Genomic DNA, 54,907 nt, shown 5'->3' with positions numbered 1-54,907 from the left:
AGTTCCTTGATGGCTTCATCCGTGACGCGGATGTCCTCCGGGTCCCCGGACAGGGCGACCCAGCGGAACGGGCCCAGGCCCTCGCAGAACAGGGGACGGATGTACGCCGGAACGAACCCGGGGAACTCAAACGCCCGGTCATAACCGCCCTTGCGGGCCTCGTCCCGTATGGAGTTGCCGTAATCGAAGACCTCGGCACCGGCGTCCTGGAACTCCACCATCGCCTGCACATGCCGGGCCATGGAAGTCTGGGCCTTCTTCGTGAACCCTTCCGGGTCAGCCGCGGCCTCGGTGTGCCACTCCTGAACCGTGATGCCCTCGGGCAGGTAGGACAGTGGGTCATGCGCGCTGGTCTGGTCCGTGACGACGTCGATGGTCAGCTCGCCTGCCTTGTGGCGGGCCAGCAGTTCCGGGAAGACCTCCGCGGCGTTACCCACATACCCCACGGACCAGCCACGACGCTCAGCCTTAGCCGCATTCACCTTCGCGATCGCAGTATCCAGGTCCGTTTCGACCTCGTCCAGGTACCGCTTCCCGGCGCGGCGGCGCAGGCGGGTCTCGTCGACATCAACAATCAGGCACGCGCCGTCGTTCAACGTCACCGCCAGCGGCTGGGCCCCGCCCATGCCACCACAGCCACCGGTCAGGGTCAGGGTCCCGGCAAGCGGTCCCTCGGTGGAGCCCTCCGGCGCGGGGGCAGGGTGGCGGCCGTCGGCCTTGAGCTTCTCGCCCACCGCGGCGAACGTTTCGTAGGTGCCCTGCAGGATGCCCTGGGTGCCGATGTAAATCCACGACCCCGCGGTCATCTGCCCGTACATCGTCAGGCCCTCGGCCTCCAGGCGGCGGAACTCCGGCCACGTTGCCCAGTCCCCCACCAGGTTCGAGTTCGCCAACAACACCCGAGGCGCCCACTCATTCGTGCGGAACACGCCCACCGGCTTGCCCGACTGGACCAGCAAGGTCTCGTCCTTCTCCATGGTTTCCAGGGTCCGGGTAATCGCATCAAACGCAGCCCACGAACGGACAGCGCGGCCGGTGCCGCCATAGACCACCAGGTCATCGGGACGCTCAGCAACCTCCGGGTCCAGGTTGTTCATCAACATGCGCAGCGGCGCCTCGGTCTGCCACGACTTGGCAGAAAGCTCAGTACCCCGGGCAGCCTTGACCGGACGGGCCCCTGTAGTGAAATCGGCAGTCATCTTGTTACTCCTAATAAATCCGGCAGAACTGCGGGGATCAGCCCAAGTTCTTGTTCTTGAGCCATTCCTTGGCGATTTCGCCGATGTCCTCGAACTTGGCTACGCGGCCGTTCATCTTGATCAGGTCCTCAGTGGTGAGCGCAGCAGAAACCTTGTCCAGTGTTTCCTTGACCGTGGCCGTGGACTTCTTCTGGTTGATGACCGGAACGATGTTCTCCGAAAGGAACAGGTTCTTGTTGTCCTCGAGTGCCACCAGGTTGTTCTCAGCCAGTGCGGGGTCCGTGCTGAAGAGGTCCGCTACCTGGATCTGGCCGGAAAGGAGGGCGTTCAGCGTGAGCGGCCCACCGGCGTCGAGCGCTGAAAATTCCTTGAACTCAAGGTTGTAGACCGACTTCAGGCCGGCAACGCCGTTGACGCGGGTCTTCCACTCCGGCGGACCACCCAGTACCAGGTCCTTGGCAACGGGCTGGAGGTCCTCGATGGTCTTCAGCTTGTACTGGTCAGCGATTTCCTTCTTGACGGTGAGGACGTCCTTGTCCTGCGCGTCGGAGGCTTCCAGGACGGTGAGACCTGAGGGGATCTTGGTGGCAAGTTTCTTCTCCACCTCTTCAGAGGAGACTGCTTTCGTGGAGGAATCGAGGTACTGCAGCAGGGCTCCGCCGTACTCGGGCATGAGGTCGATGGAACCGTCCTTGAGGGCGGGGATGGTGACTTCGCGACTGCCAATGCTGGGCTTCTCCGTCACAGCAACGCCCTTGGCCTTGAGCGCCTCGGCGTAGATCTTCGCGATCAGTTGGCTCTCGGGGAAGTCGGCCGAACCGACGATGATGCTATCGCCTGAACCGCCGGCGGCTGCAGTGTTGGATGTGCTCATGGGGTCCCCGCCGCCGCAGGCGCTCAGGGTAATGGCGGCAACGGCCGCGAGGGTGAAACCGGTCAGGTACTTCTTCATGTCAACTCTCCTGGAAGGGGGTGCCGCAGGGCATGCTGTGGCCAGGTGGGGGTGGTGGAAGGTGCAAACAGGTACTGGCTAGACCGTGACGGGGGTTTTCACGGGTTCGGCTGCAGGAGCCGACTTGATGGTGCGCCGGGTCAGTCCGGGTGAGACGATGCGGCGCGTGATGAAGGCGAGGAGCTGGTCGAAGAACAGTGCCAGCAAAGCCACCAGGACTGCGCCTGCAACCATCTGGCTGTAGTCGTTCTGGGCCTTGCCATCGATCAGCAGGCGGCCAAGGCCACCGAGCGAAATGTAGGCGGCGATGGTCGCCGTCGAGATGATCTGCAGCAGGGCGCTGCGGACGCCGGACAAAACCAACGGAAGCGAGCAAGGAAGCTGGACATCCGTCAGGATCTTCATGGTGCGGAAGCCCATGCCCTTGGCGGCGTCGACGGCGGCAGCGTCCACTGCGCGAACGCCGGCATAGGTGTTGGTCAGGATGGGCGGAACTGCCAGCAACACCAGGACGATGAGGCTGGGGAGGACGTAGCCCATGCGGGACGGAAACGCCGGCGAGATGAGCAGGACCAAGAGGATCAGCAGACCGACGCTCGGAAGTGCACGGAGCGCGTTGGCCAGGCCGGCGATCATGAAGACGCCCTTGCCGGTCACGCCGATATAGATGCCAAGCGGCACGGCGATGATGGCAGCGATGGCCAGTGCGATGAGCGAGTAGAGGAGATGCTCGCCGATCAGGGTCGGGATGCCGTCCGCACCACTCCAGTGCTTTGGATCGAACAAGTAGTTCACGATGCCACCACCTTGGGGGTCCACGGTGTCAGCCACCGGTTGAGAAGGATGATCAGCCCGTCCAGGATCATCGCCAGGACCACACAGAGCACGATTCCCGCGATGATCGGCGTGTAGAACCGGAGCTGGAAGCCTTGGGTGAAGAGCGAACCGAGCTGCGGAATGCCCAGCAGTGCAGCCACTGAAACCAGGCTGACATTGGAGACAGCAGCGACGCGCAAACCGGCGCAAATGACCGGGACGCCCACAGGGAGCTCAACTTTCAGAAGGCTTTGGTAGCCGCGGTAGCCCATGGCCTTTGCGGCCTGCACGGTGTCCTCAGGGACCGAGTCCAGGGCGTCGGCCACCACACGGACCAGCAGGGCCACGGTGTAGATGGTCAGGGCGGCAACGATGTTCAGCGGGTCCAGGATCTTGGTGCCAAGGACCAGCGGCAGCAGGACAAACAGTGCCAGGGACGGAACGGTGTACAGGAGGCCCGCAACACCCACCAGCAGCGGGTAGATGCGGCGGCTCCGGTGGGCCCACCAGCCAAGGGGCAAGGCGATGAGCAGCCCCAGGATCAGCGGGGTGACGGCCAGCAGGACGTGCCAGCCGAGCAGGAAAACAATGTTGTCGGACTGGCGGCCCAACCATTCGAAGTTCATCGCGCCGTCTCCAGGTAGGGTTCGGCCTCGATGGCCTTGACCACGTCGGTGGCAGTGACCGTGCCGATCAGTTCGCCTTGGTCGTTGACCACTACGCCGCGGCGGCTCGGGGACGAGAGTGCGGCGTCGAGCAGTTGGCGCATGGTTCCCGAGGCGGCAGCGGGGATGCCGCTGAGGTTCAGGTGCTCGCGTTTCAACTCCCCGCTGAAGAGCTCCGGCTGCACCCAACCGAGAGGCTTCCTGCCGCCGTCGACCACCAGCACCCAAGCACCCGACGCTTTGGCGCGGGCCTCTTCCGAGGTGGCGCCGAGCTGGACCACAGCTTCGTCGACGACGGTTACGGCGCCTGCGGTCTTGGTGAAACCAAGCGAGCGGTAGCCGCGGTCGCGACCTACGAAGTCGGCCACGAACTCGTCGGCGGGCGAGGTGAGCAACTCGGACGGGGACGCCATCTGGGCGAGCTTGCCGCCCACGCGCATCACGGCTACCTGGTCGCCAAGTTTGAGCGCTTCGTCGATATCGTGGGTGACCATGATGATGGTCTTGCCGATCTCGCGCTGCAGGCGCAGGAACTCTTCCTGCAGCTGACCGCGGACCACGGGGTCAACGGCGCTGAAAGGTTCGTCCATCAGCATGAACGCGGGATCCGAAGCCAGCGCCCGGGCCACACCGACGCGCTGCTGTTGGCCACCGGAGAGCTGCCACGGGTAGCGCTTGGCGAAGCTGGCAGGAAGACCCACCCGTTCCATCAGCTCAAGGGCCTTGGTGCGGGCCTTTTGACGGCTTTCGCCGAGCAGGACCGGCATGGTGGATACGTTGTCGATGATGGTCTTGTGCGGGAAGAGCCCGGCGTGCTGGATGACATATCCAATCCTGCGTCGGAGCAATGCCGCGTCCATCCCGGACGTGGGCTGGTCATCCAGGTAGATGGTGCCGCTGGTGGGTTCGATGAGGCGGTTGATCATCCTCAATGAGGTGGTCTTGCCGCAACCGGACGGACCAACCAGGATAGTCAGCTTGCCGGTGGGCGCCTCCAGATTGAGGCCGTCGACGGCGACGGTGCCGTCGGGGTAGGCCTTGGTGACATTTTCAAACTTGATCATTTTGCTTCCATGCTTTCCTGGGGTAGCTCATGGTTTTCGGTGGTCAGGGTGAGGACGTTGTCAGCTTCCTCCACCAGTTGCTGGCCGATCTTGAGGGCCTTCAGCTCATCCACGCGGTAGCTGGGTGCGACGACGCTGAGCGCTGCCACAGTCCGTCCCCCCATCACCACTGGTGCCGCAATGGCCGTAACGTCGTCCTCCACACCGCTGCGCACCACGGCAAAGCCACGCTCGGGCTGTTCGCCCTTGAGTACTTGGCCGGATGCTGTTCCTTCGAGCGGGATACTCCGCCCGACCCAGCTGGAGTGCCTGATCGAGTGGGTCCCCTCGACGATCGCGATGTAGATTCCCGTGTCCCCAACCCCGGGAATGCTCAGATAGCAGGATTCGCGCGTTGTCGCCACGAGCCGCTTCATGGCCGGCGTGCACAACGAGACGAGTGATTCCTTGCCGAGCGCGAGCGCACCCAGCTGGATGATGCTGGCCCCGGGACGGAAGTTCCCGCCGTCGTCCCTTGAAACAAAACCGCTGCCTTCAAGGGTGCGGAGGAGCCGAAGGGCCGTGCTGGGCGAGAGGTCAACCACCCGGGCTGCGTCGCTCAGCGCAATGGCTCCCTCGGAGCACACAGCTCCCAAGAGGGCGAGCGCTCGCTCTACCGTCCGGGTCGAAGAATCTGCTGCCATTGCGTGGCCTGCTTTCAAGTGGTCTGGATCACCATGTCTTGCCACTAAGTAAAAAGCACTTTTCACACCATGGCAACAGTTTTTCGCAAATTTCCCGGGATTCCGGGAAATATGTCGCCCTGGATCACCACTGCGTGACGCTGGTGTTTCCGTTCCGTTAAATGCCGCCCTCGGAGGCCCAGACTCTTGCCATGTGGTGGCATCTGCTTTTTACTTGGTGGCAGTCATCAATATCGGAGGAACACGTGGAAACCGTCAATCAGCTCCTTGACTCGATCAAGGATGTAGGCCGGGATGATGTGCGCGGAGGCTACTCCAGGGCCGTCTACTCAACCCCGGAACTCGACCTCCGGGAATGGTTCAAGGAACAGGCAGCCCAACGCGGACTGGGCGTGGAGACAGACCGCAACGGCATCATCTGGGCCTGGTGGGGCGAGCCGCAGGACGGAGCCCTGGTCACCGGAAGCCACCTTGACTCGGTCCCCGGCGGAGGCGCCTTTGACGGGCCCCTCGGTGTCGCTTCCGCATTGGCCGCCGTCGACATCCTCAAAAGCCGGGGCCTTCAACCTGGCCGTTCCCTCGCAGTGACCGTGTTTCCCGAGGAAGAGGGGTCCCGTTTCGGCGTCGCTTGCCTGGGGTCCCGGCTCCTGACAGGAGCCATCGATGCCGGCAAGGCACTGAATCTTCGCGACGTCGACGGTGAAACTTTTGCCGATGTCGCACGGTCCAACGGCCTTGATCCCCGGCACGTCGGCGCCGATCCAGAGGCGTTGGCCCGCATCGGCGACTTCGTTGAACTGCACGTCGAGCAAGGCAAGGGCCTGGGGCAGGACGGTCCGGCGATCGCCGTCGGAAGTTCCATCCTGGGCCACGGGCGCTGGAAGATCAGCGTCAGCGGCCAAGGCAACCACGCAGGCACCACACTCATGGAAGACCGCGCCGATTCAATGGTCGCCGCCGCTCAGATCGTCCTGGCGGTGCGGGATACTGCGGCCAAGCAACCCGATGCCCGGGCAACAGTGGGCCGTTTGACTCCTGTTCCCGGCGGGACCAACGTAATCGCCTCCCGGGTGGACCTCTGGCTTGACGCCCGCCACCCGGACGACGCCGTAACCGCCCGCCTCATCGAAGCCATTTACAGTGCCGCGCAGCACGTCGCGGCAGCTGAGAATTGCAGCGTGACGCTTACCGAGGAGTCTTACAGCGGGACAGTCCACTTTGATTCCGCACTGAGCCGCCGCATTGGCGGCCTCCTGCCGGACGCGCCTGTGCTGGCAACAGGGGCCGGACACGACGCCGGAGTGCTGTCCGCCTACGTACCCTCGGCCATGCTCTTTGTCCGCAACCCCAGCGGAATCTCGCATTCGCCCGAAGAATACGTTGGCGACGAAGACGCCTCTGCCGGAGCTGTTGCCCTCGCGGACGTTTTGGAGGGCCTCCTGTGAGCACATTCTGGTGCGAAACCGCGATTGTCGCCTCCAACAGCGGGGTTCCCGAGGCCGCGTCCGGAGTCCGTCTGGAAACGAAGGACGGCCGGATCACCAGCGTCGCTCCCGGCGCCACGCTCCAACCCGGGGACACGAAGCTGGAGGGGATCACCTTTCCCGCCGCGGCCAACGCCCACTCGCACGCTTTCCATAGGGTTCTGCGCGGCCGGACCCATGAGGGACGCGGAGACTTTTGGGTGTGGCGCGAGCAGATGTACACGAGCGCTTCGGAGCTGACCCCGGAAAAGTACGAGAAGCTTGCAACCGCCGTTTTCGCTGAGATGGTTGTCAGCGGGTTCAGCAGCGTCGCGGAGTTCCACTACGTCCACCACCAACCAGGCGGCGCCCCCTATCCGGAAGAGCATGCCATGGAGCTGGCGCTGGCCCGTGCGGCAAGGTCCGCCGGCATCCGGCTCACCCTCTTGGACACCCTGTACCTGGCCGGCGGAATAGGGTCACCCCTCAGCGCCGAGCAAGCACGGTTCGGCGACGCGGACGTGCACGCCTGGCTTCGCCGCCTCGCCTCATTGCGAACCGCCATTGCCGGACGCTTTCCGGCCGACCGTGTGAGTGTCGGAGCTGCCCTCCACTCGGTTCGGGCCGTCCCTGAAGAGGACCTGAAGGTTGTCGCTGCGCAGTTGCCCGCGGACATTCCCCTTCACATCCACCTGAGCGAGCAACCCGCCGAGAACACGGCCTGCCTCGAGGCGTACGGCACCACGCCGACTGGCCTCCTGGCACGCCACGGACTCCTGGGCAGCAGGCTCTCAGCCGTCCACTCCACCCACTTGACCCAGGACGACATCGCTGCGCTCGGACAAGCCGCGACCACGGTTGTGATGTGCCCCAGCACCGAAGCCGACCTCGCGGACGGGATCGGCCCGGCCAGGGAACTTTCGGACGCAGGAGCGACCATCGCCCTCGGTACCGACCAGCACGCCGTGATCGACCCCTGGGTCGAAATGCGCACGCTTGAGCACGGGGAGCGGTTGGGCAGCGGCCAGCGCGGCCGGTTTAGGCCGCAGGAACTGCTGCAGGCAGCGACTGGCGGGGCGTCCCGATCCATGGCCACGCCCGTGGCATCAGCACTTGAAGTGGGCAGCGTCTGTGACCTCATGGTTGTCGACCCCACGTCAACCCGCACCGCCGGGTCCCGTCCCCTGCAGCTGGCGTTCAGCGCAACAGCCAGCGACGTCACCGAGGTCGTCATCGGCGGCGAACTGCTTGCCGAGCGAGGCCTTCACACCCGGCTAGGGGAACCGGGAAAGCTGCTGGCGGAGGCGCTGAAGGAGCTCTCGTAGCTCCGCTTCCGCGGTTGCAAAGCGTCCGACGGCGGCCCTGTCGTTTGGCACCTGACTCAAGGGCCGCCGTCGTGCTTTGCGTTCAATAAGTGGATTCAAGCGGGTCTATTCATGCTTACTGGCGGGCGGAATTGACTCCCAGGGAACGTTCAGGGCACAGCCAGCGCCTTTTGGGTTAAGAAAGTAAATGCATGTCACGTCCATCACTTGACTGGAACTTGGCGGATATGACGTGCCACACTGTGTAGCGCGAGTGCACCGGCGTCCCCGTCGGAACAGCCGACGACGACACGCATCGCAGCCCCAAACACATTTCCCAAGGGAGACCCATGTCCAGTCCCAGCACCGAAGCAGGCGCGCCCCACGTTTCCCGGAAGGTGATCGGCCTCGCTGTGGCCGGCGCAGTGGGTGGTTTCCTGTTCGGCTTTGATTCATCCGTGGTCAACGGTGCCGTGGATGCCATGGCCAGCGAATTCGTCATGAGCGAGGCACTCACCGGATTCGCGGTTGCTGTCGCACTGCTCGGCTGTGCCGTGGGTGCCTACCTGGCCGGCAAAGTTGCCGACCGGTACGGCCGCATCCCCGCGATGAAAATCGGCGCGCTGCTCTTTCTGGTGAGCGCCATCGGAACCGGCCTGGCCTTCAGCGTCTGGGACCTCATCTTCTGGCGCTTGGTGGGCGGCCTCGGCATCGGCCTGGCGTCCGTGATTGCCCCCGCCTACATCTCGGAAATCTCCCCGAGGCACGTCCGCGGCCGCTTGGCGTCGCTCCAGCAGCTGGCCATCACCACGGGTATTTTTGCCGCGTTGCTCTCCGACGCGGTCCTGGCAAACTCGGCCGGCGGTGCCGGTGAAACCCTGTGGCTGGGCATTGAAGCGTGGCGGTGGATGTTCATCGCCTGCGCACTTCCCGCTGCCGTCTATGGTTGGATCGCTTTCCGCCTGCCCGAATCGCCGCACTTCCTGGTGCTCAACGGCAAGGAAGACCAGGCCCGCACCATCTTCACCAGGCTCATCCCGGGCGATGACATCGACCGCCACATCCGCGAAATCCGTGAATCCATCCAGGAGGAAAAGCTCTCCACCAAGAAGGGCTCCCTGCGTGGAAACCGCTTCGGCCTGTTGCCTGTTGTGTGGATCGGCATCATCCTGTCCGTGCTGCAGCAGTTTGTGGGCATCAACGTCATCTTCTATTACTCCACCACGCTGTGGAAGGCTGTCGGCTTCCAGGAAAAGGACTCCCTGACCATCTCAGTTGCCACGTCCGTCACCAACATCCTGGTGACGTTGGTGGCCATCGCACTGGTGGACCGGATTGGACGCCGGCCCATCCTGCTCACCGGCTCCATCGGCATGGCAGTATCGCTTGGCGTGATGGCCCTGGCCTTCTCCTCAGCTCAAGGCTCAGGTCCGGACATCACTCTTCCCGGCGCGTGGGGACCCATCGCCCTGGTTGCGGCCAACGTGTTTGTGATCAGCTTTGGTGCCTCGTGGGGTCCGCTGGTGTGGGTGCTGTTGGGTGAGATCTTCCCGTCGCGCATCCGCGCACGCGCCCTTGGCCTGGCCGCCGCTGCACAGTGGATCGCCAACTTTGCCATCACCTTGAGTTTCCCGATCATGGCGGCTGGTTCGCTGCCCCTGACGTATGCCATGTACGCGGCGTTCGCGGCGGCGTCGTTCTTCTTTGTGATGTTCAAGGTTCCCGAAACGAACGGCATGTCCCTGGAGCAGGCCGAAACCCTGTTCGTTCCCAAGGGCGCACCGGTGGCGCCGTTGCCGGTCACCTCGAACGACGGCAAATAGCGCACAAAGAAGCCCGGCGGATGCGATCCGCCGGGCTTCATTGTTTGTGAGTGCTACACCAGGTGCGGTTCGTGGGACGACAGGAACTTCCGACCCCCGAAGGCGATGAGGATGGCGATCACCATGGCAACGGCGCCTGCAAAGAACGGCACCTGCGGCCCGAAATGCTCGCCGAGCTGCGCGGCGGCGAAGGGAGCAAGCGCGCCGCCCATCCAGCGGACAAAGTTATAACCGGCGGAAGCAACCGGACGCGGCGAGTCGGAAACGCCCATGGCCAGTTCCGTGTACACCGTGTTGTTGATGCCCAGGAGGGCGCCGGCCACGATCACCAGCACGACGACGGCAGGCACCGAGTGCCCCGCGGCCAGTCCCAGCCCAATCAAGTCGAGCATGAGGACGGCCAGAGTGCCGGCCAGGACCTTCACTGCACCAAAGCGCTTCTGCAGCACGGGCGCAACGAACACCGAGAACACAGCCACAGCCACGCCCCAGCCGAAGAAGACTCCGCCGATGCCGTAGGCATCCATGCCAAGGATGAAAGGCGTGAAGGCCAGGATGGTGAAGAAGCCGTAGTTATAGAAGAGGGCGCTGGCAGCCGTGGTGCGGAGGCCTTTGTGTCCAAGGGCCAGAAGCGGATCCCGGAGCCGGGACTTCCTGGCGGGCGCGGGTGTCTTCGGGAGCAACGCCAACAGGGCTATGAACGCGATGGCCATCAGGACCGCAGTGCCGAAGAACGGTGCGCGCCACTGCCACCCGCCAAGAAGGGCGCCAAGCAGCGGCCCGAGCGAAATGCCAAGGCCGAGAGCAGCTTCATAGAGGATGATCGCGGTGCCCGTTCCGCCGCTTGCCACACCGACAATCACGGCCAAGGCTGTTGCAACGAACAGCGCGTTTCCGAGGCCCCACCCTGCGCGGAAGCCCACAAGCTGTTCGACACTCCCGGAAAGACCGGACAACGATGCAAAGACCACAATGATCGCCAGGCCGATGAGGAGCGTCTTCTTCCCGCCGATCCTGGAAGACACGAAGCCGCTGATGAGCATCGCTATGGCCGTCACCAGGAAGTAGCTGGTGAACAGCAACGACACTTCACTGGTGGACGCCTGGAGGTTCTTGGCAATCGCGGGGAGGATCGGATCAACCAGCCCAATGCCCATGAAGGCAAAGACTGCGGCGAGGGCTGTTGCCCAGACTGCTTTGGGCTGCTTGAGGAACGAAGCCTTCTCCGCTTCGAGGGTGTTTTCTACGGTTGTTTCGGCGGTTGTTTCGGCGCTTGCTGAAGCGTCAGCCAACTGGCGTGACATTCAATTGCTCCTTGTTGGTGCGTGACTGGTGGTTAGTTCTGGAACGAACTGTTGATTTTGCTGATGACGGGAAGCGCCGCCGCCAGCGCGTCCACTTCCTCCGGGCGGAGGCCCTGCAGCAACTCCGCCACCATCGCGTTGCGGCGCTGGTTGGCGGATTCGACGGCGGCATGCCCGGATTTGGTGATGGCCACTTGGACCGCGCGGGAGTCATCGGGGTCGGGCTGCCGGGTCACCAGGCCGGCACGCTCAAGCTTGATGATCTGCTCGGTCGCGCTGGGGACCTTGATGCCCAGGTTCTTGGCGATGTCGCCAACTCGCAGTCCGGCACCCTCGATCATCGAAAGAAGGCTTAGCTGCGCGGCGGTGAGGTCGCCTTCCGGATCCAAACGGCGGAACATATAGACACCCAGCCGGAGGGCCTCACGGAATTCCTGCGCGAGGTCGATGAGTCTGGGGCTGAAACCATCGTTCATATTTAGGTAGCCTAATAGTTAGGAACCCTAATAGTCAAGGCCCACTGCACCCAACTGGGTAACAGCACATGTCCCAATGGGCACTCATTGCGACGTTTGCTGTCACCTAGTTGGGCCGGGGAGGTTAGAGGGTGAGCTTCATGCCCTCGTGGCTGGCGACAAAACCGAGCCGCTCGTAGAAGCGGTGCGCCGCGACCCGGGACTTGTCAGTAGTGAGCTGAACCAGCGAACAGCCACGCTCCCGCGCCTGATCGACGGCCCACTGGATCATGAGCGCCCCGACACCCTGTCCGCGCAGCGCGTCGGACACGCGAACAGCCTCGATCTGGGCACGCCAGGATCCCCGGCGGGACAGGCCCGGGAGGTAGCTGAGCTGGAAAGTGGCCACTACCTCGCCGCCCAGTTCCCCCACCACCAAAAGGTGCGCGGCGTCGGCGTCGATCGCGTCAAAAGCCTGCTCGTACGGCGCCAGGTCGTCAGCTTTTTCCCGAGTGGCGCCCAGCTGGTCATCCACGAGCAACGCGAGGATGCGCGGCAGGTCGCCCTTCCGGGCGGGGCGGAGGCTGAACGTCCTGGAGTCGACGGCGGCGGTCAGCAAGGTGGGCGAGGCGGCGGGTTCCGTAGTCACCACCCCAGCATGCCAAATTCTTCAGTATTCAGTATTGCTAAGTACCGGTACCTAGTTCTACTATGTAGTGGTAGCTAGCAATACTGAGTAGTGAAGGAGGTGTCCGATGGGCAAGCAAATGACAGAGATGCTCAAAGGCACTTTGGAGGGCATCGTGCTGGCCCTGCTGACCGGAAAGGCAGCGTACGGATACGAAATCACCACGCTGCTCCGGGAACAGGGCTTCACCGAGATCGCCGAAGGCACCGTGTACGCGTTGCTGGTCCGGATCGAACAAAAAGGACTGGTGGACGTCGAGAAGCGGCCATCCGAAAAGGGTCCGCCCCGCAAGGTGTACACGCTCAACACCCAAGGCAAAAAAGAACTGAACGAATTCTGGAACACCTGGAGCTTCCTGTCCGAACGGCTGGAACAACTCCGCAAGGAAGGAAACTGACATGGCAGCCAAATGGATCGAACTGGTCACCGGATCACTCGAGCAGAAGAAGCAGTACAAGCAGGCAAAGGCGCGGCTGGATGCCCTGCCCGAGCCGTACCTCACCGTAGCAACCGCCTTCAACCGCTACCTGATGTACTACGGCGGCGTTACCGAGGGCGACACCATGGTGCAGATGTTCACGGACCTGGCCGACCTCTGGGAACGCGCCGCTGTGGACGGCACTCCGGTAAGCGCGATCGTCGGTGATGACCCCATCGAATTCGCTGAAACCTTCGCCCAGGCCTACGGCGGCAAACGCTGGATCGACAAGGAACGCGAGCGCCTCAACAAGGCCATAGACAAAGCGAAGGAAGCGGAATCATGACTGCTGCGGCAATCCAGGTAAAGGGTATTGAAAAGTCCTACAAGGATCTTCATGTACTCAAGGGCGTTGATTTCGAGGTAGCGACAGGCAGCATTTTCGCCCTCCTCGGATCCAACGGCGCGGGGAAAACCACCATGGTGAAGATCCTGTCGACGCTGCTGACAGCCGACGGCGGTCAGGCCGCCGTCGACGGTTTCGACGTCGCGTCCGAACCGCTGCAGGTGAGGCAATCCATCAGCCTGACCGGGCAGTTCGCCGCAGTGGATGAGGTCCTCAGCGGCAAGGAGAACCTCATCCTGGTGGCCAAACTGCGCCACCTGAAGAACCCGGCCGGGATCGCGGACGAACTGCTGGCGCAATTCAGCCTCAGCGACGCCGGGTCCCGCAAGGTGGCGACGTACTCCGGCGGCATGAGGCGGCGCCTGGACATCGCCATGAGTCTGATCGGCAACCCGAAGGTGATCTTCCTGGACGAACCCACCACCGGGCTCGACCCGGAAGCCCGCATTGAGGTGTGGCAGATCGTCAAGAACCTCGCCAACAAGGGAACTACGGTGCTGCTCACCACCCAGTACCTGGACGAGGCAGAGCAGTTGGCAGACCGCATAGCCATCCTTCACGAAGGACGCATCATCGCCAACGGCACGCTCGGTGAACTGAAGCAGCTCCTGCCGCCGGCCAAGGTGGAATACGTGGAAAAGCAGCCAACCCTGGAGGACATCTTCCTGGCACTTGTAGGAACTAACTCCGGCTCCGAACCAGTAAAGGACAGGTCATGAACACCCACTTCTTCGCAGACACCTCAGTCCTGCTGGGCCGCTCCATGCGGCACATCTTCAGGAGCGTGGACACCATCATCACCACCGCGATCACACCGATCGCCCTGATGCTCTTGTTCGTCTACGTGTTCGGAGGCGCCATCAGGACCGACACCGAAAACTACGTCAACTACCTGCTCCCGGGCATCATGTTGATCGCTATCGCCTCGGGCATCGCCTACACCGCGGTCCGGCTTTTCACGGACATGCAAAGCGGCATCTTCGAGCGGTTCCAGTCCATGCCCATCGCCCGCTCTTCTGTGTTGTGGGCCCACGTCCTGACGTCGCTGGTAGCCAACGGACTATCGCTGGTGATCATCGTGGGGGTTGCGCTGCTCATGGGGTTCCGGACCTCCGCGAATGTGCTGGACTGGCTGGCCGTCGCTGGAATCCTGACGTTGTTTACCCTGGCGCTGACGTGGATCGCCATCATCGCCGGCCTTTCGGCGAAGTCGGTGGATGGCGCGGGAGGGTTCTCCTACCCGCTGATCTTCCTGCCGTTCATCAGTTCGGCCTTCGTCCCGACGGACACCATGCCGGGACCGGTCCGCTGGTTCGCGGAAAACCAGCCCGTCACCTCGATCGTGAACACCATCCAGGATCTGTTCGCCCAGCAGCCGGCGGGAAGCGACATCTGGGTGGCTCTGGCCTGGTGCCTTGGGATCCTCGTCGTCGCTTATGCCTTCGCGACGGCGGCCTATAAGCGGCAGATCGCGTAGCCGCACACCAACGGCCTAAGCTCCCTTTTCAACAAGGGAGCTTTCGCCATGCAGGGCCGCTTATCCCCTGCCTGAGGTTTCCTTCGCAGTTCGCTTCACCGTGGTAACGGCCAGCCCGACGACGCTGCCTGCTGTGCCCAGGAAGAAGAACAGCACCAGCAGCGGACTGGACATTCCGGGGAAGAGTGGGTTTCCGCCGGTCAGGAAGATCGAAGCCAGCAGGCCCACCATCGACACACAGAACGCCAGCGCGAGCACTTTCTGCCTGCGGTCCTGGCGGGTCATCGGCGGTCTATTGGAAGTAGCCATCCACGGATCCTATCGAACTGGTGAAAACCAAGCTGACCTATTGCAGACCCGATTCGCCATTTGTCAGACATAAGCTATAGCTTTATCGAACCAGATCTGTAACGGCCGTCACCTTTTTGACGGTTCTTCCGAAGGGTTCTTGAACACTCATGTCTGACCAGACAACAACAGGGCAGCGTACTGCCTCCAGCAGGGACAGCGAGCCCCACCTTTCACGCTCGCTCAGCAACCGCCACATCCAGCTCCTGGCCATCGGCGGCGCCATCGGAACGGGCCTTTTCATGGGCTCCGGCAAGACCATCTCCGTGGCCGGTCCCTCCGTGATCTTCGTGTACATGATCATCGGCTTCATGCTCTTCTTCGTCATGCGCGCCATGGGTCAGCTTCTGTTGTCCAACCTGAACTACAAATCCTTCAGCGACTTCGCTGGCGACCTCCTGGGTCCGTGGGCCGGCTTCTTCACCGGCTGGACCTACTGGTTCTGCTGGGTTGTCACCGGCGTAGCTGACGTCATCGCGATTGCGGGTTACGCCAACGAGCTCTGGCCGGGCATCCAGCTGTGGATCCCGGGGCTGGCCACCATCATCATCCTGCTCCTGCTGAACCTGCCCACCGTGAAGGCCTTCGGTGAGACGGAATTCTGGTTCGCGCTCATCAAAATCATCGCCATCGTTGCACTGATCGTCGTTGGCCTGGTCATGATTTTCACGGGCTTCCAGTCCAACGCGGGTACGGCCAGCTTCACCAACCTGTGGAGCCACGGCGGTTTCTTCCCCAAGGAGTTCATGGGCTTCGTCGCCGGTTTCCAGATCGCCGTCTTCGCCTTCGTGGGCATCGAGCTTGTGGGCACGGCAGCAGCTGAAACAAAGAATCCCGAGCACAACCTCCCCCGCGCCATCAATGCCATCCCCCTGCGCGTCATGCTCTTCTACGTAGGCGCCCTGATCATCCTCATGTCCGTCACCCCGTGGACTGAATTCAAGGCAGGCCAGAGCCCGTTCATCGCGATGTTCTCACTGGCGGGCCTCGGTATGGCCGCTACCGTGGTGAACCTTGTGGTTCTCACCTCCGCCATGTCATCGGCCAACTCCGGCATCTACTCGACCTCGCGCATGGTCTACGGCCTGGCCAACGACGGCGATGCGCCCAAGCTCTTCGGCCGCCTCTCCAGCCGCAAAGTACCCCAGAACGCACTGTTCCTTTCCTGCGTCCTGCTGCTGGCCGGCGTCGTTCTTCTGTACGCGGGCAAGGACGTTGGCGTGGCGTTCGACATGGTGACCACAGTGTCCGCCGTCTGCTTCATGTTCGTCTGGTCGATCATCCTGGCCAGCTACCTGGTGTACCGGAAGCGCCGCCCGGAACAGCACGCAGCCTCCACGTTCAAGATGCCCGGCGGCGTGCCGATGGTGTGGGTGGTGTTCGCGTTCTTCGCCTTCCTGGTGTGGGCACTGACCACCCAGCCCGACACCCTCACGGCCCTGCTGGTGACACCCATCTGGTTCGCGATCCTCGGCGTGGCCTACGCAGTGGTCCGCAAGTCCCCGCTCCACCAGGCCCGCGTGGCCGAATGGAAGGCGATGTCGGACGCCGAAACCGCGGCAGCGCGCTAACCCTTTAAAGCGAAAGCCCGACGCCGGGCACCCAGCTTGGGTGCCCGGCGTCGGGCTTTAACAGCGAATGGTGAGAGAGGGTCTCCCCCAAACGCGCGGGATGTGAGAGAGGGTCTCCCCCAAACGCGCGGGATGTGAGAGAGGGTCAGGCCTCCGCTTGGCGGTCCTCCACCAGCTTCTGCACGGCAGGGAACAGCGGGTGCTGCGGCGTCAGTTCCGTGACTCGTTCGACGACGGCGGCCGCGTCCAGTTCGGACAGCAGCCTGGCGAGCTCCACGGCTTCGTCGTCGGCACCGTCATCGAAGCGCAGGGCCGCGGACATGGCCTCGAGCAATGCCACCGGGGTGACGCCCCGCTCAGCGAGCTCGGCAGCCGGGCCCACAAAACGCTCGTGGCGGCCGAGTTTCCGCAACGGGGCACGTCCCACGCGCACCACCGTATCCGGCAGGTGCGGGTTGGTGAAGCGCGAAAGGATCTTCTGGACGTAGGCTTCCTGGGCAGCTTCCTCGAAGCCGTGCTTGGCCACCAGGAGTTCCTTGGTTTCTTCCAGCACGGCCCGGACCTTCGCGGCCACCGCGGGATCGGCCATGGCGTCGGAAATCTTCTCCAGCCCGCCCTGGTACCCGAAGTACGCTGCCGATGCGTGACCCGTGTTCACCGTGAACAGCTTGCGCTCGATGTACGGGCCCAGCTCGTCCACGAACGTAGCGCCCGGGATCACCGGTGCGTTGCCCGCGAAGGGCGTGCGGTCGATGACCCACTCGTAGAACGTCTCCACCGTGACATCCAGGCCCTGTCCCGGCGCCTGGTTGGGGACAATGCGGTCCACTGCGGTGTTCGCGAACACCGCGACGGCGTCCAGGTCACCGGCCGAGTCGTCCCAGGCGGCACGGATCTCGCTGTGCAGGAGATCGGTGGCATTGATGGCGTTCTCGCAGGCCATGACTTGCAGGGGCGAAAGGTCCGCGGGCCGGGCGGCCAGCCCGCGGGCGATCACTGGTGCCACGAACTTCAGGATGTGCGGCCCCACGGCTGTGGTGACCACATCCGCCGTCGCGATTTCCTCCACTACCGCGTCCTCCTGCGTCGCCGAGTTCAGCGCCCGGAAGCCCGTGACGGTCTTGACCGCAGGATTCTCGCCTACTTCATGGACGTCGTAGGAGTCCGCGGAAGCGAGCTCGCTGATCAGCGCATCCGCAACATCCGCGAACACCACCTCATAGCCGGCTTCGTGCAGCAACAGCCCCACGAAGCCGCGTCCAATGTTGCCTGCCCCAAAATGGACTGCCTTCACTATGCGTTGACCTTTCCGAACAGCTCCAGGACTTCGTCCACCGTGGTTGCCTGCTCCAACTGGGCAACCTGCGCCTTGTTGGTGAAGATCTTGGCAATGGAGGACAGGATGTGGAGGTGCTCGTTGTTGATGCCGGCCACGCCGACGACGAACTTCACTTGCTTTCCGCCCCAGTCGATTCCCTCCGGGTACCGGACGATGGACACGGCCGAGTGGTTGATGTGTTCCTTGGCGGCGTTGGTGCCGTGCGGGATCGCCAGGAAGCTGCCCATGTACGTGGACACGGATTCCTCGCGCTCGTGCATGGCGTGGACGTAGCTCATGTCCACGGCACCCCGGTCCAGCAGCAGCTGTCCGGCCTCGTCAATCGCGGCGTCGCGGTCGCGGGAAGTACCGTTCAGGACTACGCTTTCGCGCAGCAGCACGGCTTTACCTTCGACGGCGGCAGCCGGCTCGGCGGCATGGGCACCATGGGCGGGAGCTGCTGCGGCAGTCTCCGCCGGAGCGGCCTCGCTGTTGCTGGCCTTGACCAGTTCAACGATTTCGTCATAGCGCGGGCTGTTCATGAAGTTGTCCACTGAGTAGTGCACGGCGCTGGAGGTACGCGGTTGGGCCCTCTCGGTGAGGTCTTCGTGCGTAACGACAACATCGTAGGTATCGCTCAGGTTGGCGATGGCCGAGTTGGTGACCTTCACATCCGGGAACCCTGCAGCCTTGATCTTGTTGCGAAGGACCGAGGCACCCATGGCGCTGGAACCCATACCGGCGTCGCAAGCGAACACGATGTTCTGGACGGGACGGGTCAGGACAGTTCCCTCGCCGCGGCCGGCGGCGGCACCGTCGCCAGTCAGGGCCGAAGAAACGGAGCTCTTCTTGCCCTTCATGGCTTCCATGCGTGAGGTGGCCGCCGTAAGGTCGTCCTCGCCCTTGTTCTTGGAGGTGCGCAGGATCAAGGACGCGATCAGGAAGGACACTGTGGTGGCCAGCACGACTGCCAGAATCACTCCGACGTAGCTGTCGCGTGATGTCTGCGCCAACACCGCAATGATGGAACCCGGAGCGGCAGGGGCTACCAAACCGGAATTGGTGATGGCCAAGGTTGCAATGCCCGTCATGCCGCCACCGATGGCAGCCAGGATGAGGATCGGCTTCATCAGAACGTAGGGGAAGTAGATCTCGTGGATGCCACCGAAGAAGTGGATGATGGCAGCGCCGGGAGCCGACGCCTTGGCAGCACCGCGGCCGAAGAACATGTACGCCAGCAGGATGCCAAGGCCAGGGCCGGGGTTGGCTTCGAGCAGGAACAGGATGGATTTGCCTTGCTCCAGCGACTGCTGGATGCCCAATGGAGTCAGCACACCATGGTTGATGGCGTTGTTGAGGAAGAGGACCTTGGCGGGCTCGATGAAGATGCTGGTCAGCGGCAGCAGTCCGTTGTTGACGAGGAAGCCCACAACAGCTCCGGCGCCTTCAGTAAAGCGTTGAACAACCCAGGAAAGGCCGTAGAAGCCGCCCAAAGCCAGCGCGGCACCCCAAATACCGGCCGAGAAGTTGTTCACCAACATCTCAAAGCCCGGACGGATCTTGCCGTCCCACAGGCGGTCAATTTGCTTCATGGTCCAGCCACCCAGCGGCCCCATGATCATGGCACCGATAAACATGGGCGAGTCCGTCCCCGCAATGACACCCATGGTCGCAATGGCACCAACAACGCCACCACGGACGTCGTAGACCATCCGACCGCCCGTGTAGGCAATCAGGATCGGAAGGAGGTACGTGACCATGGGGCCAACGATGCCTCCGTTTGGTTCGCCTTCAGCGTTGGTGCCGAAGCCACCCAACTCAGCTACGGGAATCCAGCCCTTTTCGATGAACAAGGCTGTGATGAGGCCCCAGGCGATGAAGGCGCCAATGTTGGGCATGATCATGCCGGACAGGAATGTTCCGAACTTTTGGACACCAACGCGGGCGCTCGTGCGGGGCTTCGCAACGGTCTCTGTTGCCATGTGAATTCCTAACGTGTGTCCCGCGGCGGCGCGGGGTCAGTCGATATAGATCGAGAGAGTGCAGCTAGGAGCTGCTGGAAATGCGGTGAAGCCACTCGAGGAAGAGCTTCAGTTCAGAGCTGGACAGTTGGTCTGAATGCGAGGCCTGCAGTGCTGCATTCAGCGCGATTGCCGCAACAACTACCGAGGACTTACCGGAGTCCTCCGCTGCGGCGCCACGGGCGGTGTCCGTGGAGACGGCGAAAATCATGGAATCCCGGGTCATCGTTGAGAGCTCGAGGTTCCGGTCTTCCACCGGTTCTGCGATCAGCATGAGCGTGACGCCCACGTTGGCCGCCAGGATGCTGCGTGCTGCTTCGCGGGGCGGCACGTTGATCTGACCGGCGATGGCGGCTTTGTTCAGCATCTCTTCCAGGAGCGCTTCAGCGTCCGCCACGATTGCGGGGCGGCTTTCCGGCCTGATGTTGCCGAACATCACCAAGTACAGGTGGGGTTGGGTCAGCCCGAACTGGACGTGGTTGTCCCACATCCGCCGGACGTCTTCCAAGGGCTCCCCGGACGGTGCAAAATCCCGCTCCCCTGCCACGTACTCTTCGAAACCGGCTGAGACGACGGCGTCAAACAGTCCTTCTTTGTCACCAAAGTGGTGGTAAAGCGTTGGCGCCGTGACCCCGGCAAGCTTGGTGATCTGGCGCGTCGAGACCGATGCCCCCTCCGAATTCGCCAGCAATTCGGCAGCTGCGCGAAGCAACCGAATTTTCGGCGGAAGCTGGTCATCGAAACTCATAACCGCTACCCTAGCACCTATAGCATTGCTATATGAAGTAGCTCACAAGGAAATTTTGTAAGCTAAATTCGCAGGCTCCCGGTGCCGTCGCCGGCGGGTCATGACCGACAAGCAGGAACAGAGGATTCAGTGCAGAATTTCCAAGGAGTTGGGGTTAGCCCTGGCCGCATCATCGGTTCCGTCCGCCAGATGCCCAAGCCGGTGAGTGAGCCGCCGTCGGGCGAACGCCTCGCCGCGGACGTCAGCCCGGAAGACGCCGTCGCGCGCCTGAAAGCTGCGGCGCAGTCTGTCCACGACGAACTGAAAGGCCGCGCGGACAGCGCCTCCGGCGATGGCAAGGCAGTCCTTGAAGCCACCGCCCTGATGGCCAAGGACACCATGCTCCTGAAGTCGGCCGGCAAACTCGTCAACGCCGGAACCTCTGCCGAACGCGCCATCTGGGAAGCCGGGGCCTCTGTCTCCGAAATGCTGCACAACCTCGGCGGCTACATGGCCGAACGCGCCACGGACGTGCTTGACGTGCGCGCGCGCATCGTCGCTGAGCTCCGCGGCGTCCCCGCTCCGGGCATCCCGTCCTCCGACACTCCCTTCATCCTTGTGGCCGAAGACCTCGCGCCGGCAGATACGGCCACGCTGGACCCGGCCAAGGTACTGGCTCTGGTCACCTCGGGCGGCGGCCCCCAGTCCCACACCGCAATCATCGCCCGCTCACTGGGTCTGCCCGCCGTCGTCGCAGCCCATGGCGTGGACGACATCGCGGACGGAACCGAAGTCTACGTGGACGGCGCGGCCGGTTTCGTGGCGGTTGAACCCACCGACGAGCAGCGCGCGTCAGCAACAGCTTGGGCTGAAACCTCCGCGACGCTGGCCTCCTTCGACGGAAACGGCACGACGGCGGACGGCCACCTGGTGCCGCTCCTCGCCAACGTCGGAGGTGCCAAGGACGCCGTGGCGGCAGCAGGTCTCGGGGCGCAGGGTGTTGGCCTGTTCCGCACCGAATTCTGCTTCCTCGAACGGGACACCGAGCCCTCAGTGGACGAGCAAGCCGCAGCCTACAAAGCCGTGTTTGATGCCTTCCCCGGCAAGAAGGTGGTCCTTCGCACGCTGGATGCCGGCGCCGACAAGCCCCTCCCCTTCCTCACCGATGCCACTGAACCCAACCCCGCCCTGGGCGTTCGCGGCTACCGCACCGACTTCACCACCCCCGGCGTCCTGGAGCGCCAGCTTGAGGCAATTGCCCGGGCTGCGTCGGAGTCCGAAGCCGATGTCTGGGTCATGGCACCCATGATTTCCACTGCTGCCGAAGCCGGACGCTTCGCCTCGCTCTGTGCCGCTGCCGGAATCCAGACCCCGGGTGTCATGGTGGAAGTCCCCTCCGCCGCGCTGACCAGCGCCACCGTCCTGCGTGAGGTGGGCTTCGCCTCCCTGGGCACCAACGACCTTACCCAGTACGCCATGGCCGCCGACCGCCAGCTCGGCCCGCTCGCTGAACTGAACACCCCCTGGCAGCCTGCGGTGCTCCGGCTCGTCCAGCTCACCGTGGAAGGCGCGGCCCAGGAAGGTGCCGGACGCGAGGGCGGCAACAAGCCCGTAGGCGTCTGTGGTGAGGCAGCCGCCGACCCGGCCCTCGCCGTCGTGCTTACCGGCCTGGGCGTCACCACACTGTCCATGACCGCGCGCTCGTTGGCCGCCGTCGGAACGGTGCTGAAGACCGTCACGCTGGAGCAGGCGCAGGAACTTGCCCGCCTGGCCCTTTCCGCCCCCAGCGCCACCGAGGCGCGCGAGTGGGTCCGCGCCAAGCTGCCCGTGCTCGAAGAACTCGGCCTCTAAAACCGATCCGAACCAACCGCAGGAGAAAACCCATGCCAGAACGCACAGCCACCATCGCCAGCAGCTCCGGCCTGCACGCCCGGCCCGCCGCATTGTTCGCCGAGGCGGCAGGCGAACAGCCAGTTGAGGTGACCATCGCCATGCAGGGCCAGCCCGAGGACGAAGCGATGGATGCCGCCAGCATCCTTTCGCTCATGACCCTCGGCGCTGCCAAGGGTGACGTCGTAGTGCTGCGGGCCGAAGGTGACGGGGCGGATGCCGCGTTGGAGGCCTTGGTCAAGCTGCTGGAGACCGACCTGGACGCGGTGTAATTTTCCTTAACGCCTCAGGCTAGGCTTCTGCCATGGCATTGATAACTCCCCGCGTCACAGCGGGCCTCCCCGCCGATGACGCCCGGAACCTGGCGCGGTCCCTCAACGACAGCCACGACATCACTGTGTTTGTGGACGGCACGGTCCACCGCCTGCCGGACGAGGCACGTGCCGCCGTCGTCGACCTCCTTGCGAGACTGGGCCGGGGCGAAACGGTGACTGTCAGCAGCGTGGAAGAAATGCTCACCACCTCGCAGGCGGCGGAGCTTGCCGGGATCTCGCACACCTATTTGCGGAACATGACCGACCGCGGCGAGATTCCTGTGGAGTACCGGGGGACGCATCGCCGGATCCGCCAGGCTGCCATCATGGCGTGGTTGGAAACGCAGAAGAAAAAGCAGGCCGAAGCAGCCGCCGAAGATGTCGCCGGATCGGGCCAAAAAGCGTCCGAGTGATAAGGATCAAGCAACGATCCCAGCCAACAGGCGGGCACCCGTAAAGGCCGGGGTTACGCTTGATCGGTGGGCAATTTCAAGGGGTGGCATATCGTGGCCGGTTTGGCTGCGCTGGCCCTTGCCATACCCTTGGGCTCGGCCATGGGATTGAACTTTGTGGCGACCTTCATGTTCGCGTGCACGGTGTTCGTGGCGGTGACAATGTGGACCGAATCGAAAATCGCACGACGCCGGGAGGCCGCTGATGCGGCAGCCTCACCGGACGCTTCACATCCGGCAGCCGGCCCCAACGAACCGGACGACGCGACCCGGGACTAGTCCGGCCGCCGGCGGGCATGCGGTTCAATAGCAGTATGGCTTCAACTTCTCCTTCCGTTGTTTGGCCCGTGGTGCACGAGGAACGTCGTGCCCTGATCCATGATCTGGAATCCCTTCAGCCCTTCCAATGGCAGACGCCGTCGCTGTGCGCGGGTTGGGACATTCATGACGTCCTGGCGCACATGGTCGATAGTGCCAAGACCACGCGAACGGGGTTCATGCGGCGCATGATTGCCGCCCGGATGGACTTCGATCACGACAATGCCGTGGGCGTTGAACGTGAAAAAACCCGGGAGCCGGAGATGACCCTTCGCCGCTTCCGCGGTGTGCTGTCACGCACGTCAGGGCCGCCTGCGGGATTGGCCACCCGATTGGTTGAGGCCTTCCTCCACGGAGAAGACATTCGCCGTCCACTGGGAATCCACCGCAACTACCCGGCTCCACACGTTGCCACTGCTTTGGGCTACCAGCTCCGCACCACCACGAAGATGGGTGGCGGCAAGGAGATCGCGGCCGGATGGCGCCTGGTTGCAACAGACACGGCTTTCGATCACGGCAGCGGTCCAGCGGTGGAAGGACCCGCAATCGCGTTGTTGCTCGCAGTGTCCGGGCGACCCGTCGCTGAAACCGAACTGAACGGTCCCGGGGCCCCGGTATTCCTGCAGCGGAGCGCCCAGTGACGGGAAGGGAAACGGCTGAGGATGAATCGGCCGGGCAGAAATCGACCATGCTGCTGTCCGCCGACGTCGAGGTCCTGGGCCTGACCGGACGGATCCTCTGGAAGGAGGGAACGCCTGCGCCAGGCTCCGGCCCTGAAGGGTCCCCCGCCTACGTCCTGATCCACGGCATTGGCGTCTCGCACAGGTATCTCGCGCGGTTGCACGCTGTGCTGGCCGCGGGCGCGCCTACGTATTCCTTGGACTTGCCCGGCTTTGCGGGGACTCCGAGGCCGGAGCGGCAACTCCAAGTGGAGGACTACGGCGCATTCATTGCTGAAGCTCTGGCATCGCGCGGGGTCGACTCCTACATTCTGGTAGGTCATTCCATGGGTGTGCAGTTCGCTATTGAGGCCGCCCTGCACCGTCCGGCGAATGCACGGCACGTTGTGCTGATGGGCCCCGTTGTCGACTCCAGGCACAAGAACGTCATGCGCCAGTCGATTGCCTTGACCCTGGACGGGATACTCCGCGAAAGCCCCTCCTCCAACTGGATCGTATTCACCGACTACCTCCGCTGCGGGCCGCGCTGGTACTTCACCGAGCTGCCCGTGATGATGAAGTACCCAACGGAGGAACGGCTCTCCCGGATACAGGCTCCGGTCCTGATTCTCCGCGGAAGCCGCGACCAGGTTGCCGGACCCGAGTGGTCGCTCCGGCTTTCGCGGGCCGTGGCGCAGGGGCGGTTGGTAGAGATTCCCGGGGTGGGACACGTAGCCCAGCACATGCGGCCCAAGGCAGTGGCGGACGCCATCCGCAGCTTCGTCAACGCCACAACGCAGCACCGCTGAGGACTGTCCCGGCCGCCTCTTGTTGGGTGCAGCCGGATCACGCTAGGCTGGCGGGGCAAGCGGATTAGTAAGTTTACTTACAAACTGGTTCACCTTACTGACGAAAGGGTTCACCATGACCAGCTATGACCCGGAAGACGATCCCCGGACCTTCGGCGTGAGCGGCGCAACCGGACCCATCGACACCACCGCGGACGCGGACAGCATCCACGAGGACCCCGACATGCGCCAGGACGAGGACGACGATCCCGCGGCCTCAGCCAACCCGGATCCCTTGGACGGAAACATCACGGGTCTCGAGCCCGGTGGAGGCGTACCCCCGGGCGAAACCCCGCCCGCGGAAGGCAGCATGAGCAGCGACCAAGGGCACGAGGAGTAGTACCGGCACCTACGGGAGGCTCAGTATCTCCCCCAGGTCGTATTCCACAGGCTCCTCCAGCTGCGAGTAAGTGCAGCTTTCCGGGGTCCGGTCCGGCCGCCACCGACGGAATTGCGTCGTGTGGCGGAACCGGTCGCCCTCCATGTAGTCGTATGCCACCTCGATCACCAACTCAGGGCGGAGCGGAACAAAGGAGAAGTCCTTACCTGCACTCCACCGGCTCTGGGCGCCGGGCATCCTGGATCCGCCGGCTTCCTGGTTGGCCCACTCACCCCAGGGATGGTCGGCAAACTCCACCTGATAGGGCTCAAGCTCAGCCACCAACGCCTCCCGCTTTGCCATGGGGAATGACGCCACGACGCCGACGTGATGAAGCCGGCCTGAGTCGTCGTAGAGCCCCAGCAGCATCGACCCCACAACTTTCGCGGTCTTATGCCAGCGGAATCCTGCCACCACGCAGTCGGCTGTCCGCTCATGCTTGGTCTTGAACATCACCCGCTTGTTCGGCTGGTAGATGCCGTCGAGCGGTTTGGACAGCACGCCGTCGAGTCCTGCTCCTTCAAGCTGCACGAACCATTCCTTGGCCCGCTCAAGGTCCGTCACGGCGGGCGTCACGTACACGGGCGGCTTGGCGTCGGCGAGGGCTTTCTCCAAGGCCGCCCGCCGCTCGGCGAAGGGCCGGCCGGTCAGGTCCTCGTCGCCAAGGGCAAGGAGATCGAACGCCACAAGGGACGCCGGCGTCTTCTCGGCGAGCATCCGAACCCGGCTGTCCGCGGGGTGGATCCTCTGCTGCAGCACCTCGAACTCAAGCCTGTTGCCCTGGATCAGGATGATCTCGCCGTCCACCACGCACTTGTCCGGAAGGTTCTTCTTCAGCGCTTCAACGAGCTCCGGGAAGTAGCGCGTCATGGGCTTTTCGTTGCGGCTGCCCAGGATGATCTCGTCGCCGTCCTTGAAAACGATGGTCCGGAACCCATCCCATTTGGGCTCGTAATGGCCAACGTCGGGGATGTTCGGGACGGACTTGGCGAGCATGGGCGAGACGGGCGGCATCACTGGTAGGTCCATAGCTCATGTCTACCGGCCAGTACGTGCCCAAGGCTAGTGTTGGCGGATGGACATCTTGGTCGTGTTGCCGGCAGTGCTAGGCGTTCCCCGCCCCGGCGCCAGCCCCGAAGCCTAAGCGGTAGAACCCTCTCGAAGCGCGCGGACGTTCCGCCCGTTACATTAATGTGACTTTACTTTCCGGCTCCTGTACGGTCGTAGGGCGACCCGAATCTCCGCTGGGCCGCTTCTGGATTGACGCCGGGCTCTGCCGCAATCCAGGATCCGCCAGACCCGCGGCAGAGACGGGGGACCCACAGTTTCCCGGGCTTGTTTCTCCACGAGCCCTTGGGGTGAAGCCGCAACGCGCGGCCGGACGGCCTCGTCCGAACCCGACAGCTAACCTCGCAGGCGTTGAGAGGCACAACCATGTCCCCAACCATGGATAACGCGCGCCGCGCGCAATTGGACCGCGAGCGCACCAAGCCAACCGGACGCCGTCGGGCCCAACCCAGCGGACAGGCCACCGGAACAGAAAGCACGACGCCGGAACCCGCCACCACGGCGGTTCCCACAGCCGAGGCACCAGCCGCACCAGTACTTGTCACGCGCGCTGCCGCCAGGGCCGCTGAGCGGGAACTGGCAGCCCGTGCCGTCATTGAGCCAGCCGAACCCCCGGCAAGGAAATCCGAGCTCCAGGAACCGGCGACCGCGGCAATTCCCGTGGTCGAAGCCGCCCGGGCCGCAGCTCCTGAGTCCACCACGCCGGGTCCGCCGACGTCCGCCATCCCGATCGTCCGGCAGGAAGACGTTGCCCGGCCCGATGACACTTCAAGTCCGTCAGACAGGCCCCGGTCCGCGGATAGAGTGTCCGCGGATACTGTGCAGTCCGCCCTCCCGCAGCAGGACGCTCCGGCCACTAAGAACGCCCAGGACGCTCCCGAACCGGCCGAACCAGCAACAGCGGCCATTCCCGTGGTGACTGCCGCGGCATCAGCCAAGACCCCAGCTCCTCGTACCGCTGCAAGCCTGGGCGCTGCGTCGGCGTTCGGCCGCGAACCGCAGGCGGTTCTGCGGAAAGCTGCGTCGGTGAAGCACATGAGCACGCGCATGGCGGTTGTCGCCGGTGCGCTGGGTCTGGCACTGACGGCGGGGTCCGTTGGCCAGGCACTGCACCTGCCGTTCTTCGGGCAGGAATCCCCTACCCAGGAGGCTGGCGGCAGCAACGCAGACCGCCAATCGGGCTCCGCCGCACCGGCACCACGGACGTCATACACCACGGCTTCCTCACCGTCGTCATCGGGTTCAGCCTCGTCCGAAGCCGGCCAGCCGGCAACGGTTCCGGAGGCACCTGCGGCGGTCTCGCCGTCGTCGGTCCCTTCACCCCAGGTTTCCTTGGCCGCTCCGGTCTGGGTACCTTCGGCGGCAGCCCCGGCTGCTGCACCGCCCATGACCTCGACGCCTGCGCCCGGAACGGCTCCGGCCCAGCCCGCGCCGGCTCCCAGCGACGTACCGTCGGACACGATCACCACACCTCCGGCCACGCCGACACCCACCACAACTCCGACGCCGACCACCACTCCAACTCCGACACCTACGCCCACACCGACGGAGACCTCCAAGCCACGGCCCACCGGCAACCCGAACACGCCGAAGCCGCAGGCGTCCACCTTGGAATCACTCCTTGGCGCTGCCCGGGATGTGCTGCAGTGAGCATCCGTTTGCCCCGCACCACAGTCCACACGGGATGGCACGGCCGGTACTGCAGCAGCAGCCGCACGTCCACTTTCCGACGCCGGAGGGGCCGCTGGAGTTGCCAGCGGTTGAAGCGCTCCTGAACCAACACTGAGGCAGGCATCCACTCCGGGTGCCTGCCTCATACGTTTGATGGCCCGTAACTAAAAGGGCCTCAGATCCTCGGCCTCCCAGCCCAGCGCCGCGCCTTGAGGGCTGCGTGGAGCTCGAGCCGGATGGCACCATTGAGCGGATCAGCACCGATGAGCTGGCGGATCCGGCCCAGCCTGTTGTAGATGCTGCTCCTGTGGAGGTGAAGTTTGGCGGCGACGTCCTGGACCGAGCCGTCATTGTCGTACAGCAATTCCAGGACGGGGAGCAGTTCGCCGTTCCGGTCCTGGTCTTCGAGCGTACGGAAGTGTACGGATCCTGTGTCATCCCAGCCGCCGGGAGCCTGCAAGCGATCGAACAATTGGTAGACCCCCACGGACCGGCTGTCCACCAACTCCCCCAGCTGCAGGTCCACCGCGGCGGCCTGCGCAGCAACCTTGGATTGCCGGTACGCCCCCGCGAGCTGCCTGATTACTTGGAACGGTTCGCTGATCCCCAGGATGACACGGTCCACGGTCCGGCCGGCACGCTTGGCGAGCTCCAGCTGGTAGTGGACCAGGACCTGCGCGTGGTCTGCCCGGCCACCGGATTCCCGGAACAGCACCACGGAATGGGTTTCCGTACCCGCGCTGAACAGGGCGGCGTTGACGCCGATGGTCGACTGCAGCGCGGCGGAGCGGTGCGTCAGGGTTGCGGCAATGGGGTCGACGTCGGACCGGGCACCGTCCGCGTCCAGGATGGTCACCAGTTGCCACGGACCGCGGCCTTGGATTTCCTTCCAGCCCGCTACTGCGGCGACGGCGTTCGACTCGCCGCCGCACGCCGAGAGGAACTCCTGCTCACGCCTTCGCCGGAACTCGGACTCGGCAGTGTTGGAGTCCAGGAGCAGGCCCGCCAACAGATCAAGCTCGTCTCGCACACCGGGCAATTGGGCGAGGATCGCCGTCGCGCTTAGCTCTTCAAGGTCCTGCTGCACCCACAGGTACCCCACACGGAAACCGCGGACCAAGAGCGGCACGCAGACCCGGCCCAGCATCCCCAGTTCGTCGTTGGCTGGGACCACTACGGGGCGCACCGCGGTGGCGATGCCGTGCGAGAGCTGCCAGGCGCTGACATCCCCCGGAACGCGCTTGCTCAGGAGGAAATTCACGCGGACGCGGTCGGCGTGGGATTGGTTGGAGCTGTAGGCCAGGAGGACGCCGTCGAGGTCCTCCAGGGACAGTCCGCGGCCCAGTTTCAGCGCCACCCGTTCAACGATCTGTTCCACGTCCTGCTGCATCCGGACAGCGTACCAACATCAGGCGACACTTGACGCTCCACTGCTCGACAAATGTCGAACCCTCAAGGCAAAGTTCCTTGATTTTCCGAGGTTTTGAACTTGAGACGGTCCGGCATTCATGTCGCCTGCCTCACAGCCGGATTTATTCTGGAATCACAGCCCGCAGTACATATTCGGCCGAAAAGGCCGCTAACGATGGAGCCAACAAATGATCATCGGCGTCCCCAAAGAAATCAAGAACAACGAGTTCCGCGTAGCCATCACGGCCGCAGGCGTCCACGAGTTCCGCACCCACGGACACACTGTTCTGGTTGAGCGCGGCGCAGGCCTGGGCTCGGGCATCACCGACGAGGAATACTCGATCGCCGGCGCAGAAATTGTCAACGAAGCCGATGACGTTTGGGGCCGCGCGGACATGGTCATGAAGGTCAAGGAGCCCATCGCTGCCGAGTACCACCGCTTCCGCAAGGGCCTCATCCTCTTCACCTACCTGCACCTCGCCGCAGAGCCCGAGCTCACCGCCGAGCTCATCAACTCCGGCGTCACCGCGATCGCCTACGAGACCGTGCAGGAAGGCCGAGCACTTCCGCTGCTGGCCCCGATGTCCGAGGTCGCAGGCCGCCTGTCCGTCGTCGTCGGTGCTTCCTCCCTGATGGCTCCTGCCGGCGGCAAGGGCGTCCTCCTGGGCGGCGTGCCGGGCGTACGCCCGGCCAAGGTTGTTGTACTGGGCGCCGGCGTTGCGGGAACCAACGCCGCTGCCATGGCGCTGGGCCTCGGTGCCGATGTCACCATCATGGACATCAACATCAACCGGCTGCGCGAACTCGATGCCCTCTACCAGGGCCGCCTGAAGACCGTTGCCTCCAACGCCTACGAGATCGAGAAGTCAGTTATCGACGCAGATCTCGTAATCGGCTCCGTCCTGATCCCGGGTGCCAAGGCTCCCAAGCTGGTCACCAATGACCTCGTGTCCCGCATGAAGCCGGGCTCGGTCCTGGTGGACATCGCCGTGGACCAGGGCGGTTGCTTCGAAGACACGCACCCCACCACCCACCAGGAACCGACGTACAAGGTCCACAACTCGATCTTCTACTGCGTTGCCAACATGCCTGGCGCTGTTCCGAACACCTCCACGTACGCACTGACCAACGTCACCCTGCGCTACGCCGTGGCACTGGCCAACCTGGGCGTCAAAGCCGCTTTCGACCGCGACCCCGCCCTGGCTGCCGGCCTCAACATCGCCGCAGGCCACGTTGCACACCACTCCGTTTCCGAGGCGCACAACCTGCCCCTGGTCAACGACTGGCACAGCCTGGTTTCCGCCTAGGCAGCCAAGCACGACGGCGGGGTGCGGCTTCCATACGAAGCCGCACCCCGCCGTCGTGGTTTAAACCGCGCCGAGTTGGCAGTTAATGACAATGTTGCTGCCCAACATTGCCATTAAGTGTCACTTCGTGGGCAAGGTGGGAAGCTCCGGGACGGGAATGTCCGAAGGGCGGAGCTTTGACGGATCCAGCTTGGAAGGATCGATGTCCGGGGGTGTGACCGGCAGCGACGGAGCCGGAGGGAGGACGCCCTTGCCCGGATCGGTGCCCGGACCTTTGGGATCCTGGGTTTGACCGTGGCCGGGGTTCGTCTGCGGATCCGTGTGGGGTGTGCCAGCAGGGTTCGTGGGAGCCGCCGGGGCAGGCGTGGGCTGGTTCGGTACCACGGCGGGCTGGCTTTCCTGGTGGGAAGGGCCCTGCGCCGGCGTCGTACCTGCGGGCACGTGGGGTTGGGGTGCGTTGCCCGAGCCGGGGGTGAGCTGCGAGACCACCGAGCCGATGGCCGCGCCAAGATGCTCGAAGGCTCCCGGGATTCCGCCCTCGGAGGCTGCTGCCGCCGTCGCACCACCGGCGAGTGACACCGCAACCGCAAGACCCACGACGGCGGCGCGCGCCTTCTTCCTGCGACGCGCGGCCAGCTCGTCCACCGGGGCAGTCTGCTGCGTTGCCTCAGGAGCCACCGCGGGCAGCATTTGTGTGGCCGCGGGGCCACCGACCATCAGGGCCCGGACGGCATCCGAGGGCATGGGGGCGGTGTTGGCCAGGGAACGCAGTTCGAGAAGTTCTGTGCGCAGTGCGGAGTTGCCTTCCATCCCGGCGTCCGCGAGCAGGGAGTCAATGGCCTGCTGGTCGTTAGGCCGACGCGGTGCGGTGTTTTCGCTCATGATGTGCCGTTCCTTAGTAGCGCACGTTTCTTCAGTGCGCCCAATGCCCTGCGCTGCAGTTGTTTCACGGCACCCTGGGATTTGCCCATGATGTCCGCTGTTTCTTCCACCGACAGGTCAGCGACGACCCTCAGTGCCAGGACCTCCCGGTAATCCTCAGCGAGGTCCTCCAAAAGTTCCGTTACCCCCAGGCCGGACGCCCTTCCGAACGCCTGCTCTTCGGCCGACGGTGAGCTGCGGGCGTCGAAGTCCGGTTCATAAGGCGTGGAGTCGGGGGTCCGTTCACGCTTGCGGTAATGGTCCACCAAACGGGCATGCGCGATGGTGAACAGCAAGGTCTTGGCACCCTGCAGCCCGCCTTGGAGGGTGTCCAACTTGGGGTACAAGGCCAGGAAGACATCCTGGGTTACAGCTTCGGGATCGTCCACGCCGCGGGCTTTGAGGTAGCCAAAGACAGGCCCGGAAAAGGCGTTGTAGGCAGCCGTAAAGAGCAGGGCGGGATCGTCGTGATCCGCCTGCACGTATTCGTCAGCCAAGGGTTCAAGCACCCGTGGACGCCTCCATCCCGCGTTATGTGGCAGGGCTCCCTGTCATCAAGCCAAGGAGCCCTGCCTTTAAACCGTAACCGCTGCTTGCTTAGCGGACGGAATCGACGGGGGCGCCGTTGACAGCCGGAACCTCAGTCGGAACCTGGGTCGGCAGTGCGGGCACAGCCGGGACGGCGGGCACGGCAGGCGTGGCCGGAACAGCAGGAACGGCGGGAACTGCCGGAACCGCAGGCGTGGCCGGGAGTTCGGACTTCACGGAAGCATCGGCGTCGGCGTTTGCCTTCGCGTCGCCGTCAGCCTTCAGGCCTGCAGCCTTGCCGGCTTCCACCACAGCGGTGCAGTGCGCCTGGACGTTGGCCTCGCCGCCCGCTGCGATGGTCAAGGACTTGAAACCGGCAACCTTGGTGTCGGCCTTGAGGCCACCGTTGAGGAAGGAGTTGCAAAGACCGAAAGCTTCCGGCGACGTGGCGTCTTCCAGGGCGTCCTTGGCGTCGTTGACCGCGTCCGTGGCCTTGGCCTTGCCGGCGTCGGCTGCGTCTTCTGCGGTCGCCTTGGCGGTCTCGACGGCGTCGGTTGCCGTGGTCTTGGCGGTCTCGGCAGCGGCGGCTGCTTCAGCCGTCTTCTGCTCGGCGATGGGGGCAGGGGCGCCCACGACGTCGTGCGCGGTCTGCTGGATTTCAGTGGGAAGGGCGCCATTGAAGGCAGCGACGCCGGTTCCGCCGACAGCTACAGCTCCGGCAGCCAGGACGCCTGCGGCGACTTTGCTGGTGGCAAGGACAGTGAACAAGGACATAAAACCCTCCGACAAACGATTTTGGGATTGCCCCGGCAGCTGTTGGGTGGCTGCCGGATGATCAGCGTGCGGGCGTGGCCCATACTCCCCCTACATCGCTGGGGACCTCGGTGAGGTTACGCCTTTCCAAAAAAATCTTTTGAAGCCAGCGTCCGCGCCTGTTCAATCAGCTTCAGAACCGCTACTGGACCGGCTGGGTCCACAGGTACTGGGCGCGCGGAGGCCGCGCCGCCGTCGTCGAGCTTTTCCGCCAGAAGCCGGTAAAACTCCGGGTAGGCGCCGCGCTCGGTGGGAACCGTTGTGCGTTCGCCGTCCAGCTCGAGCGTGCCGTGGTTTTCTTCAGGCTCGACGCCGTACTCCGGGTCCGTGGGCAGGCCGCCTCCCAGGACAAAGGGCTCCTGCGGATCGGTGCCAAACTTCACGAAGCCGCCCTTGGTGCCGAGAATCCTGAAGCGCGGGCCGTGGACGTGGCTGTTGAGGTTGACGGTTACGTGGGTGATCACACCGGAATCGTGCCGGAGGGCGAGGAAGACGTCGTCGTCGGCGTTTTCCTGGGGGCGTCTTGCGGTGATTTCGGCATAGGTGACAGTGGCCGGGCCGAAGAAGCGGAGCGCGAGGTCAAGGACGTGGGTGCCGAGGTCGAACAACACCCCGCCGCCCTCCTCCGCTGTGGCGCTGGCCTTCCAAGCTTTGGCGATCTCCGGCGCCCAACGCTCCATGCCCACCTCGAAGCGGGTTACGGCACCCAGCGTCCCGGCGTCGAGCAGTTTCTGCGCGGTGAGTGAATCGCCGTCCCAGCGCCGGTTCTGGTAGACGGTGAGGACGCGGCTTTCCTTCGCAGCAAGGGCGATCAGCTCCTCGCCTTCGCTGCTGTGGATGACGAACGGCTTATCAACGACGACGTCGAGCCCGGCTTCCAGCGCGGCTTTCGCCAGCGGGTAGTGGGTTGCGGGCGGTGTGCCGAGGACGATGAGGTCCAGCTCGCCGGCCAGCGCGAGGATATCCTCCGGGGTGTTGACGATCCTTGCTGCCGGGTAGCGCTCCTTGGCTTTGGCCTGCCGTTCCGGGTCCGAGGTTGCGATGATGCTCAGCTCGTAGGCAGGGTTGGCGGCGATGAACGGGGCGTGGAAGACGCTGCCGGAAAGCCCAAAACCTGCGACGGCGGTACGGATCGGCTGTGAAGTCATGCCCCAAGGCTAGATCAGCAGACCTCGCGGCGGTGGGCGGCCCGGAAAATGATGACGACGAGTTCGCCGTCGCGGATCTCGTAGAGGACCCTGTAGTCCCCGATGCGGATCCGCCAGGCGTTCGACTCCGCGGAAAGCTTCTTCACACCGTCAGGGCGGGGGTTGGTTTCAAGTTCGGCGATGGCCAGCAGCACTTTGCGGCGAACAGGCGGCTCCAGCTTTCGGATCTGCTTGGCCGCCGCCGTGCTGAACTCGACCCGGTATTGGCTCACCGAGCGATTCCGTTTTCCTCCAGAAGGTCATCCAGGCTCACGCGGGCACCATGATCTTCCGCTTTGGCGGCATGAAGGGCCCTGAGGTCCGCCTCATCTTCGAGACGCTCCAGCCGCTCAAGATCCTCAGCACTGATGAGCACCGCAGCAACCTTGCCTCGCCGGGTGATGCTGATCCGTTCATGACCGTAGGCGGCGCGGTTGATCGTGTCGGAAAGGTGAACACGGAGGTCAGCGACACTCACGACGTAGTCTGCGGTACCCATGTATCCAGACTACGCACTTCTGTACCTTATGTACATCTTGTACGTTATGTACACGGCGGGGCGTTCGCGGGAAGCGCGGGGGATGTGAGCGAGCGATCGCGGGAAGCCCGGGGGACGTGCGCGAGCGTCCGCGGGAAGCGCGGGGGATGTGAGCGAGCGTGGGGACGGCGAAGGCCGGGACCCTTCCGAAACCGCTCAACGGGTTCGGGAGGGTCCCGGCCTTCAGGAAACTACAGCGGGTGGGCTACTTCTTGGCGCCCTTTTCCCAGCCGATGGTGGTCCAGTCCGGAACGTTGGAGTTGCTCTTGAACAGGGACGGGCCGTAGTTGGCCAGGCCCGTCCGCACGAACTGGATCTCCGGGCCGTTCAGCAAGGTACCCATCGAGAAGTACTTCTCCATGTGCTTCTTTTCGACGTCCATGGCGGCCTTGTTGCGCTCTTTGTCGTCAGCAATGGTGGCCAGGCGCTTGATTTCGGCGTCCAGCTCAGCATCGCCGAGCTTGTTTTCGTTGGTGGTGGACTCGTAGAACTGCTGGACTGCACTGGTAGCGTCCGCGCCAACCGTGAAGCCCGAAATCGTCAGGTCAAAGTCCCGCGTCCCCAGAACCTTCTGGAAGTCCGCGTCACCGCGCTGTTCGACGGCGACATCCATGCCCGCTGCCTGAAGCTGCTTCTGCAGGGTCTGTGAGACAGCCGCCCTGGTGGGATCTTCTCCAAAGTAGGTCACCTTGAAGGACACGGGGACGCCGTCCTTGGCCATGATGCCCTTGTCGTTGGCAGTGTAGCCGGCGTCGGACAGAACCTTCTTGGCGGCATCCGCCCCGCCGTCCTTCACGGGGTAGTTGTCCTGGTAGTACTCGGAGAACGGCATGAGCATCATGGATCCCGAGCTTTCCTCTGACCAGTTCAGTCCGTTGAACTGGACATCGCGGAGCGCTTTGCGGTCAACAGCGGTGAAAATTGCCTTACGCACGGCAACGTCGGTGAGGGCGGGCCGTTCGGCATTGAGGTTGAGACCACCGGCGAACAGTCGCTGGCCACGGCGGACGTCGGCGTTCTTGGTTCCTTCAAGCTGCTTGTAGCGGCTCAGGGTGCGAGCGTCGGTGGCATCAATTTCGCCGTTCTTGAAGGCGGCGATGGTAGCGCTGGGTTCCATCTGGCGCCAAATGATCTTGTCAAGAACCGGCTTCTGGCCCCACCACTTGTCGTTGGGGACCATGGTGACGGTCTTGGCGGTGGTGTCGTAGTTTTCCACCTTGAACGGGCCGGCCATCCATTCAGGATGCATGTTGCCGGCGAAGCCCTTGTTGAAGATTTCCGCAGTGTTGACGGCCGGGTGGATCAGGCCGAAGAAGAGATTCTCCAGGGGATAAACCGGCTGGGTGGTGGTGACAATGACTTCCTTGTCATTGGCGCCAGCTTTGACTGAGTCAACATATGGATATGCCCCCGGGTTGACGATGTCGATCGCCTTGTCTTCGCCGCGGGACATCTTCCACGTGTTCTCAAAGGTCTTGACATCGATCGGCGTTCCGTCGTTCCAGGTCGCCTTGTCGTTGACCTTGATTGTGATGGTCTGCTTGCCGTCCTTGACTTCGCTCTTCACCTCTTCGCAAAAGTCCTTGTTCGGCTCGGCCTTGCCGTCAAAGTCCAACTTCCAGCAACCGCCGATTCCGCCGCTGCTCATGCCTGCCGGATTCACTGGAGTCAACACAGCTGCAGTGGGACCGCTGTTCCCGACGTTGGAGTTGTTGTTGAAGTCAGGCCCAAGATCCACGGTAGGCAGCGTGACCGTGCCACCCTGCTCCAGGTCCTTGGCTTCCTTGGCGTTGACGCTGATCAGCTTGCTGATGTCACCGCCTGCTTCTTCGGCCTTCTGGGAGGCCGGACCCGACGGCGTTCCCCCGCCGCAAGCGGTCAGCATCAGCGCTGCTGCGAGTGCTACGCCGCCGATCGTCGTGTACTTCTTCATGGTGTGCCCTTCATGTTTACGACTGGAAAATCATTTGCGAGTTGAGACCAGGGATTATTCAAATGCGTCATCTGTTGTCAGGCATGCACCACCAGCATGTCGGCATCTATTTCTCCATCCGGGAAGAAGCAGGCAAAGTCCTGTTCTCCTTCCTTTCCGGAAGCCAGTGGCGGCTCCAGAGTAAGGCACTTCTCCTGCTTTCCGGCAGGCAGTGCGGCGAACACCGGGCAACGTGTAGCAAAGTTGCAACCTTTCGGGGCATCCAGGGGGCTGGGAAGATCGCCCTGCAGGATAATGCGTTCGCGGGTGCGTTCCAGCTCGGGGTCCGGCACCGGGATCGCGGACAAAAGGGCCCGGGTGTACGGGTGGCGCGGGTTGTCGAAGACATCGTCCACGTCGCCGGTTTCCACGATTTTGCCCAGGTACATCACGGCCACGCGGTCTGAAATGTGGCGGACCACTGAGAGGTCGTGGGCCACCATGAGGTAGCTGAGGCCAAGTTCGGCGCGGAGCTTATCCAGCAGGTTGATGACACCGGCCTGGACCGAAACATCAAGCGCGGACACCGGTTCGTCCAGGACCACGAGCTTCGGATTGACCGCGAGCGCCCGTGCAATGCCGATGCGTTGGCGTTGCCCGCCGGAGAACTGGTTGGGGAAGCGGTTGACGTGGTCGGGCTGCAGGCCAACCAACTTCATGAGCTCCATGATCCGTTTCCGGACGGCTGCCTTGGGCATGCCCAGGTTCTCCAGCGGTTCGGCCAGGACCTCGTAGACGGTGAACCGGGGGTCCAAGGCGCCGGTGGGGTCCTGGAACACCATCTGCATCTCTTTGCGCATGGCCATGGTGGTCTTGTGATCGGTTGCCGCCTTGTTGCTGACGCCGCCGATGACCACCTCACCCACCTGGTCGGGGTGGAACTCCATGATTTCCAGGAGCGTGGTGGTCTTGCCGCAGCCGGACTCGCCGACGATCGAGACGCACTCGCCCTCGCGGATGTCGAAGCTCAGCCCGTCCACAGCCTTGACCGTGCCGATCCGCCGTTTGATCAAGGCACCCTTGAGCAGCGGGAAGTGCTTCTTGACGTCCTTGAGTTCCAGGACCTTTTCGCGCTCGAGGCGCGGAACGCCGTCGAACTTTGATACCGGCTTGGGCGGCGCGTGGAAGATCTTGTGGGCGTCGGCGTTGCCGGAAAGTTCGTTGGCCTTGATGCAGGCAGCTTTGTGTCCGAGCGTTTGGTCCGCGGAGCCCGGCACGGCAATCAGCTCGGGCTCACCGTGCAGGCAGGCGTCGCTGACCATGGGGCAGCGCGCTGCGAACGAGCACCCGAGAACGGGCAGTGCCAGGTTGGGCGGTGTTCCTTCGATCGGCACCAGCGACTGCTTCTCCGATGAGTCCACGCGCGGCACCGCTCCGAGCAGGCCCAAGGTGTAGGGCATCCGCGGGTTGTAGTAGATGTCCTCCACCGTGCCCGTTTCCACGGGCTTGCCCGCGTACATCACCATGATGTCGTCGGCCATGCCCGCTACGACGCCGAGATCGTGCGTGATCATGACGACGGCGGCACCGGTCTCCTCCTGCGCCGTGTGCAGGACCTCCAGCACCTGTGCCTGGATGGTGACGTCCAACGCCGTCGTAGGTTCATCAGCGATGAGTACCCGCGGATCGTTGGCGATCGCGATGGCGATCATTACGCGCTGGCGCATGCCGCCGGAGAACTCGTGCGGGAAGGCTTTCAGCCGGTCCTTCGGGCTGGGGATGCCCACCATGCGCAAAAGTTCGACGGCGCGGGCTTCTTTGGCCTGTTTGCTCATGGTGGGGTTGTGCACCGTGAGGGCCTCGATGATCTGGTTGCCCACCGTGTACACGGGCGTAAGGGAAGACAGTGGGTCCTGGAACACCATGGCGATGTCGTTGCCCCGGTGCTTGCACATGGCTTTGTCGCTGAGCCCCAGGAGTTCCTTGCCCTTGAAGCGGACGGAGCCTGTGATGTCGGCCGTTTCGGGGAGGAGGCCCATGATGGCCATGGACGTGACGGACTTCCCGGAGCCTGACTCGCCCACGATGCCCAGCGTCTTGCCGGGCATGAGGTCGAAGTCCACGCCACGGACCGCGTGGACCACACCGTTCTCCGAGTTGAAGCGGACGTTCAGGTCCCGGACGCTCAGCACGGCGTCTCCGGGAGCGTAGAGTCCGGCGTCGCGGAGGCGTTCGGCCGGGTTCTGGGAGATGTTGGTGCTCATTTGTTGGTCACCTTCGCAGTTTTGGTCTTCGCCCGGCCAATCGAGCTGGAGCTTGGGTCGAAAGCATCGCGGAGGCCGTCATTCATCATGGCCAGCGAACCTGTGAGCAGGAACATCACGGTCAGCGGCACCCAGAACATCCAGGGAAACGATGACACCTGCCCGGTCGCCTGGCCGATGAGGACACCCAGGCTGACGTCCGGGAGCTTGATGCCGATGCCGATGAAGGAGAAGGCAACTTCCGCAAGAATCGCACCAGTAATGCCGCGTGTGAAGTCCAGGACCAGCAGCGAGCCAATGTTGGGAACCAGGTGGCGCCAAACAATCCTGCGGGACGGCACGCCCATGTACCTGGCCGCTTTGATGTAGTCGCGCTGCATCAAGGACATTGACAGCGAGCGCACCAGGCGGGCTGTGCCCATCCAGCTGAAGAACAGCAAGACGACGATCAGCAGCAGCCAGCTGGGCAGGTTCTTGAGTCCTCCTCCGCCGCTGGTCGCTACCGCAACCACCAGGATGGCGGGCATCATGATCAGTGCTTCAAGGATGAACAGCATGGTGGCATCCACCTTGCCGCCAAAGAACGCCATGGTGCAGCCGTAGACGGCAGAGATCAGCACGGACAAACCGCCCACAATCAGGCCGATAAGGATCGACGTCCTGGTGCCATCGACAATCAGGGCCATGAGGTCGATGCCGGCCTGCGTGGTGCCCAGGAAGTGGTCCGGGGAGGGCGGCATGCCGATGTTGAGGGGATCGATGGTCTCCTTGTCCCACGGCGTCAGGAACCCGCCGAAGACGGAGAAGAGGAACAGGGCCAGGAAGATGAACAAGCCGGCGACGGCGGTCCGGTTCCGCATGAAGCGACGGAAGATAATGCGGGACTTGCCGATCACGACGTCCTGGTCGGCTACCCGGGTCTCGTCGATTTCGGCGATCGGGTCAATGATGTTTGTCATTACTGGACCCTCACTCGCGGATCGACCAGGGTGGTGGCGAAGTCGGCCAGGATGGCGCCAATGGCGAAGATTACTGAACCATAGGCCAGCGTGGCCGTGGCGACGTTGACGTCCTGCAAACCGATGGACTGGATGCTCCAGAGGCCGATTCCCGGCCAGGCGAAGATGGCCTCGGCGAAGAAACCGCCCGTGAAGATGGCCGGAATGGTGAAGGCGATGCTCTGCGCCACGGGAATGAAGGAGACGCGCAGGGCGTGCTTCCTGATGGCCTGGTTGCGGGTCAGGCCCTTGGCCCTTGCCGTGCGGACGAAGTCAGCATTGACGTTGTCCAGCAGGTATTGCCGCTGGGCGATTTGGTAGCCCGCCCAACCGAAGATGGTCATCGCGAAGGTGGGCACGGCGTAGTGGGCCACAAGATCGACGAAAGCCGGCCAGCCCGGGTCTATTCCCGGCGTCGAAATTCCTGTCACGAAGAAGATGCGCTCACCGACGGCCTCATTGACGCTGATGGCGCCGAGCTGGACCAGGAAATAGGCGATTGGTGCCGGAAGGATGTGGACCAGGTAGCTGTAGGACGTTATGACGCGGTCCTGGAATTTGTACTGGCGTGCCGCGGAGTAGACGCCCAGGGCCACTCCGATGATCAGCGTCAGGATGATCGAAGCGATGAACAGCCGGGTGGAGACCATCACGCGGTCCGCGAATTCCGCGTTGACGAAGGCGCCGTTCGGGCTGCGGCCCCAGTCCCAGCGGGTCACGATGCCGCCCAGCCATTCGACGTAGCGCTCCCAGGGGTTCTTGTCCGGGTCCAGTCCGAGGCCACGGAAGGATGCGGCGACCTGCTCCGGTGTTGGCCGGGGAATCTTTTCCTGCTCAAGGACGGCCGGCTTGAGGGTGGACACTGCCAGGAAATATCCGGCGCTTGTGGTCAGGAAGATCATGATCAGGTAGATGCCCGATCTCTTCAGCAGATATTTCAGCATGTCGGGTGGCTGCCCCGAATCGTGGCAAAACTCAAAGCTCGTCCTTCCGCGGTTCCCGGCTGTGGCCGGCGTCAGCTGCGAATGGGCGCAGCGGGTGGTTTGGCTCCCCCAACGCCCCTTCAGTGATCACCGGCCATGTATGGCATGGGTCACATTCAAGAGGAAACTACCACAATAAGTGCTTCACGTTTTGCTTCAACGACGCCACTTTAACGCCTGCGGCCAGATTGTTATGTGCAGCTTGCGTCACGAAAACGACGACGGCGGCACTTATGCGCCGCCGCCCAGCCCAAGGGCGGTGCGACCCGAGGCTATTTGTCCTCCAGGAGCCGCGTGATGAGCTCGCCCCACGAATCCGTGAGCCGCGTGGGTGAAATCCCACGCGTCCGGACATCGTCGACGATCCGCTCCGGGTCCAAGGCATACGTCAGGGACATCGCCATGACCCAGGGATCTGCGATGCCGGCCTCCCGCAGCAGAACCTCCATGTGCCGATGCGAAAGCTTCGTCGCCGGGACATCGAATCTGTTGCGTGTCGCAGCACCGGCCGCCTTCAGCAACTCACCGTTTTCCAGGACGAAATAGATCCGGCCCTCACCAAACGCCACCAAGCGGTCCTTCGGCGAAGCGCCCGGCCCCAACGGCGGTGGCCCGAACATGAAGGCACGCTGGAAGTCCGACTCCGCATCGCTCAGCAGGGTCATCATGAGCCCTGCCCTGCTGCCGAAACGGCGGAAGACTGTCCCTTTGCCCACCTTCGCTTTGCACGCGAGGGCATCCATCGTCAGTGCGTCAGCACCAAACTCGTCCACCAGCTCCCGGGCAGCGCACAGCAGGCGCTCGCGGTTCCGCGCGGCGTCGCTGCGTTCGTGCGGCAGCCCTGGCGTCCCCAATGGCGCATCCGGCTGGAGGGGGATGAAGCTCACAAGAAACATTCTAGACCCGGGAATAGAAACCGGACCGTAGTCCGTTTAGTATCGGTGAAGGCTCCAAAGCCCCACCAACCGCAGGCCGGGTACCCTCAGCCCGGCCCGACACAAGGAGACACCATGTCCAAGAGCACCGTCCTCACCCTCGTCGGCAGCCTGCGCGCCGATTCCCACAACAAGAAGCTCGCCGAAGCCATCCAGCTGAACGCCCCGGAGAACGTGGAAGTCCAGATCCACGACTCCCTGGGCAACATCCCCTTCTACAACGAAGACATCGACGTCGAAGGCCAGGTTCCCGCCGAAGCCGCCGCCCTCCGCGAGGCTGCCTCTGCGGCCGACACCATCCTCCTGGTCACCCCCGAGCACAACGGCACCGTCCCGGCATCGCTGAAGAACGCCATCGACTGGCTGTCCCGCCCGTTCGGCGCCGGCGCCCTCTCGGGGAAGCCGACCGCCGTCGTCGGAACCGCCTTTGGCCAGTACGGCGGCGTGTGGGCCCAGGACGAGGCCCGCAAGGCTGTCGGCATCGCCGGCGCCAAGGTCCTGGAAGACGTCAAGCTTGCCGTTCCGGGTTCCATGATCCGCTTCGCCGAACTGCACCCCAAGGACGACGCCGAGGTCGTTGAGCAGATCAAGGGCATCTTCGAGCCCCTCACCTCCGTGCAGGATGACGAAGAAGCAGCAGCCTAGTCTTACCGGATTGATGCCCCCGTTCCGCGGTTTGCGGGGCGGGGGCATTTTCCGTGTCTGCCCACCCAGTTCCAGGCGGCTGGCTCCTGGGGCGTGATCAACTCTTGTCCGAACCGTCACCGTAGCGGCATGTTTTGTGGCGCCGCACCGTCCTAACGTTGGACGTACAGGTGGACGGACAGGAGCGCGGGGCTGTCATGCGTACCGGACGGGGAATCAACAGCACGACGACGATCGCGGCTGCCTGCCTCGCTTTCGGTCTCTGGGTGGTCGGCTGCACACCGGTTCCGGACGCTGCCCCTCTCCCAACGTTGAGCCCCGTGCCCACGGTATCCGTGCCTTTGCCCGCCCCGTCTTCGCCTGCTGCACCGTCGCCCACGGCTTCTTCCCCCGTGGCCTCGACCGTCCCTGCTCCGGGCATTCCTTCGGTCGCAGTTCCGGCTGAGCCTCCCCCGTCCCCCTCTGCAGCTCCGGCACCGTCGCCGGCTACTCCGGGCACTGCCGGGCCGCTTGCAACGCAGCCGGTTCCCGCCGTCGAGCCTTCGCCTGTGCCTGGCACCAGCGCCCCTGAACCGACGGCCACGGCCATAGCTGCGGAGATGGACGCCGACGGTCCCGCGGTCTACTACGTCGCAATCGACGACGGCGGTGCGCGCGGCGTCCGTTTCGGCTGTAATGACAGCTTGGTTCCAGTGCGCGGTGTGGCGGTTCCCGGCGATCCGCTGTCCGTGGCACTGGGACGCTTGCTGGAAGCAGGGATGCCAGTGGACAGCGACGCTGCACTCTACGATTCGCTCGCCGGTTCTTCGCTCAAATTCCTGTCCGGCTACATGAACGGTTCCACAGTGGTAGTGAACCTCAGCGGCTCCCTGCGGCCCGCCGGGGTTTGCGACGTTCCACGCATCCAGGCCCAGCTGATCCACACGGTCGTGTCCGCCACGGGAGCTTCGCGGGCTGAGATCTACGTCAATGGCCGCACACTGACGGAGGCGCTAAGTGTTCGGTGATGGGAGCTAGGCTGGCGCCATGACCTTTGCGGAGCCAGCAACTTTGACCGGACGCCACGTAACTTTGGAACCTTTGGCCGAAGAACACCTCGACGGACTGTGCAGGGCTGTCGAAGACGGCCAGATGTGGAACACGTGGTTCACCCGCATTCCGGCACCGGACCAGATGCTGAGCGAGATCCACAAGCGGCTCGCGCTGCAGGAAGCGGGGAGCATGATGCCGTGGACCATCCGGCGGACGGATACCGGGGAAATCTGTGGAATGACCACCTTCTGCAACATCCGGACTGACAACAGGCGGTTGGAAATCGGTTCCACCTGGCTGGCAAAAAGCGCACAGCGGACTGCCATCAACACCGAGGCAAAGCTGCTTCTACTCACCCGGGCTTTCGAGGCGCTGGATTGCATCGCCGTTGAGTTCAGGACCCACTGGCACAACCAAGCATCACGAGCTGCGGTGGCTCGACTGGGCGCCAAGCAGGACGGCGTTCTGCGCAACCACGATTTGTGGCGTGATGGGACCATTCGGGACGTGGTGGTGTTCTCCATCATCGACAGCGAGTGGAAGACGGTAAAACTGTCCCTCCAAGAGAAGCTTGCCAAAAGGTAATCGCTCCTGCGCCGCTATTGCGTTGTTGGGCCGCTGCTGCGTTGTTGGGCCGCGACGGAATTGCGGGGCAACGACGTATTCGCGGGGCGGGGCCCGGCCGCGGCGGCTAGGCTGTCGCGATCGCCAGTACCCGCCTCAGGGCCCAGGCCACGCGCAGCAAGGACAGCACCGAGGCGACGGCCAGCACGAACGCCACGGCCTCGGGGATCCACAGGCCCCTGGGCCCGTCTCCTTCAAGGACTACGGTGACCAACGCTGCAATCACCAGGAGGCCAAGCCCTGGAATGGCGAAGAGGAAGATCTCGCCGATCTGACGGCGGTGGGTTGCCGAGAGCCTTTCCAAGGGAAGTTCCCGCTGGCCCGGCGCAGCCTTCTTTCCAAGCACGTTGATCAGCATGGAAACGCTCGTAAGGGTGAGCCCGGCCGTAGCGCCGGCCAACGTGGCGAAGGTTTGGAACAGGGTACGCCGCGCACCGGGATCAACATGTTCCAGGATCAGCGGTTGGCCGGCCACGGCAGCGATGCCTACCCAGAGCAGGACCGCCAGGGCAGCCCAAAGGTAGTCGGCCATTGGATGCAGCAGGAACCATCGCCACAACGGGTTGCGGCGCCCAGTACGGTTGACATCAACCTCGTACAAGCTCATGACCGGCTCCGTCGTTCGGTTCAGTGGCCGCAATGAGGGCCGCGCGGACAGTGGCCATTCCTCCCGCGACGAGGTCAGGGACGAGGCCCGAATCGGCAGTTCCCTTGGTGTCCGGGAGCGTCCTGGCAAAGAAGGCCTCGTTATCGCGCGCCTGTTTGTTGAGGTTGGCAATGGCCTCGGCGGCGGACTTCCCGGGATCGTTGAAAACATCCGGGTCAACCTCAATGTGCGAAATGAACCGTTCCTTCAGCAAGTCCACCACCTCGCGGTCCCCCGTGAGGGAGTCCTTCCCCTCCGCCACGACATAATCGAAATGCTCCACCGAGCCGGCCTCCCGGAAGAGATCGATCAGCCGTTGAATGCGTTCCCGGATGCCACGCTTTTCATCGGCATTTCCGGACCTGCCCACACTCAAGGAAATCCGGAAGGTTCCCTGGTTCATCAAGCGGGAGGCACTCTCCAGCACATCAGCCCACTCCCCTTCCATGAGCTTTCCCGACAGGCGCTCGGCGGGCAGGGCGAACTCGAAACGGCTCACCTCAAGCCGGGTGAGGATTTCCTCGACGTCCTCCCTCACTACCGGCACCAGGGTGGGCTCCAATCCCAACATGCCGTCGAGGTACTCCCCCATCCGCGATGCCCGTGGGCCATTTCCGCTGGTCAGCACGGCCATGACATTGCGCTTGAGGAAGGCGAAGTAGGTGGTCTCCAACAGATGGTCACCCGGAGCCAAGGGAAGAGGCTTACGACGGCCGAGAGCATCGCCAACACTAGGTAGATTGGCTTCCCGGACCCGGTCCAGAAGCAGCACAGGGTACGGCGAGGATGCCACCGCTTGGGCGATCATCACCGTCCCGTCAGCGCCGGTGAAGTGCCGGTCCGTCCCGGCGTCCTGGGCCCTCTTCAAAACCTCCGCGACGCGCCGGGCAGGAAAAGGACGGCTGAGCTCATCTCCATTCAGCTGCTCGATCCGCCAGAACTGCACACTGCGCCGTGCCATGAAGCCTCCCCTCTTCGACCATGGTTCCCACGGTATCGGCGGGGTCCGACATTAAAGCCAGGTGCCGCCGTCGTGCGTCACTTACCGAATCACCTACAGGCTGTACTTGGGCCCCTGCTCGAACAACGCGTCCATTTCGTCGTGGCTGCGGGTACCGGCGAGGCCGGACCAATTGCCGTCACCGAGGATCTCGGTGGCAACGCGGGCAACTTTGGCGTAGGCCGCTTTGGCGGTGTTGCCTCCGATGCTGACCCGCCGGACGCCGGCGTCGTGCAGTTCAAGGGGCGACGGCGCGCCCACACCGGCCAGCGCGTTGAGGGGAGCCGCGATCCGGCTGGAAAGCTCGTGCAGGACGTGCAGGTCAACGACGCCGGGCACGAAGATTCCGTCGGCCCCTGCGGTCAGGTACGACTCGGCACGCTTCAGGGTTTCGTCGTAGGCCGAGTCCGGGAACTGGCCCGACAGGTACGTGTCAGTGCGGGCGTTGATGAACAGCGGTATTTCGCGCTCGTCGGCAACCAGGCGGATGATGGCGATCCTGCGTGACTGCTCATCGATGTCGGTGAGCGGGTCCGTCGCCGAGTCTTCGATGTTGATCCCCACGGCACCGGCGTCCAGGACTGCGTGGATGGTGGCGCGAAGCTCGTCGTCGGTGCGCCCGTAACCAGTCTCGATGTCCGCCGTCACAGGCAAGGTGGTGGCTCCGGCGATCCGTCCCAGCGCGGCCATCGCCAAGCCCCACGGCACGTGGTCGCCGTCCCGGAAGCCCAAGCTCCAGGACACGGCCGAACTTGAGGTGGCGATCGCCGTCGCACCCGCTTCCTGAACCACCCGCGCGGAAGCCGCGTCCCAGACGTTGACCAACACCAGGGGAGTCGGTCCGGCGTCGTGGAGTTTATGGAAATGTTGGGCTTTGGTCACGGATCCCCGGTGCGCTGTCATAGCTACATTCCAACCGCTGCCGCCCGTGCCGTAAAGCATGCGCGGAAAAACGTATTAGATTTGAAAACAAGTGTTGCCTCACTAGCAACATCGAGGAGTATCCTGTGACTGTGACCCACGAAACACTGGATGCCGGCGCAACGCTGCCCGCTGAAGCCATCGACGCCATTGAGCGGGCCGCCACGGCCGCTCACCCGCACGAGGAATTGTTCTCTGCGCGGGCCGCCAACATCAAGCAATCCGCTGTCCGGGATGTCTTCGACATCTCCATGCAGCCGGGGCTTGTCTCTTTGGCCGGAGGCAATCCCTACCTTCAGTCCCTGCCCTTGGAAAAGCTCGGCCAGACCGCCGCGCGGATCATCGCCGAAGAAGGCATGACCGCGCTGCAATACGGCGGGGGCCAGGGGACGGAAGAACTGCGCGCGCAGATCTGCGAAATCATGGCCGCCGAGGGAATCACCAACGCCCTTCCCGAGAACATCGTCATCACCGCGGGATCCCAGTCGGCACAGGACGTCGCCACCAAGGTCTTCTGCAACCCCGGCGACGTCGTGCTGGTCGAAAATCCCACCTACGTGGGCGCCTTGAACACGTTCGAGGCCTACCAGGTGCAGGTGGAACCGGTGGAAATGGACGACGACGGCCTGGTACCTGAGCTTCTTGAGGCCAGGATCGCGGCGCTCCAGTCAGAGGGCAAGAACATCAAGTTCCTCTACACAATCCCGAACTTCAACAACCCTTCCGGAATTACCTTGGCGGAGGAGCGCCGCCAACGGATCGTCGATATATGCCGTAGCGCGAATATTATTGTGCTCGAGGACAACCCCTACGGGCTCCTTCGGTTCGATGGCCACCCGATCACTCCCATGCGCGCGGACAACCCGGACGATGTGATCTACTTGGGCTCCTTCTCCAAGATTTTTGCTCCCGGTCTCCGCATCGGCTGGGCCCTGGTGCCCGCCCATCTGCAACGGCGCTTCTACTTGGCTTCCGAAGCCGTGACGCTGTGCCCGCCACCCTTGAACCAGATGCTCGTCTCGGCATATCTCCGCGACTTCGACTGGAAAGGCCAAATCGATACCTACCGAACCTTGTACGCCGAGCGTTGCGAGGCCCTTCTGTCGGCGCTTGAGGAGTACATGCCTGCGGGCCTTACGTGGACCAGGCCTGCCGGCGGGTTCTTCGTCTGGGTCACCTTGCCCGAAGACGTGGATACTTATCCGCTGCTCGGGAAGGCCATCGACGCCGGCGTCGTCTTCATCCCGGGCGCGGCTTTCTCGCCCGCCGACGGTCCCTCCAACAAACTACGCCTGGCTTTCAGTGCCGTGCCGCCGGATACGATTGCCGAAGGCGTGCGACGCCTGGCGCCTGTCCTGGCAGAAGCCATCCAAGCCACCAGTGAAGGAGCAGCACAATGACCGGAGTTGTGATTGTCGGAGTCGACGGCAGCGAGACAGCGATGAGGGCGGCACAGGCAGCGCAACAGCTGGCCCTTGGACTGGGAGCGAGCCTGCGGGTTGTCAGCGCCTTCGACAGCAACCGTACGGAGGTAGTCGAGATCGGCACGGACAAGTGGATCGTCTCCGATGCCGCGGAAGCCGAAACCGTTGCCCGCACCGTTGCCGAGCGCCTCGCGCATGAGGGCCTCGAAGTGACCTATTCGGCAGCGCGCGGCAAGCCAGGCGAAGCCTTGGTCAAAGAAGCCGAAGTCCATGATGCCCGGCTGATCGTGGTGGGCAACCGACGCATGCAGGGACTGGGGCGCGTCCTTGGCAGCGTGGCGAACACCGTTGCGCATACCGCCCCCTGCGACGTCTACATTGCCAAGACGGACCAGCCGTAAAGCGAGCTGAATCACGCGGCCGGGTGGGGAGACTCACCCGGCTTTCGGCGTTCTGCGGCCCAAGCCCCTGATGCCATCGTTATAAAATTGAGATGCCCCCAATGGCGTGCGCCACCTTCACATCTCACTTTCAGGGGAACATTCTTGCTTACTTTGCAGCCTCGCCAGCGCGTGGGCCACGACATCCTGCTTGCCCGTCACGGCAACAACATCAGCACCATGCGCTACGACCGCGCCAACAACCGGATCATCGCAATGCTGGACGACGGGTCCTGGGACAGCGCTCCCAACATGATCACGCCGGGCTTGCAGATGCCGGAAACCATAGGCAGCGTATTCCGCAAGGATTGGCGCTTCCTCTCCCTGGCGTGCGTAGCCATGGTCACGGTGGCCGCAGTCGCGATGGGCATCAGCGTAGAGCTGGCCAACAATATGTCCACCACCGAACTCCAGGCGCTGTTGGTCAACTACCCGGCGTTCTAGCCGAAGTCCAGGGTCTGCTGGCCGCCCGTGCGCCGCCGGCGGACGAGGAAAACGACGAGTCCCACAACAAGCCATGCAGCACCCAGCAGGTACGTAAACCAAGCCAGGGACGTCCATAGCCAGGCAACGGACGCGAACCCAAGGACAGGCAGGACCAGATTCCGTGCCGTTCCCCGGAACCCCCGCCTTCCCAGGTCGAAGAACAGGACCTTGATGGTGGCAAGGTTCACCACAGCGAAGGCGATCAACGCTCCGAAGTTGATCATGTAGACCGCTTGTTCCAGCGTGATGAACAACGCCACCAGCGACACCGCGGAAACCAGCAGGGCCGCGACGAAGGGCGTACGGAAACGCGGCTGGAGTTTTGCAAGCACACCGGGCAGGATGCGGTCCCTGCCCATGGCGTAGATGACCCGGCTGACGCTCATTTGGGCCGCCGTGCCGCAGAGCACCAAGCCACCGAGGTTCACCAGCACGAACACCACCATCAGGACATCTCCCCCGGCACGCTGCATGAGTTCGGTCCCCGCCGCGTCGAGATTCGCAATCGACCGCCAGTCCGGGGCGATCAGGCTGCCCGCCACCGAAAACAACGTGTAGCCCAAGCCGGCGAAAAGCGTGGACAAGATGATGCCCCGCGGAACGTCCCGCTTGGGATGGCGCGTTTCCTCCGAGAGTGTGGAAACGCCGTCGAACCCCAGAAAAGCAAAGGCGACGATAGCGGCCGCGGCCATAACAGGCGCAATCCCGCCCTCGCCAGGAGTCAAGGGCCGAACGAGGCTTTCCACCGAGAGTTCCGGGGCATTTAGGACCGCCAGAACAACAAAGGCCAGGATGACCAGGACCGAAGCGCCCACCACGACGAGATTCATCTTCTTGATCCACCCGACGCCAATCACGCTGAAGAGTCCAACGACCAGCAGACACGCCAGGACTGCGAGCTGGGGCGGGATGCCTGGTACCAGGCTGTTGAGATAGAGGCCGAACAACAGGAAGTTCACCATCGGCAGGAACAAGTAATCCAGCATCATGGCCCACCCCACCAGGAAGCCGACCGGCTTGCCGAAAGCACTGGACGCATACGCATAAGCCCCGCCGGTCACAGGAACATGGCGCGCCATCTGGCCGTAGCTGTGCGCGGTGAACAGCATCGCGACCAAGGCGGCGACGTAGGCGGCAGGCAGATGACCGTCACTGATCTCGGTTCCTGCTCCATACACCGCCACCACGGACAGGATGCCCATGGAGGTCAGGCCGAAGGCAACAAGCGACGGCAGCCCGAGAACGCGCCTCAGCGCAGGTTCCGTCGTCGGAGCCTCCGGGACGGCTGTTGGGGTGGGATACATGGCGCCTCCTTGATGCGATCCGCATCACATAAATGAATGATGTTCATTAGATTAGGGCGCGGAGAGCGCGATGTACATAGTTTGGTATTCCAAAATTGGGTTCGTGACGCGGGTGAGCGCGCTCTGGCGCTGCGGAGCGGCTTGAGATTCTGGATAGAGGTCAGCTCGGACCTCCACTGGTATACCATCAAGCACAGAAGGGACATCGATGACTACACTCTCGCGGCTCAGCCCAACCCACGCACAACCCGGCCATGGGCAAAACGTTCTGCACACTCCAGGCTTCGTGGATGCGCATATCCACCCCGACAAGACCTCGTGGGGCAGTCCTTGGCTGTCCAGGCAAACAGCGCACAGCCTCAGGGACTTCATAGATAATGACCTCCGCACCCAGCTCGCGTTCCAGACCACCGTTGAGGAACGCGCTCTTGCCCTGATGAAGCAGGCCGTCATGAATGGGACCATGGCGATGCGCGCCCACGTGGACATTGCTCCGCAGATCGGCCTGCGTAACGTCCACGGCGTGCGGGCCGCAGCCGAGCAACTGGCCCCCTACCTGGATGTACAGATCGTTGCGTTTCCGCAGTTCGGCCTGCTCAGCAACCCGGGCACACTGGAACTCATGGAAGCCTCCCTGACTGAGGGGGCGGACCTTGTGGGCGGGATTGATCCCCTGTCACTGGACGGAGACCTGGAGGGTCACCTGGACGCCGTCTTTGGACTCGCAGGCAAATACGGAAGGGACCTGGATATACACCTTCACGACGGCGGCCAGGAGGGCCTGTCCCAGATCCGGACGATCGCCGAACGCACCGTGGCGGAAGGAATGCAGGGGCGGGCTACCGTCGGCCACGGCTTTGCGCTCTGCGAGACCTCGCAAGCAGAACTTGGGGCAACGCTTGACGCAATGGCAACCGCCGGGATGTGGATGGCCACCTGCGCGCTTGGAGCCGACCCCGTTCCCGCCCTGGACCTGCTGGAAAAATACGGTGTCCGGGTTGCCCTGGGGTCGGACGGTGTTCGCGATGCCTGGTCGCCCTTCGGGTCAGGAAGCATGATGGATCGCGCTCACCTGCTGGGTTACCGGACTGGAGCCATGACTGACGCGGAATTGGAGCGGTGCTTCCGGATCGCTACAGCAGCCGGGGCAGAACTTGTTGGCTCGGCGGCAGTTGCCGGCTTCTCCAGGCCTGGAAGCTCCGACCGGCTGGAATTCGCTGCCCACTCAATACCCCAGTTGGTGGTGGACCGGCCGTCACCGATCAAGGTGGTCCGGGCAGGTCAGGCGGTGGCCTTCTAGGCCGGTCGCTCCTACAGCATCAGCTCCCGCAGCAGCCACCACAGTCCTGCGATGACGATGCCGCCAAAGAGGGACCCTGCGATGACCTGGGCCAGGGTGTGGGCGCGAAGGACCAAACGGGACCACCCCACAGCCGGGACGAGGACGAACAGTGGAAGCCACGCTGGACCGAACATGAGGACAGCGATAACCACCGCCGCCGCGAGGGCGGAGGCGTGCCCGCTCATCTTCCAGAAGGCGCTGACTACGGCCAAAACCGCAATGCCGCCGATCAGCGCGATGATCATCACCGACACGCTCACCGGCGCGCCGAGCAACTGCAGCACCACCAAACCCGCCACGACAGAGACCAGCGTCATCAAGAGCAGCGCCGGCCTTTGCCTTCGGTCGCTGACATGGTGGTCCGAAATCCGGCCCAGCTTCACCATCACCAGCACATAGGCAAGCGGAAGGATGCACACGAAGAAGGCACCCAGCAGCCCGAAACCCATGGTGCGTGGAAAGCCGGGTTCGATCGCAGGGCTTATCAAGAGCAGGACCAACACAACAACCGGCGGCTGGAAAACCTCAGTCAGAATCCGCGCGAAGGTTCGCCACGGTCCTGTCAGCAGCTGCGGAGGTGTGTGAACCGGTTCTGCCTTCTGGTCAATCAAGCAACAGCGCCGGTTCTTCGAGAATGGCCGCGACATCTGCCATGAAGCGTGCCGAGAGGTCGCCGTCCACCACGCGGTGGTCGAAGGAACCGCCCAAGGTGGTGATCCAGCGCGGAATTACTTCGCCGTCCAGCACCCACGGCTTCTGCTTGATGGTTCCAAACGCAATGATGGCCACCTCGCCCGGATTGATGATCGGAGTGCCCGTATCAATGCCCAGGGCGCCGATGTTGGTGATGGTCAGCGTTCCGCCCTGCATCTCGGCGGGCTGCGTCTTGCCTGCCCGGGCCTTGGTAGCCAGCTCATTAAGTGCCAGGGCCAGCTCCTTGAGGGAAAGGTCCTGGGCATCCTTGATGTTGGGAACCATGAGCCCACGCGGGGTTGCTGCGGCGATGCCCAGATTCATGAAGTGCTTGATCTGGATCTCGGCACCACCCTTGCCATCAGCGTCCTCCACCCACGTGGCGTTGACGCTCGGGTTGCGGGCGGCTGCCCAGATGACCGCCTTGGCGAGGATGAGCAGCGGCGAGATCTTGATGCCCTCGAAATCGCGGGAAACCTTGAGCCGCTTGACGAACTCCATGGTCCGGCTGGCATCAACATCCACAAAAATGCTCACATGAGGTGCGGAGAATGCGGAGTCCACCATGGCCTTGGCGGTGGCTTTGCGCACGCCCTTGACCGTCAAGCGCTCCACCCGCTGGTCCTGCGGCTTCCTCGAAGCACCCCAGAAAGTGTCTGCCTGATCGTGTTCGGCATCGCGCTGGGCTTGGTAGCTCACCAGGTCCTCCCTGGTCACCTCGCCGCGCTGCCCGGTGGCGACGACGTCAGCAAGGTCGATGCCAAGATCACGGGCAAACTTCCTTACCGGCGGCTTGGCGAGGACCTTGTTGACCAACCCGCTGATGGTGCCGCTAATGGCGGCACCGCGGGTCGCGGCCGGCTGCTGTACAGCCGGGGTTGTCGCCGCCTGCTGTACGGGTTCAACGACGGCGCGTGCCGCCGTCGGACGATGCGGAACCGGCGTCTCGGCTGCTTTTGCTGCCAGGACCGCCTGGTTGTCCTGAACGGCTCCTTCGGCATTTTCGGCGACCCCGGAAGCCTCAACCACTGCGCCGGCCGGCCTTTTGCGGGCACGGCGTTTCACGGCGTCGGCCTTGGGCCCCGAACCGACCAACGGACCGCCGGCGGGCTGCTCCCCGGCCTCTGCGGTGAGCTTGCCGTAGACGGGGGTGAAGACCTCCCCGGCGGCGCCTTCCTGGGCGGCGGGAGCCTGCGGCGCGGCGCTGGGGGCGCCTTCCTGGCCCTCCGAAACGGCGATGATCGCCGTGCCCACCTCGACCGTGATGCCTTCCTCCACCAACAACTCAGTGACCGTGCCGGCAAAGGGGGACGGCAACTCGACGAGGGACTTGGCGGTCTCGATCTCGCAGAGGACGTCGTTGATGGCAACGGTGTCGCCGGGCTTGACCTTCCAGGCGACTACCTCGGCCTCGGTCAGGCCTTCTCCGACATCCGGCAGGTTGAATTTCTTTACAGTCACAGTGGTCCTCGATTTCCGGTTACCAGGCAGCGAAGCCGGGCAGGATCAGGGCGGGTTCTAGTAGGCCAGGGAGCGGTCCAGGGCTTCAAGGATCTTGTCGATGTCCGGCAAGTAGTCCTCCTCCACCTTGGCGACCGGATAAGGCATGTGGAAGCCGCCCACACGGATTACCGGCGCTTCGAGGTGCAGGAACGCCCTCTCGCTGATGCGGGCCGCGATCTCACCGCCGATCCCGCCGAAAGTTGGGGCCTCGTGGGCGACAATCAACCGGCCGGTCTTCTTGACCGAGGCTTCCACCGTGTCGAAATCCAAGGGGGAAATGGAGCGGAGATCGATGACCTCGATGCTCCGTCCATCCTCAGTGGCGGCATTTGCTGCAGCCAACGCAACCGGTACCAACGGGCCGTACGCAACGATGGTGGCGTCGGTACCTTCACGGACGACGTGGGCCTTGAACGGGTCCTCGGAAAGGCCCGGGCTCTCGACATCGACCTCGCCCTTGAGCCAATACCGGCGCTTTGGTTCGAAGAAGATCACCGGGTCCTGGCACTCCACGGCCTTCTGGATCATCCAGTAAGCGTCATGGGCATTGGAAGGGCTGATGATGCGCAGGCCTGCGGTGTGGGCAAACAGTGCTTCCGGCGACTCGGAGTGGTGCTCGATGGAGCCGATGCCTCCGCCGTACGGAATTCGGATGACAACAGGAACAGTCAGCTTGCCCAGGCTCCGGGCATGGATTTTTGCAAGCTGGGTGGTGATCTGGTTGAAGGCCGGGTAGACGAAGCCGTCGAA

Annotated in this window: 57 protein-coding genes and 1 riboswitch (1 of these 58 running past the window's edge); of the genes, 24 read left to right on the top strand and 33 right to left on the bottom strand. The window is 63.6% G+C overall.

The genetic code is table 11. The annotated features are described in order from the left end of the window. From hutU to ACFUOZ_RS17175, 6 genes are all read right to left on the bottom strand, one after another. Positions 1-1,199 (bottom strand): urocanate hydratase (gene hutU / locus ACFUOZ_RS17200; RefSeq protein WP_377550313.1); only part of this gene is annotated, 1,199 nt, incomplete at its 3' end. A gap of 37 nt (positions 1,200-1,236) precedes the next feature. Next, positions 1,237-2,151: an ABC transporter substrate-binding protein gene (locus ACFUOZ_RS17195; RefSeq protein WP_377550311.1), complete on the bottom strand. Its 915-nt coding sequence runs from the start codon at positions 2,149-2,151 to the stop codon at positions 1,237-1,239. Between the two features lie 78 nt (positions 2,152-2,229). Continuing rightward, positions 2,230-2,982: an ABC transporter permease gene (locus ACFUOZ_RS17190; protein WP_377550309.1), complete on the bottom strand. Its 753-nt coding sequence runs from the start codon at positions 2,980-2,982 to the stop codon at positions 2,230-2,232. Then, positions 2,943-3,593 (bottom strand): ABC transporter permease, encoded by a 651-nt coding sequence (locus tag ACFUOZ_RS17185; protein ID WP_377550307.1) that lies wholly within the window; start codon positions 3,591-3,593, stop codon positions 2,943-2,945. Before ACFUOZ_RS17185 ends, ACFUOZ_RS17190 begins: the two co-directional genes overlap by 40 nt. Beyond that, the gene (locus tag ACFUOZ_RS17180; RefSeq protein WP_377550305.1) at positions 3,590-4,696 is read right to left on the bottom strand and encodes an ATP-binding cassette domain-containing protein; all 1,107 of its coding nucleotides are present in this window, start codon (positions 4,694-4,696) and stop codon (positions 3,590-3,592) included. The genes ACFUOZ_RS17185 and ACFUOZ_RS17180 overlap by 4 nt, the downstream gene beginning before the upstream one ends. Then, positions 4,693-5,379, bottom strand: coding sequence for an IclR family transcriptional regulator (locus ACFUOZ_RS17175; RefSeq protein ID WP_377550303.1), 687 nt, complete (start codon positions 5,377-5,379; stop codon positions 4,693-4,695). Before ACFUOZ_RS17175 ends, ACFUOZ_RS17180 begins: the two co-directional genes overlap by 4 nt. A 245-nt stretch (positions 5,380-5,624) precedes the next feature. Between ACFUOZ_RS17175 and ACFUOZ_RS17170 the strand changes: the two genes are divergently transcribed. The 3 genes from ACFUOZ_RS17170 (at position 5,625) to ACFUOZ_RS17160 (ending at position 9,969) form a co-directional block, all read left to right on the top strand. Beyond that, the gene (locus tag ACFUOZ_RS17170; protein ID WP_377550301.1) at positions 5,625-6,824 is read left to right on the top strand and encodes an allantoate amidohydrolase; all 1,200 of its coding nucleotides are present in this window, start codon (positions 5,625-5,627) and stop codon (positions 6,822-6,824) included. Then, positions 6,821-8,167, top strand: coding sequence for a formimidoylglutamate deiminase (locus tag ACFUOZ_RS17165; RefSeq protein ID WP_377550299.1), 1,347 nt, complete (start codon positions 6,821-6,823; stop codon positions 8,165-8,167). The genes ACFUOZ_RS17170 and ACFUOZ_RS17165 overlap by 4 nt, the downstream gene beginning before the upstream one ends. Positions 8,168-8,496: 329 nt before the next feature. Further along, positions 8,497-9,969: a sugar porter family MFS transporter gene (locus ACFUOZ_RS17160; protein ID WP_377550297.1), complete on the top strand. Its 1,473-nt coding sequence runs from the start codon at positions 8,497-8,499 to the stop codon at positions 9,967-9,969. Positions 9,970-10,022: 53 nt separating this feature from the next. Here ACFUOZ_RS17160 and ACFUOZ_RS17155 read toward each other — a convergent pair whose 3' ends face one another. From ACFUOZ_RS17155 to ACFUOZ_RS17145, 3 genes are all read right to left on the bottom strand, one after another. Beyond that, the gene (locus ACFUOZ_RS17155; RefSeq protein ID WP_377550295.1) at positions 10,023-11,273 is read right to left on the bottom strand and encodes an MFS transporter; all 1,251 of its coding nucleotides are present in this window, start codon (positions 11,271-11,273) and stop codon (positions 10,023-10,025) included. Between the two features lie 32 nt (positions 11,274-11,305). Continuing rightward, positions 11,306-11,749 carry a MarR family winged helix-turn-helix transcriptional regulator gene (locus tag ACFUOZ_RS17150; RefSeq protein WP_377550293.1) on the bottom strand — a complete coding sequence of 148 codons (444 nt, stop codon included), beginning with the start codon at positions 11,747-11,749 and terminating at the stop codon, positions 11,306-11,308. 124 nt (positions 11,750-11,873) lie between these two features. Further along, the gene (locus ACFUOZ_RS17145) at positions 11,874-12,380 is read right to left on the bottom strand and encodes a GNAT family N-acetyltransferase (protein WP_377550291.1); all 507 of its coding nucleotides are present in this window, start codon (positions 12,378-12,380) and stop codon (positions 11,874-11,876) included. A 103-nt stretch (positions 12,381-12,483) separates the two neighbouring features. On the opposite strand from ACFUOZ_RS17145, the gene ACFUOZ_RS17140 reads away from it, so the two are divergent. The 4 genes from ACFUOZ_RS17140 to ACFUOZ_RS17125 are packed head-to-tail and all read left to right on the top strand — an operon-like array spanning position 12,484 to position 14,717. Beyond that, positions 12,484-12,813, top strand: coding sequence for a PadR family transcriptional regulator (locus ACFUOZ_RS17140; RefSeq protein ID WP_377550289.1), 330 nt, complete (start codon positions 12,484-12,486; stop codon positions 12,811-12,813). 1 nt (position 12,814) lies between these two features. After that, positions 12,815-13,180, top strand: a complete 366-nt coding sequence (locus ACFUOZ_RS17135; RefSeq protein ID WP_262276396.1) for a DUF1048 domain-containing protein — start codon at positions 12,815-12,817, stop codon at positions 13,178-13,180. Continuing rightward, entirely contained in the window at positions 13,177-13,959 is a 783-nt protein-coding gene (locus ACFUOZ_RS17130) for an ABC transporter ATP-binding protein (RefSeq protein WP_377550287.1), read from the top strand. The genes ACFUOZ_RS17135 and ACFUOZ_RS17130 overlap by 4 nt, the downstream gene beginning before the upstream one ends. Further along, positions 13,956-14,717, top strand: coding sequence for an ABC transporter permease (locus tag ACFUOZ_RS17125; RefSeq protein WP_377550285.1), 762 nt, complete (start codon positions 13,956-13,958; stop codon positions 14,715-14,717). Before ACFUOZ_RS17130 ends, ACFUOZ_RS17125 begins: the two co-directional genes overlap by 4 nt. 60 nt (positions 14,718-14,777) lie before the next feature. Here ACFUOZ_RS17125 and ACFUOZ_RS17120 read toward each other — a convergent pair whose 3' ends face one another. After that, complete coding sequence (locus ACFUOZ_RS17120; RefSeq protein ID WP_377550283.1) at positions 14,778-15,026, bottom strand: hypothetical protein; 249 nt, start codon at positions 15,024-15,026, stop codon at positions 14,778-14,780. Between the two features lie 149 nt (positions 15,027-15,175). On the opposite strand from ACFUOZ_RS17120, the gene cycA reads away from it, so the two are divergent. Continuing rightward, positions 15,176-16,636: a D-serine/D-alanine/glycine transporter gene (cycA, locus tag ACFUOZ_RS17115; protein WP_377550281.1), complete on the top strand. Its 1,461-nt coding sequence runs from the start codon at positions 15,176-15,178 to the stop codon at positions 16,634-16,636. A 145-nt stretch (positions 16,637-16,781) separates the two neighbouring features. On the opposite strand, the gene ACFUOZ_RS17110 is transcribed toward cycA, so the two are convergent. The 3 genes from ACFUOZ_RS17110 to ACFUOZ_RS17100 form a co-directional block, all read right to left on the bottom strand. Continuing rightward, on the bottom strand, positions 16,782-17,930 hold the full coding sequence (locus ACFUOZ_RS17110) for a mannitol-1-phosphate 5-dehydrogenase (RefSeq protein WP_377550279.1): 1,149 nt from the start codon (positions 17,928-17,930) through the stop codon (positions 16,782-16,784). Then, complete coding sequence (locus ACFUOZ_RS17105; RefSeq protein ID WP_377550277.1) at positions 17,930-19,936, bottom strand: PTS mannitol transporter subunit IICBA; 2,007 nt, start codon at positions 19,934-19,936, stop codon at positions 17,930-17,932. Before ACFUOZ_RS17105 ends, ACFUOZ_RS17110 begins: the two co-directional genes overlap by 1 nt. Before the next feature lie 64 nt (positions 19,937-20,000). Further along, positions 20,001-20,723: a TetR/AcrR family transcriptional regulator gene (locus ACFUOZ_RS17100; RefSeq protein WP_377550275.1), complete on the bottom strand. Its 723-nt coding sequence runs from the start codon at positions 20,721-20,723 to the stop codon at positions 20,001-20,003. A 129-nt stretch (positions 20,724-20,852) separates the two neighbouring features. Between ACFUOZ_RS17100 and ptsP the strand changes: the two genes are divergently transcribed. From ptsP to ACFUOZ_RS17065, 7 genes are all read left to right on the top strand, one after another. Further along, the gene (ptsP, locus tag ACFUOZ_RS17095; RefSeq protein ID WP_377550273.1) at positions 20,853-22,553 is read left to right on the top strand and encodes a phosphoenolpyruvate--protein phosphotransferase; all 1,701 of its coding nucleotides are present in this window, start codon (positions 20,853-20,855) and stop codon (positions 22,551-22,553) included. Between the two features lie 32 nt (positions 22,554-22,585). Further along, the gene (locus tag ACFUOZ_RS17090; protein ID WP_377550271.1) at positions 22,586-22,864 is read left to right on the top strand and encodes an HPr family phosphocarrier protein; all 279 of its coding nucleotides are present in this window, start codon (positions 22,586-22,588) and stop codon (positions 22,862-22,864) included. A gap of 32 nt (positions 22,865-22,896) precedes the next feature. Next, on the top strand, positions 22,897-23,319 hold the full coding sequence (locus ACFUOZ_RS17085) for a helix-turn-helix domain-containing protein (protein WP_377550269.1): 423 nt from the start codon (positions 22,897-22,899) through the stop codon (positions 23,317-23,319). A 66-nt stretch (positions 23,320-23,385) separates the two neighbouring features. Beyond that, the gene (locus tag ACFUOZ_RS17080; RefSeq protein WP_377550267.1) at positions 23,386-23,637 is read left to right on the top strand and encodes a hypothetical protein; all 252 of its coding nucleotides are present in this window, start codon (positions 23,386-23,388) and stop codon (positions 23,635-23,637) included. 17 nt (positions 23,638-23,654) lie between these two features. Then, positions 23,655-24,317: a maleylpyruvate isomerase family mycothiol-dependent enzyme gene (locus ACFUOZ_RS17075; RefSeq protein ID WP_377550265.1), complete on the top strand. Its 663-nt coding sequence runs from the start codon at positions 23,655-23,657 to the stop codon at positions 24,315-24,317. 47 nt (positions 24,318-24,364) lie between these two features. Then, positions 24,365-25,144, top strand: coding sequence for an alpha/beta fold hydrolase (locus ACFUOZ_RS17070; RefSeq protein ID WP_377550322.1), 780 nt, complete (start codon positions 24,365-24,367; stop codon positions 25,142-25,144). 115 nt (positions 25,145-25,259) lie between these two features. After that, entirely contained in the window at positions 25,260-25,523 is a 264-nt protein-coding gene (locus ACFUOZ_RS17065; protein ID WP_377550263.1) for a DUF6480 family protein, read from the top strand. 9 nt (positions 25,524-25,532) lie between these two features. Here the strand turns inward: ACFUOZ_RS17065 and ACFUOZ_RS17060 are convergent, their stop codons facing one another. Continuing rightward, positions 25,533-26,591 (bottom strand): ATP-dependent DNA ligase, encoded by a 1,059-nt coding sequence (locus ACFUOZ_RS17060; RefSeq protein WP_377550261.1) that lies wholly within the window; start codon positions 26,589-26,591, stop codon positions 25,533-25,535. Positions 26,592-26,843: 252 nt separating this feature from the next. Continuing rightward, positions 26,844-26,993, top strand: a riboswitch (cyclic di-AMP (ydaO/yuaA leader). Between the two features lie 3 nt (positions 26,994-26,996). Between ACFUOZ_RS17060 and ACFUOZ_RS17055 the strand changes: the two genes are divergently transcribed. Beyond that, complete coding sequence (locus ACFUOZ_RS17055; protein ID WP_377550259.1) at positions 26,997-28,280, top strand: hypothetical protein; 1,284 nt, start codon at positions 26,997-26,999, stop codon at positions 28,278-28,280. A gap of 196 nt (positions 28,281-28,476) precedes the next feature. Here the strand turns inward: ACFUOZ_RS17055 and ACFUOZ_RS17050 are convergent, their stop codons facing one another. After that, positions 28,477-29,691 (bottom strand): PucR family transcriptional regulator, encoded by a 1,215-nt coding sequence (locus ACFUOZ_RS17050; protein ID WP_377550257.1) that lies wholly within the window; start codon positions 29,689-29,691, stop codon positions 28,477-28,479. Between the two features lie 208 nt (positions 29,692-29,899). Here ACFUOZ_RS17050 and ald point away from each other — a divergent pair, with 208 nt between their 5' ends. Further along, positions 29,900-31,018 (top strand): alanine dehydrogenase, encoded by a 1,119-nt coding sequence (gene ald / locus ACFUOZ_RS17045; protein ID WP_144662122.1) that lies wholly within the window; start codon positions 29,900-29,902, stop codon positions 31,016-31,018. Positions 31,019-31,138: 120 nt separating this feature from the next. On the opposite strand, the gene ACFUOZ_RS17040 is transcribed toward ald, so the two are convergent. From ACFUOZ_RS17040 to ACFUOZ_RS16990, 11 genes are all read right to left on the bottom strand, one after another. Further along, positions 31,139-31,900 carry a hypothetical protein gene (locus ACFUOZ_RS17040; protein WP_377550255.1) on the bottom strand — a complete coding sequence of 254 codons (762 nt, stop codon included), beginning with the start codon at positions 31,898-31,900 and terminating at the stop codon, positions 31,139-31,141. Next, entirely contained in the window at positions 31,897-32,448 is a 552-nt protein-coding gene (locus tag ACFUOZ_RS17035) for an RNA polymerase sigma factor (protein WP_262276412.1), read from the bottom strand. The genes ACFUOZ_RS17040 and ACFUOZ_RS17035 overlap by 4 nt, the downstream gene beginning before the upstream one ends. Before the next feature lie 88 nt (positions 32,449-32,536). Further along, a complete protein-coding gene (locus ACFUOZ_RS17030) occupies positions 32,537-33,241 on the bottom strand; it encodes a hypothetical protein (protein ID WP_377550253.1) in 705 nt (234 codons plus the stop codon). Between the two features lie 116 nt (positions 33,242-33,357). After that, complete coding sequence (locus tag ACFUOZ_RS17025; protein WP_377550251.1) at positions 33,358-34,428, bottom strand: Gfo/Idh/MocA family oxidoreductase; 1,071 nt, start codon at positions 34,426-34,428, stop codon at positions 33,358-33,360. 14 nt (positions 34,429-34,442) lie between these two features. Beyond that, a complete protein-coding gene (locus ACFUOZ_RS17020; protein ID WP_377550249.1) occupies positions 34,443-34,700 on the bottom strand; it encodes a type II toxin-antitoxin system RelE/ParE family toxin in 258 nt (85 codons plus the stop codon). Further along, complete coding sequence (locus ACFUOZ_RS17015) at positions 34,697-34,966, bottom strand: type II toxin-antitoxin system Phd/YefM family antitoxin (RefSeq protein ID WP_377550247.1); 270 nt, start codon at positions 34,964-34,966, stop codon at positions 34,697-34,699. Before ACFUOZ_RS17015 ends, ACFUOZ_RS17020 begins: the two co-directional genes overlap by 4 nt. 244 nt (positions 34,967-35,210) lie before the next feature. Then, on the bottom strand, positions 35,211-36,938 hold the full coding sequence (locus ACFUOZ_RS17010) for an ABC transporter family substrate-binding protein (protein WP_377550245.1): 1,728 nt from the start codon (positions 36,936-36,938) through the stop codon (positions 35,211-35,213). Positions 36,939-37,015: 77 nt separating this feature from the next. Beyond that, positions 37,016-39,181: a dipeptide ABC transporter ATP-binding protein gene (locus tag ACFUOZ_RS17005; protein WP_377550243.1), complete on the bottom strand. Its 2,166-nt coding sequence runs from the start codon at positions 39,179-39,181 to the stop codon at positions 37,016-37,018. Next, entirely contained in the window at positions 39,178-40,140 is a 963-nt protein-coding gene (locus ACFUOZ_RS17000; protein WP_377550241.1) for an ABC transporter permease, read from the bottom strand. The genes ACFUOZ_RS17005 and ACFUOZ_RS17000 overlap by 4 nt, the downstream gene beginning before the upstream one ends. Beyond that, positions 40,140-41,123 (bottom strand): ABC transporter permease, encoded by a 984-nt coding sequence (locus tag ACFUOZ_RS16995; RefSeq protein ID WP_377550239.1) that lies wholly within the window; start codon positions 41,121-41,123, stop codon positions 40,140-40,142. The genes ACFUOZ_RS17000 and ACFUOZ_RS16995 overlap by 1 nt, the downstream gene beginning before the upstream one ends. Before the next feature lie 311 nt (positions 41,124-41,434). Then, positions 41,435-42,049 (bottom strand): TetR/AcrR family transcriptional regulator, encoded by a 615-nt coding sequence (locus tag ACFUOZ_RS16990; RefSeq protein WP_377550237.1) that lies wholly within the window; start codon positions 42,047-42,049, stop codon positions 41,435-41,437. Positions 42,050-42,172: 123 nt separating this feature from the next. Between ACFUOZ_RS16990 and ACFUOZ_RS16985 the strand changes: the two genes are divergently transcribed. The 3 genes from ACFUOZ_RS16985 to ACFUOZ_RS16975 all read left to right on the top strand — a co-directional run bounded on the left by ACFUOZ_RS16985 (position 42,173) and on the right by ACFUOZ_RS16975 (position 44,359). Then, on the top strand, positions 42,173-42,742 hold the full coding sequence (locus ACFUOZ_RS16985) for an NAD(P)H-dependent oxidoreductase (protein WP_377550235.1): 570 nt from the start codon (positions 42,173-42,175) through the stop codon (positions 42,740-42,742). Positions 42,743-42,939: 197 nt separating this feature from the next. Then, the gene (locus ACFUOZ_RS16980) at positions 42,940-43,749 is read left to right on the top strand and encodes a GerMN domain-containing protein (protein WP_377550233.1); all 810 of its coding nucleotides are present in this window, start codon (positions 42,940-42,942) and stop codon (positions 43,747-43,749) included. 19 nt (positions 43,750-43,768) lie between these two features. Further along, positions 43,769-44,359 carry a GNAT family N-acetyltransferase gene (locus ACFUOZ_RS16975; RefSeq protein ID WP_377550231.1) on the top strand — a complete coding sequence of 197 codons (591 nt, stop codon included), beginning with the start codon at positions 43,769-43,771 and terminating at the stop codon, positions 44,357-44,359. A gap of 106 nt (positions 44,360-44,465) precedes the next feature. On the opposite strand, the gene ACFUOZ_RS16970 is transcribed toward ACFUOZ_RS16975, so the two are convergent. The 3 genes from ACFUOZ_RS16970 to ACFUOZ_RS16960 all read right to left on the bottom strand — a co-directional run bounded on the left by ACFUOZ_RS16970 (position 44,466) and on the right by ACFUOZ_RS16960 (position 46,947). After that, positions 44,466-45,005, bottom strand: a complete 540-nt coding sequence (locus ACFUOZ_RS16970; protein ID WP_377550229.1) for a hypothetical protein — start codon at positions 45,003-45,005, stop codon at positions 44,466-44,468. Continuing rightward, positions 44,986-46,005: a hypothetical protein gene (locus ACFUOZ_RS16965; RefSeq protein WP_377550228.1), complete on the bottom strand. Its 1,020-nt coding sequence runs from the start codon at positions 46,003-46,005 to the stop codon at positions 44,986-44,988. The genes ACFUOZ_RS16970 and ACFUOZ_RS16965 overlap by 20 nt, the downstream gene beginning before the upstream one ends. 93 nt (positions 46,006-46,098) lie before the next feature. Continuing rightward, on the bottom strand, positions 46,099-46,947 hold the full coding sequence (locus ACFUOZ_RS16960; protein ID WP_377550226.1) for an isocitrate lyase/phosphoenolpyruvate mutase family protein: 849 nt from the start codon (positions 46,945-46,947) through the stop codon (positions 46,099-46,101). A gap of 110 nt (positions 46,948-47,057) precedes the next feature. On the opposite strand from ACFUOZ_RS16960, the gene ACFUOZ_RS16955 reads away from it, so the two are divergent. The 3 genes from ACFUOZ_RS16955 (at position 47,058) to ACFUOZ_RS16945 (ending at position 49,273) form a co-directional block, all read left to right on the top strand. Next, positions 47,058-48,365 (top strand): PLP-dependent aminotransferase family protein, encoded by a 1,308-nt coding sequence (locus ACFUOZ_RS16955; protein ID WP_377550320.1) that lies wholly within the window; start codon positions 47,058-47,060, stop codon positions 48,363-48,365. Then, positions 48,362-48,790 carry a universal stress protein gene (locus ACFUOZ_RS16950; RefSeq protein WP_377550224.1) on the top strand — a complete coding sequence of 143 codons (429 nt, stop codon included), beginning with the start codon at positions 48,362-48,364 and terminating at the stop codon, positions 48,788-48,790. Before ACFUOZ_RS16955 ends, ACFUOZ_RS16950 begins: the two co-directional genes overlap by 4 nt. A gap of 171 nt (positions 48,791-48,961) precedes the next feature. Beyond that, on the top strand, positions 48,962-49,273 hold the full coding sequence (locus ACFUOZ_RS16945; protein ID WP_377550318.1) for a hypothetical protein: 312 nt from the start codon (positions 48,962-48,964) through the stop codon (positions 49,271-49,273). Here ACFUOZ_RS16945 and ACFUOZ_RS16940 read toward each other — a convergent pair. Next, on the bottom strand, positions 49,270-50,619 hold the full coding sequence (locus ACFUOZ_RS16940) for an APC family permease (protein ID WP_377550222.1): 1,350 nt from the start codon (positions 50,617-50,619) through the stop codon (positions 49,270-49,272). The two genes, ACFUOZ_RS16945 and ACFUOZ_RS16940, sit on opposite strands and share 4 nt — an antisense overlap. 208 nt (positions 50,620-50,827) lie before the next feature. Here ACFUOZ_RS16940 and ACFUOZ_RS16935 point away from each other — a divergent pair, with 208 nt between their 5' ends. Beyond that, positions 50,828-51,919, top strand: coding sequence for an amidohydrolase (locus ACFUOZ_RS16935; RefSeq protein ID WP_377550220.1), 1,092 nt, complete (start codon positions 50,828-50,830; stop codon positions 51,917-51,919). An 11-nt stretch (positions 51,920-51,930) separates the two neighbouring features. On the opposite strand, the gene ACFUOZ_RS16930 is transcribed toward ACFUOZ_RS16935, so the two are convergent. The 3 genes in view from ACFUOZ_RS16930 to ACFUOZ_RS16920 are tightly spaced (at most 57 nt apart) and all read right to left on the bottom strand, a layout consistent with a single transcriptional unit that may run on beyond the window. Next, a complete protein-coding gene (locus ACFUOZ_RS16930) occupies positions 51,931-52,527 on the bottom strand; it encodes a phosphatidic acid phosphatase (protein ID WP_377550316.1) in 597 nt (198 codons plus the stop codon). A 37-nt stretch (positions 52,528-52,564) separates the two neighbouring features. Further along, a complete protein-coding gene (locus ACFUOZ_RS16925; RefSeq protein ID WP_377550218.1) occupies positions 52,565-54,115 on the bottom strand; it encodes a dihydrolipoamide acetyltransferase family protein in 1,551 nt (516 codons plus the stop codon). A gap of 57 nt (positions 54,116-54,172) precedes the next feature. Next, positions 54,173-54,907, bottom strand: the 3' portion of a protein-coding gene (locus ACFUOZ_RS16920) for an alpha-ketoacid dehydrogenase subunit beta (RefSeq protein WP_377550216.1). The gene runs 246 nt beyond the window's last position; 735 of the gene's 981 nt are visible here — the last part of the coding sequence; its start codon lies off the right edge, out of view; its stop codon occupies positions 54,173-54,175.

It is taken from the genome of Paenarthrobacter sp. NPDC057355, assembly GCF_042667405.1.
Lineage (GTDB): Bacteria > Actinomycetota > Actinomycetes > Actinomycetales > Micrococcaceae > Arthrobacter.
Note: the sequence above shows the minus strand (reverse complement) of the source record. Positions and strands in the feature narration are given on the sequence as shown.

What these genes read in the sequence shown, in the direction of transcription:
- ACFUOZ_RS17195 (WP_377550311.1), bottom strand. Translation starts at nt 2,151, where the DNA reads ATGAAGAAGTACCTGACCGGTTTCACCCTCGCGGCCGTTGCCGCCATT.
- ACFUOZ_RS17185 (WP_377550307.1), bottom strand. Translation starts at nt 3,593, where the DNA reads ATGAACTTCGAATGGTTGGGCCGCCAGTCCGACAACATTGTTTTCCTG.
- ACFUOZ_RS17180 (WP_377550305.1), bottom strand. Translation starts at nt 4,696, where the DNA reads ATGATCAAGTTTGAAAATGTCACCAAGGCCTACCCCGACGGCACCGTC.
- ACFUOZ_RS17175 (WP_377550303.1), bottom strand. Translation starts at nt 5,379, where the DNA reads ATGGCAGCAGATTCTTCGACCCGGACGGTAGAGCGAGCGCTCGCCCTC.
- ACFUOZ_RS17160 (WP_377550297.1), top strand. Translation starts at nt 8,497, where the DNA reads ATGTCCAGTCCCAGCACCGAAGCAGGCGCGCCCCACGTTTCCCGGAAG.
- ACFUOZ_RS17155 (WP_377550295.1), bottom strand. Translation starts at nt 11,273, where the DNA reads ATGTCACGCCAGTTGGCTGACGCTTCAGCAAGCGCCGAAACAACCGCC.
- ACFUOZ_RS17150 (WP_377550293.1), bottom strand. Translation starts at nt 11,749, where the DNA reads ATGAACGATGGTTTCAGCCCCAGACTCATCGACCTCGCGCAGGAATTC.
- ACFUOZ_RS17140 (WP_377550289.1), top strand. Translation starts at nt 12,484, where the DNA reads ATGGGCAAGCAAATGACAGAGATGCTCAAAGGCACTTTGGAGGGCATC.
- ACFUOZ_RS17135 (WP_262276396.1), top strand. Translation starts at nt 12,815, where the DNA reads ATGGCAGCCAAATGGATCGAACTGGTCACCGGATCACTCGAGCAGAAG.
- ACFUOZ_RS17130 (WP_377550287.1), top strand. Translation starts at nt 13,177, where the DNA reads ATGACTGCTGCGGCAATCCAGGTAAAGGGTATTGAAAAGTCCTACAAG.
- ACFUOZ_RS17125 (WP_377550285.1), top strand. Translation starts at nt 13,956, where the DNA reads ATGAACACCCACTTCTTCGCAGACACCTCAGTCCTGCTGGGCCGCTCC.
- ACFUOZ_RS17120 (WP_377550283.1), bottom strand. Translation starts at nt 15,026, where the DNA reads ATGGCTACTTCCAATAGACCGCCGATGACCCGCCAGGACCGCAGGCAG.
- cycA (WP_377550281.1), top strand. Translation starts at nt 15,176, where the DNA reads ATGTCTGACCAGACAACAACAGGGCAGCGTACTGCCTCCAGCAGGGAC.
- ACFUOZ_RS17105 (WP_377550277.1), bottom strand. Translation starts at nt 19,936, where the DNA reads ATGGCAACAGAGACCGTTGCGAAGCCCCGCACGAGCGCCCGCGTTGGT.
- ACFUOZ_RS17100 (WP_377550275.1), bottom strand. Translation starts at nt 20,723, where the DNA reads ATGAGTTTCGATGACCAGCTTCCGCCGAAAATTCGGTTGCTTCGCGCA.
- ACFUOZ_RS17090 (WP_377550271.1), top strand. Translation starts at nt 22,586, where the DNA reads ATGCCAGAACGCACAGCCACCATCGCCAGCAGCTCCGGCCTGCACGCC.
- ACFUOZ_RS17085 (WP_377550269.1), top strand. Translation starts at nt 22,897, where the DNA reads ATGGCATTGATAACTCCCCGCGTCACAGCGGGCCTCCCCGCCGATGAC.
- ACFUOZ_RS17075 (WP_377550265.1), top strand. Translation starts at nt 23,655, where the DNA reads ATGCGGTTCAATAGCAGTATGGCTTCAACTTCTCCTTCCGTTGTTTGG.
- ACFUOZ_RS17070 (WP_377550322.1), top strand. Translation starts at nt 24,365, where the DNA reads ATGCTGCTGTCCGCCGACGTCGAGGTCCTGGGCCTGACCGGACGGATC.
- ACFUOZ_RS17065 (WP_377550263.1), top strand. Translation starts at nt 25,260, where the DNA reads ATGACCAGCTATGACCCGGAAGACGATCCCCGGACCTTCGGCGTGAGC.
- ACFUOZ_RS17060 (WP_377550261.1), bottom strand. Translation starts at nt 26,591, where the DNA reads ATGGACCTACCAGTGATGCCGCCCGTCTCGCCCATGCTCGCCAAGTCC.
- ACFUOZ_RS17055 (WP_377550259.1), top strand. Translation starts at nt 26,997, where the DNA reads ATGTCCCCAACCATGGATAACGCGCGCCGCGCGCAATTGGACCGCGAG.
- ACFUOZ_RS17050 (WP_377550257.1), bottom strand. Translation starts at nt 29,691, where the DNA reads ATGCAGCAGGACGTGGAACAGATCGTTGAACGGGTGGCGCTGAAACTG.
- ald (WP_144662122.1), top strand. Translation starts at nt 29,900, where the DNA reads ATGATCATCGGCGTCCCCAAAGAAATCAAGAACAACGAGTTCCGCGTA.
- ACFUOZ_RS17040 (WP_377550255.1), bottom strand. Translation starts at nt 31,900, where the DNA reads ATGAGCGAAAACACCGCACCGCGTCGGCCTAACGACCAGCAGGCCATT.
- ACFUOZ_RS17030 (WP_377550253.1), bottom strand. Translation starts at nt 33,241, where the DNA reads ATGTCCTTGTTCACTGTCCTTGCCACCAGCAAAGTCGCCGCAGGCGTC.
- ACFUOZ_RS17025 (WP_377550251.1), bottom strand. Translation starts at nt 34,428, where the DNA reads ATGACTTCACAGCCGATCCGTACCGCCGTCGCAGGTTTTGGGCTTTCC.
- ACFUOZ_RS17015 (WP_377550247.1), bottom strand. Translation starts at nt 34,966, where the DNA reads ATGGGTACCGCAGACTACGTCGTGAGTGTCGCTGACCTCCGTGTTCAC.
- ACFUOZ_RS17010 (WP_377550245.1), bottom strand. Translation starts at nt 36,938, where the DNA reads ATGAAGAAGTACACGACGATCGGCGGCGTAGCACTCGCAGCAGCGCTG.
- ACFUOZ_RS17005 (WP_377550243.1), bottom strand. Translation starts at nt 39,181, where the DNA reads ATGAGCACCAACATCTCCCAGAACCCGGCCGAACGCCTCCGCGACGCC.
- ACFUOZ_RS17000 (WP_377550241.1), bottom strand. Translation starts at nt 40,140, where the DNA reads ATGACAAACATCATTGACCCGATCGCCGAAATCGACGAGACCCGGGTA.
- ACFUOZ_RS16995 (WP_377550239.1), bottom strand. Translation starts at nt 41,123, where the DNA reads ATGCTGAAATATCTGCTGAAGAGATCGGGCATCTACCTGATCATGATC.
- ACFUOZ_RS16985 (WP_377550235.1), top strand. Translation starts at nt 42,173, where the DNA reads ATGTCCAAGAGCACCGTCCTCACCCTCGTCGGCAGCCTGCGCGCCGAT.
- ACFUOZ_RS16980 (WP_377550233.1), top strand. Translation starts at nt 42,940, where the DNA reads ATGCGTACCGGACGGGGAATCAACAGCACGACGACGATCGCGGCTGCC.
- ACFUOZ_RS16975 (WP_377550231.1), top strand. Translation starts at nt 43,769, where the DNA reads ATGACCTTTGCGGAGCCAGCAACTTTGACCGGACGCCACGTAACTTTG.
- ACFUOZ_RS16970 (WP_377550229.1), bottom strand. Translation starts at nt 45,005, where the DNA reads ATGAGCTTGTACGAGGTTGATGTCAACCGTACTGGGCGCCGCAACCCG.
- ACFUOZ_RS16965 (WP_377550228.1), bottom strand. Translation starts at nt 46,005, where the DNA reads ATGGCACGGCGCAGTGTGCAGTTCTGGCGGATCGAGCAGCTGAATGGA.
- ACFUOZ_RS16960 (WP_377550226.1), bottom strand. Translation starts at nt 46,947, where the DNA reads ATGACAGCGCACCGGGGATCCGTGACCAAAGCCCAACATTTCCATAAA.
- ACFUOZ_RS16950 (WP_377550224.1), top strand. Translation starts at nt 48,362, where the DNA reads ATGACCGGAGTTGTGATTGTCGGAGTCGACGGCAGCGAGACAGCGATG.
- ACFUOZ_RS16940 (WP_377550222.1), bottom strand. Translation starts at nt 50,619, where the DNA reads ATGTATCCCACCCCAACAGCCGTCCCGGAGGCTCCGACGACGGAACCT.
- ACFUOZ_RS16935 (WP_377550220.1), top strand. Translation starts at nt 50,828, where the DNA reads ATGACTACACTCTCGCGGCTCAGCCCAACCCACGCACAACCCGGCCAT.